The organism is Zobellia uliginosa (genome assembly GCF_900156625.1).
Taxonomy (GTDB): domain Bacteria; phylum Bacteroidota; class Bacteroidia; order Flavobacteriales; family Flavobacteriaceae; genus Zobellia; species Zobellia uliginosa.
Map to the genome: position 1 here is coordinate 1 of NZ_FTOB01000003.1, position 57,671 is coordinate 57,671.

General features: G+C 43.0%; 43 protein-coding genes (1 of these 43 running past the window's edge). 24 read left to right on the forward strand and 19 right to left on the reverse strand.

Annotated features, from left to right (window positions below; genetic code table 11):
• On the reverse strand, positions 1 to 143 hold a 143-nt coding region (locus tag BW980_RS22310; protein ID WP_139327670.1), incomplete at its 3' end, for an FAD-binding protein.
• A gap of 208 nt (positions 144 to 351) precedes the next feature.
• Positions 352 to 2,001 (reverse strand): sulfatase, encoded by a 1,650-nt coding sequence (locus BW980_RS08560; protein WP_076454815.1) that lies wholly within the window; start codon positions 1,999 to 2,001, stop codon positions 352 to 354.
• A 288-nt stretch (positions 2,002 to 2,289) separates the two neighbouring features.
• On the opposite strand from BW980_RS08560, the gene BW980_RS08565 reads away from it, so the two are divergent.
• The 5 genes from BW980_RS08565 (at position 2,290) to BW980_RS08585 (ending at position 13,266) form a co-directional block, all read left to right on the forward strand.
• Complete coding sequence (locus BW980_RS08565; RefSeq protein ID WP_083690436.1) at positions 2,290 to 6,204, forward strand: hybrid sensor histidine kinase/response regulator transcription factor; 3,915 nt, start codon at positions 2,290 to 2,292, stop codon at positions 6,202 to 6,204.
• 118 nt (positions 6,205 to 6,322) lie between these two features.
• Positions 6,323 to 7,378, forward strand: coding sequence for an NHL repeat-containing protein (locus tag BW980_RS22315; protein WP_076454820.1), 1,056 nt, complete (start codon positions 6,323 to 6,325; stop codon positions 7,376 to 7,378).
• A 3-nt stretch (positions 7,379 to 7,381) separates the two neighbouring features.
• The gene (locus BW980_RS08575; protein ID WP_076454822.1) at positions 7,382 to 9,685 is read left to right on the forward strand and encodes a PSD1 and planctomycete cytochrome C domain-containing protein; all 2,304 of its coding nucleotides are present in this window, start codon (positions 7,382 to 7,384) and stop codon (positions 9,683 to 9,685) included.
• Between the two features lie 16 nt (positions 9,686 to 9,701).
• Positions 9,702 to 11,156, forward strand: a complete 1,455-nt coding sequence (locus BW980_RS08580) for a DUF1501 domain-containing protein (RefSeq protein WP_076454824.1) — start codon at positions 9,702 to 9,704, stop codon at positions 11,154 to 11,156.
• 4 nt (positions 11,157 to 11,160) lie between these two features.
• Positions 11,161 to 13,266 (forward strand): c-type cytochrome domain-containing protein, encoded by a 2,106-nt coding sequence (locus BW980_RS08585; protein ID WP_076454826.1) that lies wholly within the window; start codon positions 11,161 to 11,163, stop codon positions 13,264 to 13,266.
• Positions 13,267 to 13,280: 14 nt separating this feature from the next.
• Here the strand turns inward: BW980_RS08585 and BW980_RS08590 are convergent, their stop codons facing one another.
• Positions 13,281 to 14,306 (reverse strand): LacI family DNA-binding transcriptional regulator, encoded by a 1,026-nt coding sequence (locus tag BW980_RS08590; protein ID WP_076454828.1) that lies wholly within the window; start codon positions 14,304 to 14,306, stop codon positions 13,281 to 13,283.
• Positions 14,307 to 14,638: 332 nt separating this feature from the next.
• On the opposite strand from BW980_RS08590, the gene BW980_RS08595 reads away from it, so the two are divergent.
• From BW980_RS08595 to BW980_RS08635, 8 genes are all read left to right on the forward strand, one after another.
• Positions 14,639 to 16,123 carry a xylulokinase gene (locus BW980_RS08595; protein WP_076454830.1) on the forward strand — a complete coding sequence of 495 codons (1,485 nt, stop codon included), beginning with the start codon at positions 14,639 to 14,641 and terminating at the stop codon, positions 16,121 to 16,123.
• A gap of 1 nt (position 16,124) precedes the next feature.
• Complete coding sequence (gene xylA / locus BW980_RS08600) at positions 16,125 to 17,450, forward strand: xylose isomerase (protein ID WP_076454833.1); 1,326 nt, start codon at positions 16,125 to 16,127, stop codon at positions 17,448 to 17,450.
• Between the two features lie 11 nt (positions 17,451 to 17,461).
• On the forward strand, positions 17,462 to 18,118 hold the full coding sequence (gene fsa, locus BW980_RS08605) for a fructose-6-phosphate aldolase (protein ID WP_013991557.1): 657 nt from the start codon (positions 17,462 to 17,464) through the stop codon (positions 18,116 to 18,118).
• Positions 18,119 to 18,271: 153 nt separating this feature from the next.
• Positions 18,272 to 18,766, forward strand: a complete 495-nt coding sequence (locus BW980_RS08610) for a hypothetical protein (RefSeq protein ID WP_076454835.1) — start codon at positions 18,272 to 18,274, stop codon at positions 18,764 to 18,766.
• Between the two features lie 152 nt (positions 18,767 to 18,918).
• On the forward strand, positions 18,919 to 23,058 hold the full coding sequence (locus tag BW980_RS08615) for a hybrid sensor histidine kinase/response regulator transcription factor (RefSeq protein ID WP_076454838.1): 4,140 nt from the start codon (positions 18,919 to 18,921) through the stop codon (positions 23,056 to 23,058).
• A gap of 583 nt (positions 23,059 to 23,641) precedes the next feature.
• Entirely contained in the window at positions 23,642 to 24,781 is a 1,140-nt protein-coding gene (locus BW980_RS08625; protein ID WP_076454842.1) for an endo-1,4-beta-xylanase, read from the forward strand.
• Positions 24,782 to 24,787: 6 nt separating this feature from the next.
• On the forward strand, positions 24,788 to 26,245 hold the full coding sequence (locus BW980_RS08630; protein WP_076454844.1) for an MFS transporter: 1,458 nt from the start codon (positions 24,788 to 24,790) through the stop codon (positions 26,243 to 26,245).
• Positions 26,246 to 26,264: 19 nt separating this feature from the next.
• Entirely contained in the window at positions 26,265 to 27,281 is a 1,017-nt protein-coding gene (locus tag BW980_RS08635) for a glycoside hydrolase family 43 protein (RefSeq protein WP_076454846.1), read from the forward strand.
• 56 nt (positions 27,282 to 27,337) lie between these two features.
• Here the strand turns inward: BW980_RS08635 and BW980_RS08640 are convergent, their stop codons facing one another.
• The 4 genes from BW980_RS08640 to BW980_RS08655 form a co-directional block, all read right to left on the reverse strand.
• Positions 27,338 to 30,646: a VCBS repeat-containing protein gene (locus BW980_RS08640; protein WP_076454848.1), complete on the reverse strand. Its 3,309-nt coding sequence runs from the start codon at positions 30,644 to 30,646 to the stop codon at positions 27,338 to 27,340.
• Between the two features lie 124 nt (positions 30,647 to 30,770).
• Positions 30,771 to 32,258 (reverse strand): RagB/SusD family nutrient uptake outer membrane protein, encoded by a 1,488-nt coding sequence (locus BW980_RS08645; protein ID WP_076454850.1) that lies wholly within the window; start codon positions 32,256 to 32,258, stop codon positions 30,771 to 30,773.
• Between the two features lie 11 nt (positions 32,259 to 32,269).
• Positions 32,270 to 35,299, reverse strand: a complete 3,030-nt coding sequence (locus tag BW980_RS08650) for a SusC/RagA family TonB-linked outer membrane protein (protein ID WP_245800014.1) — start codon at positions 35,297 to 35,299, stop codon at positions 32,270 to 32,272.
• Between the two features lie 448 nt (positions 35,300 to 35,747).
• On the reverse strand, positions 35,748 to 36,998 hold the full coding sequence (locus BW980_RS08655) for an MFS transporter (protein WP_076454852.1): 1,251 nt from the start codon (positions 36,996 to 36,998) through the stop codon (positions 35,748 to 35,750).
• A 500-nt stretch (positions 36,999 to 37,498) separates the two neighbouring features.
• On the opposite strand from BW980_RS08655, the gene BW980_RS08660 reads away from it, so the two are divergent.
• The 3 genes from BW980_RS08660 (at position 37,499) to galK (ending at position 41,268) form a co-directional block, all read left to right on the forward strand.
• A complete protein-coding gene (locus tag BW980_RS08660; RefSeq protein ID WP_013991542.1) occupies positions 37,499 to 38,839 on the forward strand; it encodes a Gfo/Idh/MocA family protein in 1,341 nt (446 codons plus the stop codon).
• Positions 38,840 to 38,994: 155 nt separating this feature from the next.
• Positions 38,995 to 40,131, forward strand: coding sequence for a formylglycine-generating enzyme family protein (locus tag BW980_RS08665; RefSeq protein ID WP_076455543.1), 1,137 nt, complete (start codon positions 38,995 to 38,997; stop codon positions 40,129 to 40,131).
• A gap of 6 nt (positions 40,132 to 40,137) precedes the next feature.
• On the forward strand, positions 40,138 to 41,268 hold the full coding sequence (gene galK, locus BW980_RS08670) for a galactokinase (RefSeq protein WP_076454854.1): 1,131 nt from the start codon (positions 40,138 to 40,140) through the stop codon (positions 41,266 to 41,268).
• 60 nt (positions 41,269 to 41,328) lie between these two features.
• Here the strand turns inward: galK and BW980_RS08675 are convergent, their stop codons facing one another.
• A complete protein-coding gene (locus tag BW980_RS08675) occupies positions 41,329 to 42,033 on the reverse strand; it encodes a LytR/AlgR family response regulator transcription factor (protein ID WP_076454856.1) in 705 nt (234 codons plus the stop codon).
• A 262-nt stretch (positions 42,034 to 42,295) separates the two neighbouring features.
• Between BW980_RS08675 and BW980_RS08680 the strand changes: the two genes are divergently transcribed.
• Positions 42,296 to 43,141, forward strand: a complete 846-nt coding sequence (locus tag BW980_RS08680) for a universal stress protein (protein ID WP_076454858.1) — start codon at positions 42,296 to 42,298, stop codon at positions 43,139 to 43,141.
• 320 nt (positions 43,142 to 43,461) lie between these two features.
• The gene (gene trxB, locus BW980_RS08685) at positions 43,462 to 44,427 is read left to right on the forward strand and encodes a thioredoxin-disulfide reductase (protein ID WP_076454860.1); all 966 of its coding nucleotides are present in this window, start codon (positions 43,462 to 43,464) and stop codon (positions 44,425 to 44,427) included.
• 69 nt (positions 44,428 to 44,496) lie between these two features.
• On the opposite strand, the gene BW980_RS08690 is transcribed toward trxB, so the two are convergent.
• From BW980_RS08690 to BW980_RS08730, 9 genes are all read right to left on the reverse strand, one after another.
• The gene (locus tag BW980_RS08690) at positions 44,497 to 44,943 is read right to left on the reverse strand and encodes a hypothetical protein (RefSeq protein WP_076454862.1); all 447 of its coding nucleotides are present in this window, start codon (positions 44,941 to 44,943) and stop codon (positions 44,497 to 44,499) included.
• A gap of 80 nt (positions 44,944 to 45,023) precedes the next feature.
• Entirely contained in the window at positions 45,024 to 45,470 is a 447-nt protein-coding gene (locus BW980_RS08695; RefSeq protein ID WP_076454864.1) for a hypothetical protein, read from the reverse strand.
• Between the two features lie 151 nt (positions 45,471 to 45,621).
• Positions 45,622 to 46,665 (reverse strand): aminotransferase class I/II-fold pyridoxal phosphate-dependent enzyme, encoded by a 1,044-nt coding sequence (locus BW980_RS08700; protein ID WP_076454866.1) that lies wholly within the window; start codon positions 46,663 to 46,665, stop codon positions 45,622 to 45,624.
• Positions 46,662 to 47,675: a dipeptide epimerase gene (locus BW980_RS08705; protein WP_076454868.1), complete on the reverse strand. Its 1,014-nt coding sequence runs from the start codon at positions 47,673 to 47,675 to the stop codon at positions 46,662 to 46,664. The genes BW980_RS08700 and BW980_RS08705 overlap by 4 nt, the downstream gene beginning before the upstream one ends.
• A 162-nt stretch (positions 47,676 to 47,837) precedes the next feature.
• The gene (locus tag BW980_RS08710; protein ID WP_076454870.1) at positions 47,838 to 48,569 is read right to left on the reverse strand and encodes a head GIN domain-containing protein; all 732 of its coding nucleotides are present in this window, start codon (positions 48,567 to 48,569) and stop codon (positions 47,838 to 47,840) included.
• A gap of 121 nt (positions 48,570 to 48,690) precedes the next feature.
• On the reverse strand, positions 48,691 to 50,532 hold the full coding sequence (locus tag BW980_RS08715) for a PspC domain-containing protein (RefSeq protein ID WP_076454871.1): 1,842 nt from the start codon (positions 50,530 to 50,532) through the stop codon (positions 48,691 to 48,693).
• Between the two features lie 64 nt (positions 50,533 to 50,596).
• Positions 50,597 to 50,926: a PadR family transcriptional regulator gene (locus BW980_RS08720; RefSeq protein ID WP_046287670.1), complete on the reverse strand. Its 330-nt coding sequence runs from the start codon at positions 50,924 to 50,926 to the stop codon at positions 50,597 to 50,599.
• A 215-nt stretch (positions 50,927 to 51,141) separates the two neighbouring features.
• Positions 51,142 to 51,594, reverse strand: a complete 453-nt coding sequence (locus BW980_RS08725) for a nuclear transport factor 2 family protein (RefSeq protein ID WP_083690438.1) — start codon at positions 51,592 to 51,594, stop codon at positions 51,142 to 51,144.
• Positions 51,594 to 52,073, reverse strand: a complete 480-nt coding sequence (locus BW980_RS08730) for a DUF4870 domain-containing protein (RefSeq protein WP_076454872.1) — start codon at positions 52,071 to 52,073, stop codon at positions 51,594 to 51,596. Before BW980_RS08730 ends, BW980_RS08725 begins: the two co-directional genes overlap by 1 nt.
• A 133-nt stretch (positions 52,074 to 52,206) precedes the next feature.
• On the opposite strand from BW980_RS08730, the gene BW980_RS08735 reads away from it, so the two are divergent.
• The 5 genes from BW980_RS08735 (at position 52,207) to nudK (ending at position 55,413) form a co-directional block, all read left to right on the forward strand.
• Positions 52,207 to 52,662, forward strand: a complete 456-nt coding sequence (locus BW980_RS08735; RefSeq protein ID WP_076454873.1) for a DUF4442 domain-containing protein — start codon at positions 52,207 to 52,209, stop codon at positions 52,660 to 52,662.
• Positions 52,663 to 52,736: 74 nt separating this feature from the next.
• A complete protein-coding gene (locus BW980_RS08740; protein WP_076455545.1) occupies positions 52,737 to 53,534 on the forward strand; it encodes a TIGR00266 family protein in 798 nt (265 codons plus the stop codon).
• 65 nt (positions 53,535 to 53,599) lie between these two features.
• Entirely contained in the window at positions 53,600 to 54,256 is a 657-nt protein-coding gene (locus BW980_RS08745) for a DUF2461 domain-containing protein (protein ID WP_076454874.1), read from the forward strand.
• 97 nt (positions 54,257 to 54,353) lie between these two features.
• On the forward strand, positions 54,354 to 54,773 hold the full coding sequence (locus BW980_RS08750) for a response regulator (protein ID WP_076454875.1): 420 nt from the start codon (positions 54,354 to 54,356) through the stop codon (positions 54,771 to 54,773).
• 55 nt (positions 54,774 to 54,828) lie between these two features.
• Positions 54,829 to 55,413, forward strand: a complete 585-nt coding sequence (gene nudK / locus BW980_RS08755; RefSeq protein ID WP_076454876.1) for a GDP-mannose pyrophosphatase NudK — start codon at positions 54,829 to 54,831, stop codon at positions 55,411 to 55,413.
• Between the two features lie 7 nt (positions 55,414 to 55,420).
• On the opposite strand, the gene BW980_RS08760 is transcribed toward nudK, so the two are convergent.
• Entirely contained in the window at positions 55,421 to 56,680 is a 1,260-nt protein-coding gene (locus BW980_RS08760; RefSeq protein ID WP_076455546.1) for a D-alanyl-D-alanine carboxypeptidase/D-alanyl-D-alanine-endopeptidase, read from the reverse strand.
• A gap of 155 nt (positions 56,681 to 56,835) precedes the next feature.
• Here BW980_RS08760 and BW980_RS08765 point away from each other — a divergent pair, with 155 nt between their 5' ends.
• A complete protein-coding gene (locus BW980_RS08765; RefSeq protein WP_046287259.1) occupies positions 56,836 to 57,033 on the forward strand; it encodes a hypothetical protein in 198 nt (65 codons plus the stop codon).
• Positions 57,034 to 57,116: 83 nt separating this feature from the next.
• Here the strand turns inward: BW980_RS08765 and BW980_RS08770 are convergent, their stop codons facing one another.
• Positions 57,117 to 57,671 carry the 3' portion of a LysR substrate-binding domain-containing protein gene (locus BW980_RS08770; RefSeq protein WP_076454877.1) on the reverse strand. Its footprint extends 384 nt past the window's final position, so the window shows 555 of its 939 coding nt (coding positions 385-939); the start codon falls outside the window, past its right edge — the gene reads right to left on this strand; the stop codon is at positions 57,117 to 57,119.

The following is a 57,671-nucleotide window of genomic DNA, read 5'->3' on the forward strand; positions in this document are numbered from 1 at the left end:
TCGGCCGGGTCGAAAAAGGGGCCCGCCTCGACCACCGCGACCTTGAGGCCCGCATCGGCCAGTTGCTTGGTGGCCATACCGCCACCTGCTCCAGAGCCTACGATGATAACATCATAGAGCTCAGGTGATTCTTTAATCTGCATAGGTTCTTTGCTTTTGTTAGTAGTTCGATTCGATTGAGATTCGAAAAATAACAATAGTTCGGGCCTGTCTATAGTAGAGGTCGCAAAAGCCTATGCAAATTCAAGAATTTTATAGGTTTTGCATCGAAAAGGGAATCATTTTAACTGCTTGGTCTGAATTACGTTATGAAGAACCGGGTTCTGATGATAGGGGTGGGGTCGGCGTTGTTTAAATATTTACTTTCGCCCTGTTTCCCTCCCAGCCTTTATCGAACAATAGCATGAGCTCTTTTACCAACTCAGGACGGTCTTTGGCAATGTTTACGGTTTCCGCTGGGTCCTTATCGTGGTCGTAGAGTTCTATGAACACAGGTTCGGCATCTTTATCGGTATAATCTTTCCATACGATAAAACGGTAGTTTTTGGTCCGCATGGAATACCCCATTAAGCGATTTTCGAACAGATCGCGGTCCCATTTTTCACCTTGTTGCGTTTTAATACGGCCTTCAACCTCTTCTATTAATGGCCCAAAGGAAGTTTCACGCATTCCTTTTGAAAGTGGATTGGCGGCCCATTCCCTTAGTGCAGGTGTTGGAAACTGCGAAAAAACAGCGGTCTTCCATTCTTGCTCGGGGTTGGAAAGCAAAGGGACAAAACTTTGGCCTTCCAAAGTATTGGGTTTTGAAATGTCGGCAAGGTCACATAGGGTCGGATACATATCTACCAATTCCACAAGGGCATCCGTAGCTTTCCCGCGGTTTTCTTTTGCCATATCTGGGGTCCAGATGATCAATGGAACCCTAGTGGCAATTTCATAATTTGTAGCCTTTCCCCATATGCCCATATCGCCTAAATGCCATCCGTGGTCACTCCATAAAATAATGATGGTATTGTCCCTTATTCCCGCTTCGTCGAGGGCACTGAGCATACGGCCGATTTGTGCATCGACATAACTTACACAGGCCAAATAGGCATGCTTTAGCTTTATGGCTTGCTCGGGAGGGATATCTCCTTTTTTAGGAATTCCGGCCCTGGCCCTTAACTCAAAGGAAGCATGGAGCCCCATGGTGGCTCCGTCTTTTGGGGCTTGATTGTGTTCAGCAAGTTTAATATCAGACGCATCGTACATATCCCAGTATTTCTTAGGGGCGATCCAATCTAGGTGGGGTTTTTTCATGCCCATACCCAAGAAGAACGGTTTTTCCGGGTTTTTCTCAAGCATATCCTTCATAGTGGCAATGGCCAGGTCTGTATTGAATCCATCTTCATAGGCATTGTCGGGAAAATCGGCAAATTCATAAGAGGGACCTTTCCCTAGACCGTTCCTCAACGCATTCTTTCCGTACTTGGCCACCATAGCCTCGCTGTTTTCTTTCTGCATTTTGATATTCTCGGGCAATTTAAATCCAAATTTCACCCCACCTTTATTCAATTCAACGGGCTGTCTACTCCAAGAGAGTTCTGGGTCGTTGTATTTTCCGTGATAGATCTTTCCGGTGTAAACGGTCTCGTAACCATTGGCCTTAAAATGTTGGGGCAGGGTAGCGATATCAGGATTTTTATCCCTGAAATAAGTGAAATTTTCAATAACCTGAATGGTTTCGGGGCGGGCGCCGGTCATTAAACTGGCCCTAGAAGGACTACAGATGGCCTGCTGACAATAGGCATTGTTAAACCGAAGGCCATCCTTGGCCAAAGCATCGATATTGGGCGTCAGGGCAATGTCGGAACCGTAGGCCCCAAGTTCGGGCCTTAGGTCATCAATGGCCAGAAAAAGAATATTCGGTTTTTTTGCTTGCGCTTCCTTTGCGGGCGTAGTAGTGTTTTTGCAGTTTGTGAACAGCCCCAGAAAGATTAGGACTATAATTCGAATGTTCATTTTGTTCGGATTTTATGGAACCAGTTAAAGATATGCGTTAATATATATAAGCATAGCCTGTAGTTTTGTGTCGACTACAAATTAACCTTAAAATTGGCCTCCTTAATTTATGTATTTTATCAAGGGTTGGCACTATCTTAACCTTAAGTTGTTTTTTGTGGAATGAATGTAGGGAGAGATACGACTACTCTTGGGCTTTAGAGGGGGGGGCAACGAATTTGAAGCAGGGCGTATAGACAATAACAGAAATTTATTTAACCTTCCTTAGAATTGTTTTATATTCAGCTCATGCTTAGAGTACCCCACGTTTTTCATCTTTTTTTGGCCTTAATGATATGGGGTACTGTCCCCTTTGTACGTGCACAAGAGAATGCAACTGATTTTGAGATTACGCATTTTCAATTGCCGATAGAGACCGCTGCCCAAGATATACTTGAGGATCGCTATGGTTTTATTTGGATCGCCTCTACTAATGGTCTGTGGCGTTTTGATGGGGGAAATTTTAAAAATTACAGTAAAAACGAGCACGAACAGACAAGTATTACCGATAACCATATCTCGTGTTTGTATGAAGATAGTGAGGGGATCTTATGGGTAGGGACCTATGGTGGTGGTCTCCTAAAATATGATCGGGAGTACGACAACTTTCAACGCTTTATTCATGACGAAAACGACCCTGAAAGCTTGAGTTTTAATGAGGTCAGGGTCATTTATGAAACCGCGGACAACACCTTCTATATCGGTACCGACGGTGGTGGTTTGAACTTGATGAACCGGAAAACGGGAACTTTTAAAAGATACCAGTACAATGCAGACGACCCCGAAAGCATCAGTCACAATAACGTACTCGATATACAGGGGAGTCCTGATGGCCGTCTCTTTATCGGTACATGGATCGGACTTAATATATTTCATGCCGATACGGGGAAATTTACACGCCTTGTCAAAGAGATACCGGGCGGTTCCCACTCCTTTCCCGTATTGGGCTTTTATAACGACCTCATTGTTTCTAACGGCAAGCTGTTTAAGGTAGATAAAAAGAACCGGCTTCATGAGTTAGACTTACTAGAAGACCGGGTAAGTGCCATACAAGCCGACAATGAGAAGAATTGTTGGATAGCGCACCGAGATCAAATAGCTATCGTAGATTCCGATTTCAAAACCAAAAAGGTAATTAGGCTCAACAAGCGCTTCAATGAAGGGTCGTTCTATATAAGACAAATATTCCATAACCCGGCCAAGGAAGATTCTTGGGTATTGGACGGCGCGGGCCACTTTTTTCACATTAAAAAATCACCGGTAATATTCAAGTCTTTTTTAGAATCGGGCAGTAAGGCCAAAATTTTAAAGACTAAAAATAACTATTGGGTATATAGAAACGGAAAGATCAACATCTACAGTAAGAAAGACCAGGTTCTGACCAAAACTCTCGAAGGGTTTACTTACAGGACTTTTATGAGCTCGTATGACAAGGAAATTATATGGGTGGCCGATAACGATTATATTTATCGATATACCGAAGAAGGCGAAACTTTAAGAAAAACAACAAGGAAAACCGCCGAGCTTTTCGGGCTTTTGGAAACGGGTAGCGGACTGGTTTGGACGGGAGAGGTCTTAGGAGCCCGCATTTACGATCCCGCAACGGATACAACCGTGTATTTCGACTGTGATCCCAACGACCCCAATGGTATAGGGTATTTTCACCGGGCAAATGAACTTTTTGAAGATTACAAAGGACAGATATGGATCGGTACCAATGGCGATGGCGTAAAACGCTATGTGCCCGAGAAGAACCAATTTGTACACTATAGGCATGAAATTGGCAATACCGCTACGGTAAACAACAATTTTATAAATGTGATTTTTGAGGATGCCGACCGTACCCTTTGGGTGGGTACAAATTCTGGACTTTGTAGCTATGATCTGCAGAAAGATTTATTTATACAGTACGATAATAGCTTGCTAAAGGATAGGATCATTAACAGCATTGAACAAGATGGGAAGGGGAATTTGTGGTTGGGTACAAGAAACGGACTTATAAAACTAGATGCAAAGAATAATGTGGTTCGTATTTTGAATGAACAAGACGGACTCCTTTCACAGAAAATCAATATTTCAAGCTGTGTTACCGATGATGGCCATATGGTGTTTTCCACAAATGCGGGCCTAATGACCTTCAATCCTGAAAAAGTAGTACCCAGTACCAAAACCCCTTCGGTCTATATTTCTAAATTATGGGTAAACAATGAGTTGGTTTCGCCCAATAGTCCGTACATAAAAAAGAGTATAGAGGTAGAAGACCACTTGCAACTCTCGTATAAAGACCAAAAGATAGAACTCAGCTTTCAGGCCATACAGTACGAAAATGCCCAGCGTTGTCAATACGCCTATAAATTAGAGGGGTTTGATTCTGATTGGACCATGGCCAATGGCACTCGGGCGACCTATACGAACCTACCTTCGGGCCACTATACCTTTCTTTTAAAGGCGACCAATGAAGATGGAATTTGGACGGACAAGATCAAAAGCTTGGATATCGTAGTCACCCCTCCCTTTTGGGAACGCCTATGGGTGCAGATTTTAGGGGGCGTTCTGCTCTTATTGATAGGGGTATGGGGCTTTAGGTTCTTCTTGTTACGGGAACGGACAAGAAATATGTTCGAAATAGAAAAGGAACGGGTATATCAATTCGAGGAACTGGCTCAGATGAAGCTTCGTTTTTTTACCAATATATCCCACGAGCTGAGAACACCATTGACCTTGATAACCTCACCCTTGGATAAGTATATACGCAAAGGGGTCAAACCAGATACCCGGGTCTTGCAAATGATGTATAGAAACAGCAATCGTTTGTTGGAACTGGTGAATCAAATTCTTGATTTTCGCAAACTGGAAGGAAATCAGCAATTGAGAATCAAGCCCCATGACGAACTATTGGTCTGTACAAACATGTATACGGCCTATGAATACTGGGCAAAAGAGAAAAACATCCATTTTAACTGCGAGGCTTCCGAAACCGATTATACCCTTTATTTTGACGAAGATGTCATTGAAAAAATAGTGACCAATCTCGTTTCCAATGCCTTTAAGTTTACGCCTAAAAACGGTGAGATTAATTTAAAGACTTCCTATGCCGACCTTGAGACCGATGACGACGATAAAGTGGTAAGCGGAAAATTGGAAATTGAGGTTATAGACAATGGGGCCGGCATTCCTAAAAAATACCAAGAAAAGGTATTTGAACGCTTCTATCAGTTAGACGAAAACCCGAATAAAGGCTATAGTAGTGGAATAGGACTTTCCCTTATCTCAGAATTGGTAAAGCTTCATCAAGGAAGGATCAAATTGAAGAGCGAAGAGGGAAAAGGATCGCATTTTACGATTACCGTGCCTATTGGTTATAAAGATTACGAGGTAAACGTAAAGGAAGTTCCCGTTGTTTCGACGGAAACGGCATCAGGCGAGACCGTTGTGCTTCTGATCGAAGACAATGAGGATATCCGTAATTATTTGACCACGGAACTGTCGGACGATTACGTAATTCTTCAGGCAGACAATGGAAAGGACGGTTTTCAATTGGCCTTGGAACATATTCCCGATATTGTAATCAGTGATATTATGATGCCCTTGTTCGATGGTATTCAAGTAGCGAACCAGTTAAAGGCGAATGAACTGACCGCCCATATTCCCTTGATGTTTTTGACCGCTAAAACAGGATTGGAAAATAAATTAAAAGGATTGGAAACCGGGGCCGAAGATTATATAGAGAAGCCTTTTAACGTTTCCGAAATTAAAATGAAAATCCAGAACCGGATAGAGAGCAGGCAACGCCTTGTCAAAAAATATCAAAAGGAAGACCTGATCGTAGAACCCACCTCTCAGGTAGACCAATATTTGATACGGGTGAACAATGTTATTGACGCCCATCTCGAAAACGCCGATTTTTCAATTGACTTTTTATGCGATGAATTGGCCATCGGACGCTCACAGTTGTATAGAAAGATCCAGGCACTTACCGGTAAGACTATTATTGAGTATATCAATACCTATAAACTTTCAAAAGCTATGCCTATGTTACAGGAAGGGCAGCTGAGTATAAAGGAGATTGCTTTCAGGGTAGGGTATAACGATAACCGGTATTTCAGTCGCATTTTTAAAAAGGAGTTCGGTCATCCTCCATCGCATTATGTACCCGGTAAATAGATTAAGTGTATCTGTTACACAAAAAATGCACCCTTTTGCACAATTAGTCTACATTGAAAAATAGGTAGTTAGGTATTTTTGAGAAGCGCTTGTTGCGCTGCAACTTAAAAATAACCGAATGAAAAACTCCAGACGAAATTTTATCAAACAGTCGGCTTTTGCCGGTGCCGCGCTTTCCGTTCCTACATATAGTTTTGGGATAATAAATAAACCCAAGTTATCCGATCAGATTATTGGTCATGGCGATTTTAAGTATCGCGTTCATAAAGAGTGGGGAAACCTGAACCCGGCAAGCACCCCGGTAAAAAACTGTCATGAAATGGTGATGGATTCCAAGGGAAGGCTCATTATGGTTACCGATGAGATCAAGAACAATGTTATTGTATATGACAAATCGGGCAAGCTATTAAAGACTTGGACACATAACCTGAAATCGGCCCACGGACTGACCTTGTCGAAGGAAGGGGAAGTTGATATGCTCTTTATAACCGATAACGATGGTGCCATTCTTAAAACTACGGTAGAGGGCAGGGTTCTTATGGAGTTGCCCAATCCACACGAAATAGGGGTTTATGAAAAAGACCAAAAGTATCGCCCTACCGAAACAACGGTAGCTCCAAATGGGGATATTTATGTAGCCGACGGCTACGGCTCCGATTTTATTTTACAGTACTCCAAAGACGGTGAATTTATACGGAAGTTTGGCGGACGGGGCTTAGAAGACCATTTGTTCAGTACGGCCCACGGGGTAACGATTGATGACAGGGACCCTAACAACATTACATTGTTGTGTACCTCTAGAAAACACAATTCGTTCAAACGCTATAGCCTTGATGGCAAGTACCTATCTTCTCTTTTTCTTCCAGGGGCATTTGTCTGCAGACCGGTCATAGATGGTGAGAACTTATATTCAGGGGTGTGTTGGTCTAGGTTAAAGTATTTGGAGCAAACCCCCGATTCAGGTTTTGTTACCATTTTGGATAAGAACGATAAGGTTGTTTCCAATCCAGGAGGTACGGCCCCGGTCTATAAAAAAGGAAAGTTACAATTGATGGTACAAGATGTGCCCCTTTTCAATCACTGTCATGATGTTTGTATAGACGATGATAAGAATATATACGTCTGCCAGTGGAACGCCAATAAAACCTATCCTATAAAATTAGAAAGGGTATAGCTTATGAAAAAAACCGTTCTTCAACTTATCATTTTAGGGCTACTTCTGGTTTCTTGTAAGGAAGAGGGGCAATATGCTTCCATTCCACAGCAAAAAGTTCCCGACATGGTAGATTATAATTTTGATGTTCGGCCCATACTGTCGGACAAATGTTTTAATTGCCATGGTCCCGATGCCAATAAAAGGTCGGCAGACTTACGCTTAGATACTCCTGAAGGCGCCTATAAAGCACTGAAAGACTCCGATAAGGAGTTTGCTATTGTGCCGAAGAATGTAGAGAAATCGATGGTCTACCAACGCATTACGGCCAAAGATAGTTCCGACCTCATGCCTCCCTTAGATTCTAACCTAAAGCTGACGCAGTACGAAATAAAGGTGTTGAAGAAGTGGATAGAACAAGGTGCGGTATACGAACCACATTGGGCTTTTATTCCCGTGAAAAAACCGGAAATACCGGAAGTTCCCTCGGATTGGGTGAGCAATGAAATCGACCATTTTATATTGGGGAAACTTGAAGAGGTAGGCCTTGAACCCAATGAAATTGCCGATAAGGAACGCCTATTGAAAAGGGTTGCTTTAGATATTACGGGCTTACCGCCTTCGCCGGAAATGCGCGAAAAGTTCGTTCAGAATGACGCGCCCGATGCTTATGAACAAATTGTTGACGAGTTGTTGGGCAGTGTACATTATGGCGAAAAAATGGCAAGCCACTGGTTAGACGTGGCCCGTTATGCCGATTCCCACGGCTTTCAGAACGACCAGTTGCGTACCATGTGGCCCTGGAGAGATTGGGTCATTCACGCCTTTAACGAAAACTACAGCTACGAAAAGTTTGTAACCTACCAATTGGCGGGAGATCTGATGCCGAAGAAAAATATGGAGACCATTTTGGCAACGGGCTTTAATCGAAATCATAAAATAAACCAAGAGGGCGGTATTATAGAGGAAGAGTTTAGGATCGAGAACGTAACCGATAGAACCAATACCTTCGGTAAGGCCTTTTTAGGCCTGACCTTAGAGTGTGCCAAGTGTCATGATCATAAGTACGATCCCATTTCGCAGAAAGACTACTTCAATACTTTTGCCTTTTTCGACAAGGTGATACATCGTCCTAAATCTATGGGGGAAGTATTGGCAGAGCCCCCCTTGATTACCATTACCGATGAGGTAATCGATAAGGAACTTCCGTTCATAAATAAAAAAGAACCGGAGGATGTAGATGTCATGGTAATCGAAGAGAAACCCGACATTAGAACGACCCATGTATTGAACCGAGGGGTCTATGATGATAAAGGGGAGATTGTTGAACCATCTCCCCCCGAAGCCGTCATGAAGTTTGACACCTTGGTTTACGAACGTAATCGCCTAGGACTAACCAAATGGCTTTTTGATGAAAGGAACCCCCTGACAAGTAGGGTTTTTGTCAACAGGGTATGGCAGGAAATTTTTGGTGAAGGTATTGTGAGGTCTTCCGGCGATTTTGGAATGCAAGGCGATTTGCCTACGCACATTGGCCTGTTGAACTGGCTTTCCGCAGATTTTATGGAAAATGGATGGGATATGAAACGTTTGGTGAAACAGATAGTCATGTCTTCCACTTACAAGCAGTCTTCCGTGGTCAGTAACGAAAAGTTGACTATAGACCCCGATAACCGTTACCTGTCGCGTATGTCTCGCTTGCGTTTTAATGCAGAGATGATACGGGATCACGCCTTGGCAACGAGCGGATTGTTGAACCCCGAAATAGGTGGGCGTAGCGTAAAGGTCTATCAGCCCGACGGTATTTGGGAAGCGGCAAGCTCTGGGCGTGGTATTTTGGCCAATTATGTTCAAGACCATGGCGAAGACCTGTATCGACGGGGTATTTACGTTTTTATAAAACGAACCACCCTCCCTCCGGTACAATTGACCTTTGATGCGGCCACACGTGATCAGTGCGAGGTAAAAAGACAATCTACCATGACGCCGCTTCAGGCGCTTATCGCCCTGAACGATCCGACCATCTTGGAGGCGTCCCGGGTATTGTCGGAAAGATTGATACAGGAAGAAAGTAGCTTCGATGAAAAAATAGAAGCCGCCTTTGTCCGCATTTTATGCCGAAGCATTAAACCCCAAGAAAAGGAAATGCTGGTCGGTTATTACCATGACCAGGAAAAGGCATTTGCAAGCGATAAGCAGAAAGCAAGAGATTTTATTGAAGTCGGCGAGTACCCTATTTTAGAAGATAGGGATGAGGTTAAAGTGGCGGCACTTATGCAGATCATTCACACGATTTACAATCTAGAGGAAACAATAGTAAAAGGATAAAGGTCAATCAAGAGATATGGATAAAGAAGTTGTTGAGCATTATTTGAATACGAACCGAAGACATTTTTTAGGAAAAATGGCCATGGGAATGGGCGGCGTGGCCTTAGGGTCACTTTTAATGCCCGATCTATTGTCAGGCAAGAAAGCCGCTGAAGAACAGCTGCCTTTGGGGCTAAAGCACTTTGCGGCAAAAGCCAAACGGATCATTCTATTGGTGCAAAATGGGGCACCTTCCCAATTGGAAAGCTTTGACTACAAACCTAAGTTGAACGATATGTTCGGTCAAGAGCTTCCCCCTTCCATTCGGGGAAACCAAAAATTAACGGGCATGACCGCAGGTCAAAAGTCCTTTCCTTTAGTGGGGTCTAAATTCAGCTTTAAGCAGTATGGCGAATCAGGAACTTGGGTGAGCGAACTCTTTCCTAATATTGCCAAGATTACCGATGATATTTGCATGATCAAGAGTATGCATACCGATGCGATCAACCATGACCCGGCATTGACTTTTATGCAGACCGGCGCCCAAGTGGGCAATAGGCCCAGTATCGGATCTTGGTTCAGTTACGGACTGGGAAGCGAAAACCAAAACTTACCGGCCTATTGTGTGTTGCTCTCAAAGGGAAAAGGTAATGGCCAAGGTGTATATTCAAAATTATGGTCGAACGGATTTTTAGATAGCTCCCATCAAGGGGTGCAATTGAGTGCCAGTGAAGATCCGATTCTTTATCTGAACGATCCCAAGGGAATGGATAGGGAAACACGCCGTAAGATGTTAGACCACCTGGCTGCCATGAATCAACTGGGCTATGACGAGTTTGGTGATCCTGAAATTCCTGCAAAAATAAAACAGTACGAAATGGCCTTTAGAATGCAAACGGCCGTTCCGGAAATTACGGACGTATCGAAAGAACCGGATCATATCAAAAAACTGTACGGTCCTGACTGTATGGTGCCGGGGACGTATGCGGCCAATTGCCTGCTGGCAAGAAAGTTATCGGAATCGGGTGTGCGTTTTGTACAATTGTACCATCAGGGCTGGGATCAGCACAATAACCTGGTAAGTGAAATCAAAGGCCAGGCCAAAGATGTAGATATGGCATCGGCGGCCTTGATTACCGATTTAAAACAAAGAGGACTGTTAGACGAAACCTTGGTAATATGGAGTGGTGAATTTGGTAGAACGAACTATTGCCAAGGTAAACTGACCAAAGATAATTACGGAAGGGACCATCACCCGCGCTGTTTCAGTATCTTTTTAGCTGGGGGTGGGGTAAAGGCAGGTCTGTCTTACGGAAAGACCGACGAATTGGGTTATAACATTGTGGAAAGTCCGGTACACATTCACGACTTACACGCTACTATAATGCATTTAATGGGCTTAGACCATGAAAAACTGACATATAAACATCTAGGCAGAAGGTTTAGGTTGACCGATGTACACGGTCATGTGGTAAAAGATATTATAGCTTAGATCTATGAAAAAAGCCATTCCGTTTTTTTTGAACGTGCTGTTCTTTCTGCACGTATTGTTGGCATTTTTAGTGCTTTTTGAAGGTCATTTGAAGATTCCTTTTTGGGTGCAGCCCTTGGGGCGAATGCATCCCTTGATCCTGCATTTTCCGGTGGCCTTTATAGTGCTTTTGGTGGTTCTCAACCTCTTCAAAAAACAGCTCGACCCGGTTTCCTTTGAAAAGATAAACTACTCGCTGTTGTTGTTGACCTCGTTTACTACGGTGCTGGCTACGCTTATGGGGCTCTTATTGTCCCTTGAGGGCTACGATTCGGAATTGCTGACGCTCCACAAGTGGGTGGGCATTGCCTTATGTTTTGTTATATACGCCTCGGTTTGGGTATATTCCTGCGGCAAGGTGTTTCGCGTATTGCTGTATACAGGTCTGTTAGGCGTGCTCGTAGGCGGGCATTTTGGGGCAGGGTTGACCCATGGGACCAATTTTCTAATGGAACCGATAACAGCGGCACAAGAGGAAGTCGTAGACGAGAATACGCCCATATATACGGCCTATGTGGCCCCGGTCTTAAAAGCGAAATGCACCAGTTGCCATAATCCTCAAAAACATAAGGGCGATCTAGACCTGACCACCATAGAGGCCATAACCAAGGGAGGCGAAAATGGGGAAGTCTGGCTGGCACATAATGCGGAAGAGAGCCTTTTGTTGAAGAGGGTAGCCCTACCCTTGGAAGACGAAGAGCACATGCCACCTGAAGGAAAGCCGCAATTGACCCAAGAAGAAATTACATTGATAAGTACTTGGATCGAACACGGTGCGGATGATAAGGTTACCTATGCCCAACTACAAGAAAACGATACCCTTAGGCAGTTGGTTGCCGACAAATGGCTGAAATCATTTGAAGAAAAACAATACGCCTTTAATTTCGTGGGCGCCGAAGCCATTAAAGAACTCAACAATCCGTATAGAACCGTGGTTCAAAAATCGCCAACTTCACCGGCGGTAGAAGTTGCCATTTTCGGGCGTAGTGCTTTTAAAGACGAATACTTGAACGAACTTGATAAAATCAAGGAGCAGGTCACTTACCTCAGTTTGGCCAACCTTCCGATAACGAACGGGCATATGAAGTCTGTGGGAAAACTACGCAACCTTGAGCACTTGGTCCTTAATTTTACCGATATCGACAGTGAGGGCATCGGGGCCTTGCAGGGGTGTACCCAGTTGGAAAGCTTGTCCTTATCGGGTACGGCCATAAATGCATCGGTACTCGAACATTTACAAAAGTTGAAAGGCCTGAAGGAAGTATTTGTATGGAACACCCAGCTCAATGCCGATGAAATAGAGCAGTTGAGAACGAAACTGCCCCATGTGATTATCAATGAAGGTTATGTGCCCGACCCGGAAGAAGAATTACGCTTGACCCCACCAACCTTGGTCAATGAGGGAAATATCATTAGTTCCGGCGATTTGATTTCCTTAGGACATAAGATGAAGGGGGTAAGCATTAAGTATACCTTGGATGGATCTCGACCCGATTCTACCTCGGTAGCTTTTGAAAAGGCCTTTCCATTGGATCTGAAAGGAAAAAGACAGCAAACCGTAAAAGCCTATGCTTACAAGGAAGGCTGGTTGCCCAGTAACCCGGTTTCCTATATTTTTTATGATCGAGGTCTGGTACCCGATGCGATAGAGCTCGTTTATCCGGGGGTCTTGAGCTCTTATACGGGCGAGGCCGAAAAAATATTGACCGATGCCATTCGAAGTAACGAAAAAGTAGGCTTTTCAAAATTCTGGGCTTCCTTCAATAAAAAACCGCTGGAGGCCATTGTTGATTTTAGCGTATCGACCCCAAAAATAAAAGAGGTGGTCTTAAGTTGTGGCTTGCACTATAAGCAAAAAAAATCGCCCATCGAGTTTATAGCGATTTGGGCTTCCGATGACAAGGAAAATTGGCAATTGATAAAGAAGGAAGGCTTTGCGAATGAAAGCAATCTTGACCGGCTTAAGGAGATATCGATCCAGCTTCCAGAGCAATCGTATAAATACCTAAAAATAGTGGGCCAACCTAAAAAAGACAACACCTTGAGGGTGAACCAACTCTTTTTCTTTTAAATATAAAGCGTTTTCTAGGCGATAGGCACGGTAGATTCACGTTCGATCATAGTGGTTTTGATAACCTCGGTCTCAAAGGTATTTCCACTATCGTTCTGTTCTATTCTTTTGACCAATTGCCTAGCGGCCCTTTCTCCCATATGATAGCCATGTTGGCTGATCGAGGTAAGGCTGGGCCGTACATATTTGGGAAGTACCCCGTTGGTAAAACAGATAATGGAAAGTTCTTTAGGGATTTTTATCCCCAATGAATTGGCGGTCAACAAAGAGGTGACACCGGCTTCCTCCTCTAAACCTAAAATGGCGTCAACTTTTCCGGCGGAAAGCAATTTTCTGATTTCGACCTCCATAAACGACTTTTCCAGCTTTTCAAAGATCAAGCTTTGATCCAGTTCGATGTTATGGTCTTTTAGACATTGGTGATAGCCGTTGATCCGAAGCTTTGAAATCTCAAGGTCTCCCAATAGTGATACTATGGCAATACGCTTACACCCTGATTTTATAAGGTGCTCCGTGGCATTATAGGCCGCCTTGCTGTCGTCTATGGTGACCTTGTCACAGTTGAGTTCCGATGATACACGGTCGAACATGACCATTGGTATGCCTTTGTTTAAAAAGGGTTTGAAGTGGTCGATGTTGTTCAGCTTTCCGGTTTCTTCCGCCAAGGAAACCAAGAGTCCCGATATGGCTCCTTTGCGGAGCATTTCGGTAATGGCTACTTCCTTTTTATGCGATTCGTTAGAGATGCACGCGATCATGTTATACCCGTGGTCGTTCAATACTTTTTCAATACCACTAATCGCCTGGGCAAAGAAATAGTTGAGAATGTTGGGTATGATGACCCCCACCGAGTGCGATGGCTCTTTTCTAAGATTGATGGCGTTTAGATTGGGGCGGTATTTGTGTTTACGGGCATAGGCAATGATCTTGGCCTTGGTACGGGCACTTATCTCATGACTGTCGTTAAGGGCCTTGGATACGGTAGATTTTGATACCTTAAAATGTTTGGCGATATCGTCTAGACTTATTTTTCGTTTCATAACTGCATCAAGATACTAAATATCGTCAATAAGATTTTACTTCTTTTTGATCTTCCCGATCGCTAAATTAATATTTACGGCCCCCATTTTTTACGAAACCCATTTCGAAAAATCAACATATTTGTAAATATCTGATTTTTAGAGAATTGTAATTGTGATATTTTGATTTTAAGAATAATTGTATTTCGTATTTTAGTACGTAAACGAATTATCTGCCCCTCGTTTTAAGTTATAGTTTAAATTTGACAAAAGGGCTTGGTTTTTAATACGGTAAAAGCTATTCGGCAAAGTTGCCGTTAAAAACCCTAAGCACTTTCAAACATCGAAAAATTATGTACAGTATAGGTTATGATATCGGAAGTTCGTCAATAAAAGCGGCCTTGGTCGAGGTGGGCACAGGTAAGCCCGTGGCCGTAGTTAGCGAACCCAAAGCGGAAATGGATATTCTTGCCATTAACAATGGTTGGGCCGAACAGGATCCAGATACATGGTGGAAGCACGTTTGTACGGCTACCAAAACACTTCTTTCGGAAAACAATATCAAGCCCGAAGAGGTCACGGGAATCGGTATTTCATATCAGATGCACGGACTGGTAGTGGTAGACAAAGATTTGAAGCCCTTACGGGATTCCATTATTTGGTGCGATAGTAGGGCAGTGGGCATCGGGCAAAAGGCCTTTGATGAACTGGGCAACGACCGTTGTAGCGAAAACCTTTTAAACTCGCCTTCCAACTTTACCGCCTCTAAATTGAAATGGGTCAAGGAAAACGAGCCTGAAACTTTTGATCGTATCCATAAATTCATGCTACCGGGAGATTATATCGCCTGTAAATTGAGCGGTACGATAAGCACAACCTTATCGGGTCTGTCCGAAGGTATATTTTGGGATTTCAAGACCAATAGCCTGGCCACTTGGTTGTTGGATTATTACGGATTGAGCGAAGCACATGTTCCAGAAATCGTCGATACCTTTTCCGTACAGGGTAAAGTTTCGGAACAAGGGGCAAAAGAATCAGGTTTAAAAGTGGGTACGCCTATTTTATACCGTGCGGGAGACCAACCGAACAATGCGTTGTCCTTAAACGTTTTTAATCCCGGAGAGGTAGCTGCAACAGGTGGAACATCGGGTGTTATCTATGCCATTACCGATAACCTTTCGGTTAAGGAGAGCTCACGGGTCAACAATTTTGCCCACGTTAATTATAGCGAAGCCAATCGCTTTGTAGGGAAGCTGCTTTGTATCAACGGGGCCGGTATCCAATACCGATGGTTGTTAAACAGCCTAAGTGTTGCCTCATACGATGAAATGAACGATTTGGCCAATTCGGTACCACAAGGTTCCGATGGTGTAAAAATATTGCCTTTCGGTAACGGTGCAGAACGCATGTTGAACAATATAGATTTGGGAACCAACATTTTTGGTATCAACCTGAACAACCATACCAAGGCCCATTTGTGTAGGGCTTCACTTGAAGGTATTGCCTTCTCCTTTGTTTACGGTATGGAAATTCTTCGGTCAGACGGTATTACCGCCACCAAAATCAGGGCAGGAAACGATAACCTGTTTCGTTCGGAAATTTTTTCGAACACCATAGCGACACTTATCGGTCGTGAAATTGAAATATATAATACCACGGGTGCTATTGGCGCAGCCAGGGCCTGTATTTTACGCGATGGCGACTTTTCAAGCTTCGGCGAGCAGATTATGGCCAATGACTATGTCATGAGCTATAAGCCTTCCGAAGAAAAAGAAGCATTGCAATCCGCATATTCCGCATGGAAAAATGAATTAGAACAATTATTAAAAAACAAGTAACATGGCATTATTAGGAGACAAAGAGTACTTTAAAGGAATTGGAGACATCAAGTTTGAAGGGAAGGAATCTGACAACCCTTTAGCGTTTAAATATTACAATCCCGACCAAGTCGTTGCGGGCAAGACCATGAGGGAGCACTTCAAGTTTGCTATCGCCTATTGGCATACCTTCTGTGGACAGGGTTCAGATCCATTCGGCCCAGGAACACAGAACTTTCCTTGGGATGCATCTACCGATGCCGTTCAGGCCGCAAAGGAAAAGGCGGATGCCGCTTTTGAATTTATCAGTAAAATAGGATTCGATTATTTCTGTTTTCACGATTTCGATTTGATCCAAGAAGGTCCGACTTTCGCCGAATCGGAAAAAAGACTGGCTACGATTACCGATTACATCAAAGAAAAGAAAGCGGCTTCAGGTATAAAATTGTTGTGGGGTACGGCCAACTGTTTCTCTAACCCGAGATACATGAACGGTGCCGCTACAAACCCTGATTTTGACGTAGTGGCCAGAGCTGGTGGTCAAGTGAAATTGGCTTTGGACGCAACGATCGCCCTAGATGGTGAGAACTATGTTTTCTGGGGAGGACGTGAAGGTTATATGTCTCTTCTAAATACCAATATGGGCCGTGAGTTAGACCATATGGCGCAGTTCTTGACCATGGCTAGGGATTATGCCCGTAAGCAAGGTTTTAAAGGTACTTTCTTTATCGAACCGAAACCTATGGAGCCTACAAAGCACCAGTATGATTTTGATACCGCTACCGCAATCGGCTTTTTAAGGGAATACGGACTTGAAAAAGATTTCAAAATAAATATCGAAGTAAACCATGCTACTCTGGCACAGCACACTTTTCAGCATGAAATGGAAGTTGCCGCCAATGCGGGAATGTTAGGAAGCTTGGATGCCAACCGTGGGGATTACCAAAACGGATGGGATACCGATCAGTTCCCGAACAACATTTTAGAGACTACCGAAGCTATGTTGGTATTCTTACAGGCTGGCGGTCTGCAAGGTGGTGGTGTGAACTTCGATGCCAAGATCAGAAGAAACTCTACCGATCTCGAAGATATCTTCTTGGCCCATATCGGAGGTGCCGATACCTTTGCAAGGGCATTGATTACTGCCGATAAGATCATCACTTCTTCCGATTATACCAAACTACGCGAAAAACGCTACAGCTCTTTCGATTCTGGTAAGGGAAAAGATTTTGAGGCCGGTAAACTAAGCCTTGAGAACCTATATGAGCTAGCACAGGAAAATGGCGAGTTGGAATTGAAGAGCGGAAAGCAAGAGTTGTTCGAAAACATTATCAACCAGTACATCTAAGAAGATAAACTATGAAATTTTTTATTGATACAGCAAATTTAAACGACATTCAAAGCGCCTACGAATTAGGTGTTTTGGATGGTGTAACTACCAATCCTTCCTTGATGGCCAAAGAGGGCATTACGGGAAAGGACAATATTTTGAAGCATTACTTGGCCATATGTGAAAAGGTTGAAGGCGATGTTTCCGCTGAGGTTATCGCAACCGATTATGAGGGCATGATCAAAGAAGGTGAGGAATTAGCGGCTTTACACCCACAGATCGTGGTTAAGTTGCCCATGATCGCAGACGGGGTCAAGGCTTGTAAGTATTTTTCCGATAAAGGAATAAAAACAAACGTTACGCTAGTGTTTTCCGCAGGTCAGGCCTTATTGGCGGCCAAGGCCGGCGCTACTTACGTTTCCCCGTTTTTGGGGAGGTTGGATGATATCTCTACCGACGGTTTGCGATTGATCGAAGAGATCCGTTTGATCTATGACAACTACGGTTTTGAAACGGAGATCCTATCGGCTTCCGTAAGGCATACCATGCATATCATCAATTGTGCAAAATTAGGATCAGATGTAATGACCGGGCCTTTATCGGCCATCGAAGGTCTACTAAAACACCCTTTGACCGATAGTGGTTTAGAGAAGTTCTTGGCAGATTATCAAAAAGGTAATGCATAGGTAAACCAATGAAACCCCACCATAGGGTTGGTCTAAAAAAGTTTACGTTCGATTTCAATATATGATATTGCCGATGGTCTTGCTATCGGCAATATTGTTTTTGCCCCATTTTTTAATTTTTCGACTGACAACCAATAATTCAAAGCTGATATCATGAAAAGCAAGATAACGCTAGTACTGTTGATGTGCTCCATGGGTATATGGGCACAAGAAGTCAAAGTTGACCAAGCTTCTTGTCTAAAAAGGTATACAGGTGAATGGGTGAGTTCGGTTTCTCCCGAATCGAACGAGATCGGGAAAGAACCACAAATAAAAATGGTAAACGTGCCGAAAATGGATGGTACGGCCTTACAGGTCGAAGTGCTTCAGCTACGTGATGGGGCATATACGCCCATTTTGGTAGAATTGATAAGCTACGATAGTTTTACGGACAAAATTGTGGCCTTGGGACAGAATGAAAAAGGGGAATGCTTTTCGGGCATTGGGTCATTCTCGGATAGGGATAACTGGCTAATGGTGGACCGTAACTTTCAAGGGGCACATACGCAGACCGTGTCTTTTCGGTTTCTGTCCGATACCGTGGTGTATTTGGAAGGGAAGGATACAGCCGGGAAAGTGCTTTGGAAAACCCGTTACATCAAAAACTAATTACCTTATATCTGGGGTGGCCGTCAATGGATCCATTTGTTTGAAATCAACAATTCACCTATCTTCAACCGGGTTGTGAAATGTAGGGGCTCCAAAGCTTCTTCTCAATATATTCTAGTCTTTAAATCGAAGTGTATTTAATATTCACGGAAATGAAATTTGTAAAAGCAGTTTGTAAATTGATTTTATGTGCCTTGTGTGCGCAAGGTCATCTCTGTGCACAGGTTTCCGAATCGGAATACACTTTTGTGAATATCGAGCAAGACAATACGCAAAGAGCCGTCTCCGCTATAGTTGAAGATAGTATGGGACTTATTTGGATGGGGACCAATGGCGTGGGACTTAAAAAGTATAACGGTATTGATTTTATTACGTACAAGCAAGATCTTAATGAACCCAAATCCATAAGTAACTCGCTGATACACACCGCATATATTGATCGCAAGGATAGGCTTTGGGTCGGTACGGAAACAGGTTTGGATCTATACAATAGAGATCTTGATAACTTCGATAAAATAGAGCTTAGGGATGAGACCGTAATAGAAGGCGGTGTACTTATTAGGGCCATTCAAGAAGGCATCAACGGAGAACTTTTGGTGGGCTCCCATTACCATGGAATGTTTAGGGTCGATCCGTTAAGCTTACGTAGTGAGTCGATCCCTATTCAGTCTACCATAAATAAATCCGTCATTCAGATCAACTATATTCTAAAGAGTGTTACGGGAAAAATATACGTGGCTACAAATTACGGTCTTTTTGAGTATGACGGTATCAAGTTGAGCCCTTCACAAATAGTGAATGAGAAAGGCGAAGTGGTAGAAAGTCTATCTCGAAATATAGAGACTTTGTTTCAAGATAAGGATGGGGCCATTTGGTTGGGGACTTTGTCGGATGGATTGATAAAAATAAAATTACTGTCTTCGAACAAGTATAAGGTAGATTCCCTCGGACTTACCCAAGAAAGGGTATTTTCCATTGCCCAAGCGGCAGATGGCAATATCATTTGCGGTACGGAAAACGATGGACTTTTTGTACTAAAGGCAGATGGAAGCTTGATCAAGAACTATCGCTACGATAAGTTTGATGTGAATAGTATCAAATCCAATTCGATATGGACGGTTTTTATAGACGGCCAAGAGCGTATTTGGATCGGTTACTATAACAAAGGGGTCGGGGTTTACGATACCCTCTATGATAAATTCAAGGATATCGAGAGTTCGGCCAACTTGAACAATTCATTGCAATTGCCATCCGTCACGGGTATTGTCAGTGATAAAAAAGGCAGATTGTGGATCGGTTTAGACGGTGGCGGCATCGATGTGTACGATTCGGAAAGCAAAAAGATAGTCCACTTAAAAGACCCTGAAAACCCTATAGCAACGAACCTGCATGCAGCGGCCGTTGCGGGTATGTTTTTCGACAGCAAAGGCAATCTATGGGTGGGTACGTGGAATTCAGGAATCTATCTCCTGAAAAAAAATACTTCCACGTTTATAAATTATAAAACTTCAAATACCGAGGGGGGACTAACCAGTAACCGTATCATGACCTTTGACGAGGATAAAAATGGTATCATATGGATTGGCTCCTATGTAACGGGCTTGCATTCTTATAACCCCCAAACGGAAAAGTTTACCGCTCACAACGAGGAAATCTTTCACGACCTGATTCCGAGCCATGGGGAGGTGCGTAAAATTTTGGTAGATAGTAATGACTTTATCTGGTTGGGTACGACTGGGGGCTTGTATAAAATCCCCAGTAATTTTTCTGCCGGTGACAAGGCGATTTCCTTGGTGGATCGTATGCATGAAGATACAGGGCGACAATTGATCGTCGATAGAATTGTATCCTTATTTGAAGATAGTCGGAACATACTCTGGATCGGTACGGATGGCGGCGGCTTGTGTAAATACGACCCCTCTAAAGATACATTTAAGTGGTATGGCGATAGAAACGGTTTAACACAACAGACCATAGCCTCAATTTTAGAAGATGATAGTGGGGCTATTTGGATAGGGGGGAACAACGGAATTTCTAGATTGGATGTCGAACACGAAAACTTCAAGAATTTCGATATCCATGATGGGCTCTTGGCCAATGATTTTAATTTCAATTCCATTTTTAAGGATGAATCGGGTATTCTCTATTTTGGAAGTTATGAAGGCGTTAATTCCATAGATCCCGAAAACCTGAGTTTTAATGACGTAAAACCAGAGGTTTATTTCACCGATTTTAAGCTTTTTAACAAGTCCGTGGTTCCCGGTACTCAAAAATCGCCCTTGGAAAAGGTGATAGACCGAACAAAGGCTATAAGCCTTACGCACGATCAGTCGGTTTTTACCATAGAATATGCGGGCATTAATTTTACAAGGCCCAAGAAGAACCAATACGCCTATTTTTTAGAAGGTTTTGACAATCGGTGGAACTATGTCGGTAAAACCAGAAGTGCTACCTATACGAACCTGCCGCCGGGCGATTACGTCTTTAAAGTGAAGGCCGCAAACAATGACGGGGTTTGGAATAATAGCCCTACGGCATTGAAAATTACGGTGCTATCCCCATGGTGGAGTACAAATACGGCTATCTTTTTATATGTGTTGGCCATTCTTCTGATCACCTACTTTCTAGCGAATTTGGCGAGCCAAAGAATACGTGAAAAACGTATGGTTCAATTTGAACGCGAAAAACGATTGCAAGAAGAGGTGTTGAACGATAGGAAAATTCAATTTTTCACCAATATCTCGCATGAGTTTAGAACACCGCTTACCCTTATCCTCAATCCTTTAGAAGATATACTGACCGATACGGAAAACCAGTTTTCCAAAAAAATAAAGGAAAAATTGGGGACCATCCAAAAGAATACCAACCGAATGAAAAGATTGATCGATGAGCTGATGGATTTTAGGAAGCTTGACATCAATAAATTGACGGTAAAGATATCGGAGTTGGAAGTCATTGCCTTTGTCAGTGAGATTGCGGGACATTTTGAGGAAGAGGCTTCACTAAAAAACATTCTATTTCAGGTAGAATCCGACGAAATGCCGATTACCCTCTGGAGCGACCCTTCCATGCTCGAGAAAATCATATTTAATATTCTGTCGAATGCCTTTAAGATTACCCCTGATAACGGAACCATTACCGTTGGGGTCTTTAGGTGCAATGAAGCAATGGTGTTTCCGCAGGTCGATGATGAAAAACCGGTACAAGCGGTTGAAATCGCCATTGAGGATAGCGGATCGGGAATAAAGAAGGAGGATCTTGAAAAAATATTCGAGCGCTTCTATCAGGCCGAGCATATGAATAGCCAGTATTACGGGGGTACGGGTATTGGCCTTGAAGTGGTCAAGAACTTTATCGACCTGCTCAAAGGAAAAATAACGGTCGAGAGCGAAGAATCCATAGGTACCAAGTTTAGGATCTTCCTTCCCTTGGGCAAGACGCACTTTAAACCTAGTGAACTGTTCTTGGCCCCTGATATCGACCTAGACGATAAACCGGAAGTGAAGCTAGAAGGTGGGCTTCTTGATCAATTGACGGTCGATACCGACAATCAGACCTTACTTGTAGTCGAAGACAATGCGGAGCTGAGGGCCTACCTCAAAAAAGAACTGCGCGAGGAGTATAATGTGATTGAAGCCGTAAACGGAATCCAGGGCCTTGAGATGGCCTTAAAAAGAATACCCGATGTAATCTTGAGCGATGTGGTCATGCCCGAAATGGACGGGTTTGAGTTCTGCAAGCGCGTAAGGGCAGACCTGAAGACCAGCCATATACCGATATTGATGCTTACGGCCAAGACCATGACCGACGATTGGGTACGCGGTATAGATTCGGGCGCCGACGTGTATTTGAGCAAACCTTTTGAAATGAAGGTGCTTCGTGCCCAACTAAAGCAAATGTTGAGCAGTAGACGGGTATTGTTCAATAAATATCTCAATGATTCCAACAATGTAAAAGTACCCGAAAACACTTCGGAGCTCGACAAAGGCTTTATTGCCAAGGTACTCGATTATATAACGGCCAACCTGTCCGATGAAAATTTGAACGTAGAACAATTGGCGGAAGAACTACACCTCAGTAGAAGCCAATTGTACCGAAAGATAAAAGCCCTTACCGGATGCTCGGCCAATGAATTTTTAAGAAAGATCAGACTTGAAAAGGCCAAGCAAATGATAGAGAACGGAAACGAATCTATTAGCGAAGTATGCTTTAAGGTCGGTTTTTCATCACCTTCCTATTTTACCAAATGCTTTAAGGCGCATTTCGGATACCTTCCTACCGAGGTGAAGTAAGATTTTGTTAATTTAAAAACTGTATGCGATTTAATACATTAAGTTGCACTTGTAAAATACTGTAAACAAGGCCATCGAACGTATTAGTTTTGGCTATATCTATTTAACTAATGTAACGCATCCTAGATATGGAAACTATTACTCAAAGTAAATGGTACAATAGAACCACCACGGTAGATGTTTTTATTATTTCTTTTACCTGCTTTAGGTTTTTATGGACTGTAAAAGACAAATATAATCAAGTCTGATACATCCAAAATTCTTTATGGAGTAATGGCTTTCGTTTGCATACTGACCTTGTTGTTTAGTTTATAAGCGCAATACAAGCCTGTAATCCACTTCCCTTTTTACTTCCAATAACACGGACATTTTTGTGGGCATTTTCCGAGGAAGGCCCAAATACTTCGAGGCCATCGCATTTATACCCCCAAAATGCCACAAATATTCTATATAGCGCATCATTTGTAATATACACAGGAAGGGGAATTTCCCGATTTTTATCTTATTGTTAATCACTAGGGCGATAAATTGCACATAGAGCAATTTTGGTAATACCTTAACTAATTTGATAAAATTTTACGATATGCTAAAAACCGCTCTGTTATTTATAGGAATACTATTGTTTCTACTTGGTTGTGGAAAAGTCAAAGAGAATAAGCGAAACACTGAAAACGACCTCAATAGTCTTAAAAAACTTTATGAAGAGAACTTTTACATTGGTGCGGCGGTGAACGATCAAATAGTCACGGAAAAAAATGCCAAGGCCTTAGGTGTTTTGAAGAAGGAGTTCAATAGTATTAGTCCGGAAAATGTCATGAAATGGGCAGAGATCCACCCGACTCCCGATTCCTTTTATTTTGATATGGCCGACAAATATGTGGCCCTGGGGCAAAAGAACAAAATGCACATTGTGGGGCATACCTTGTTATGGCATAGTCAAATCGGACCTTGGATGAACTCGGTCAAAGATAGCGCCACCATGGCCAATTACATACGTGACCATATCAACACCGTGGCCACGCGTTACAAAGGTAAGATCGATAGCTGGGACGTGGTCAACGAAGCCTTAAATGAAGATGGCTCTTTACGGGAATCGATTTTTTTAAAGGTAATAGGGGACCGTTATTTAGACATGGCCTTTAAACTTGCCGAAAAAGCCGATCCGGAAGCTAAGCTTTATTATAACGACTACAATATGTGGAAGCCCGAAAAAAGGGCGGGGGCCATTCGCGTCATCGAGAATCTACAGAAAAACGGAATCAAGATCGATGGGGTAGGTATGCAAGGCCACTGGAGCCTGACCGAACCGTCGCTGGAAGAAGTGGAAAACAGTATCATAGCCTATGCGAACTTGGGGATAAAAGTCGCCATTACGGAGCTTGACGTTACCGTGTTGCCCAATCCTTGGGAACTTGAGGGTGCCGAGGTCAGCCAGAATTTTGAAAATAGCGAAGAAATGAACCCTTATCCAGAAGGTTTGCCCGATTCCGTTCAAGTGCAATTGGCCGAGCGTTACCGCAATATTTTTAAACTCTTCCTCAAGCATAGCGATAAAATTGATAGGGTGACCTTTTGGGGGATCAATGACCAAAGTTCTTGGCTGAACAATTGGCCTATAAATAATAGAACCAACTATCCGCTATTATTCGATAGGGAGTACCAAACTAAAAAAGCATATGACGCGGTCGTTCAACTCAAGATCGATTCAACCGACCAACACTAAATATCCATGAATTCATCAACTCAAAAGCTATCGGTTAAGGAAAAAATCGGTTATAGTCTGGGCGACCTTTCCGCAAACCTGGTGTTCCAGACTTTAATGACCTACTTGGCCTATTTTTATACGGATATCTACGGTCTTGAAACCAAGCATGCGTCGGGTATTATATTGACCGTGGGGCTTATTGCCGCCTTCGGCTTCAACCCCATTATCGGGGCTCTGGCCGACCGTACTTCTTCAAGGTGGGGCAAGTTCAGGCCTTGGATCTTGTTTACGGCAATTCCATTGGGGGTCGTGGCGCTATTGGCGTTCAGCACACCCGATTTCGATTACAAGGGAAAGGTAATCTACGCCGTAGTGACCTATACCTTGTTACTCTTGTTGTACGCGGCCAATAATTTACCGTATTCCGCATTGAGCGGGGTAATTACGGGGGATATGGGCGACAGGAACAGCTTGTCGGCCTATCGGTTCGTAGCCGTAATGTTCGCCCAGTTTTTTGTGCAGGTATTCATGTTACCGATAATCGAGTCTGCCGGCAATGGCGATAAGGCCGTCGGTATAGAAATAGTAATGACATGGTTGGCCATTATAGGAACCGTTATGCTTATCATCACCTTTCTTACGACCAAAGAACGTATTGTTCCGACGCCAGACCAGAAATCGACCCTTAAGGAAGATTTGGGCGATTTGTTCCAGAATATCCCGTGGATCATAATGTTGGTGGTCACTACCTTGGTATTCGTCACCTTGGCCATGAAAGGAGGGGCCTACGTTTACTATTTTGAAAATTATGTAGACGAAGAAAGCCTTACTTATTTTATTCAGCCCCTACTTGATTTCTTGGTATCCATTAATGTGAACTTTTTTGGGGAGAACCCGGTATCGGCCGGTTTTGGGCTCTTTAATGCGGGAGGCATTATTTTTATGATACTCGGTATTACCCTGTCAAAAAGGTTTGCCGATAAATACGGAAAAAGAGATGTTTTTATGGCAGCCCTCTTTTTGTCGACTTTGTTCATTATGTTCTTTTATTTCTTTTCGCCCGATTCAGTAGGGCTCATATTTACGTCGCAGATCTTTCACGGGTTTTTCTATGGGTTGACTATACCCTTGCTGTGGGCAATGATCGCCGATGTAGCCGATTTTTCCGAATGGAAGAACAATCGTCGGGCCACCGCTATAATTTTTTCGGCCATGATGGTCGGTTTAAAGGGGGGACTGAGTATTGGTAGCGCCTTGGTAACCGCTATTCTCGGTGTCTATAATTACGTTTCCAAGGAAGCCGCTGTGGCAGGGGGGGCGATCGTACAACCCGAATCGGCAATTCAAGGTACACGAATGCTCGTTAGTATTTATCCAGCCATTCCCTTTCTATTGGGAATCGGATTGCTCTTTTTCTATGAAATAAACAAAGAGAAGGAGACCCTGATCGAAGAGGAGCTAAAGAAAAGAAGAATCGAATAAAAGCAAAACAAAATAAAATATGCCGGAAGAACCTATTGAACATATTGACTTTAATGAGTTGAACGAACGTGCAATTTCCAAACCCTTGGTAAAGCACATTTATACGGCTGATCCATCGGCCCATGTTTTTGATGGGAAAATATACATTTACCCTTCCCACGATATAGAATCGGGTATTCCCTTCGATGATTTGGGAAGCCATTTTGCCATGGAAGATTACCACGTAATCTCTATGGAGGATATAGATGGTGAGGCTGTAGACCATGGTGTCGCCCTTCATGTGAATGACGTGCCTTGGGCCGAAAAACAAATGTGGGCCCCCGATGCGGCACACAAAAACGGAAAGTACTATTTGTATTTTCCGGCCAGGGATTATGACGGACGGTTTAAGATAGGTGTGGCCGTGGGCAATGCTCCCGAAGGCCCCTTTGTACCCCAGCCGGAAGCTATAAAGGGCAGTTACTCCATAGACCCTGCGGTTTTTGAAGACGAAGATGGTAGTTACTACATGTATTTTGGAGGAATTTGGGGCGGACAGTTGCAAAAGTACCGCAACAATACCTATGACAGTTCCCATGAATTGCCCAAACCGAACGAAGCGGCCTTGTTGCCCATTATAGCCAAATTGGGCGATGATATGCTTGAGTTTGCAGAAGAACCTAAGGAAGTACGGATTTTAGATGAAGAGGGAAACCTTCTGTTGGAAGGCGATAACGAAAGACGCTTCTTTGAAGCGTCATGGGTACATAAATATAGGGGCAAGTATTATTTTTCATATTCTACGGGAGACACCCATTACATCTGTTATGCGATGGGCGATAGTCCTTACGGTCCTTTTACCTATGCGGGCAGGATCTTAAACCCCGTAGTAGGGTGGACGTCGCACCACTCCATATGTGAAGTTGATGGGAAGTGGTACTTGTTTTACCACGATTCGAGCCTTTCAAAAGGGGTAACACACCTTAGGTCTGTAAAAGTTGCTGAAATTGAATACCACCAAGACGGTACCATTGCTACACTGGATCCGTATAAGTAGAAAAATAAACGGACTTAGAAAAAGAGGGGGCAAAATAGTTGCCCCCTCTTTCTGTTTTATTTCCTTCTGATGTATTGCGGTGAATCATTGTTTTTGGCCGCAATGATATACTTTTCTTTGGCAACCCTTATCGGGGCCATCTGGGTAACGTCGCCTTTTAGGAATAGGCCGCTTTCAGAAGCCGGTAGGGCTTCAAAGCTTCCTTGTCCATTCCCTTTTAGTAATAGGCCATAACTCCCATCGTTACGAGGGGTCTCTACCTCTGAGGCGTACAGGTTTCCTGCAACGAGTGCATCTAGGTTTCCGTCTTTATCGTAGTCGTCGACCAGTATTTCATTGATATTGGAGGTCTGGGCCAAGACGGGTAGTTCGTGGACGATAAATTTGCCCCCGTGGTTCTCTAAATAGATGCTGGCAAAAGATTTCACTTGGTAGTGAAGGGCCGATTCAAGCGATTTTTCGGTATATACATCTTCTAAGGTGGCTTCGGCAAAACTCTCGTAATTTTGAAATTTTTGCTTGATCGAAGGAATCTGCTGCGAAGAGCATTCCCGCCCTCGTAAGGGGTATTGTTTCCCATCGTTGTAGTAGCTCAACACGATATCTTCCTTATTGTCTTTGTCAAAGTCGTTTACGAAGATGTCAAAGGTCTCTTCTTGGGTAGCCTTGTACTTGTAGTTCTTGCCGTTGTTGCCTACGATATAGTCCATATCGCCATCCTTGTCGAAATCGCCTTGCTGCACGCTCCACCACCAGCCTGTGGTATCTTTGGTCAAGCCGAGCGATTCGGAAACTTCCTTAAAACCTTTATCCGTATTTCTGAACAAACGAATGGGCATCCACTCGCCAACGATCATAATATCATCGCGTCCGTCGTTGTCGTAATCGGTAATTACGGCACTGGTGGCCATACCAAGGTTTTCAAAGGCCTCGGGTTGCATTTGGTCAAATATGTCAAAACGTACATTTCCGTTTCGGCTGTTGTTCTTTAAGATATAGCTGCTTGCCGGACTGGGATAGTGTTTCGGTACTTGTCTACCCAATACCAGAAGGTCGGGTTGGCCATCGCCGTCAAAATCGGACGCGTATACCCGTGAACCGCTAAACTTTAGGTCGGGCAAGGCATTGGGGGCGGCTTTCGTAAAATTCCCTTTGCCGTCGTTGAGGTACAATCTGTCGCGCAGGGCTTCCGAATCTACGGCAAATTCGTATCCGCCACTGACCACATAAAGGTCTTGGTCGCCGTCTCCGTCCGCATCAAAAATTAAAGAGCCCGTATCTTCACTTTGACTATCCGCTTCTAAAACAGAAGAAGACTGTTTTGTAAACCCTTCGTCGGTTTGCAGGAATAGGGTACCCGTTTGACCCGCGGAGCCACCGATAAAATAATCGTCCAGGCCATCATTGTTCAGGTCGCCCGTAGCAAGGGTAGGGCCGAAGGAAGACATTTTATGGGGAAGCAAAACTTGGTCTGCAAAATCGTCATAGTTGTTTTCAACATGTTTGTAGGGCGGAAATTTTACGCTCTTATCGTTGGCAAAAAGTACAGGTTCCCCTGAAATACGGTTCTCGTTCGCGTCATTGGCGTCTTCAAGAAGTAGGGTAAGGCTTTGGTTGGCATCGAGTCCGTTTAGATGTTGGACTTTTCCGTTGGGCCAAACCACTTTAAGTGTATCTATTTGGGTCGCATCCCCTAGACCAAAATGAAGTATCGGAGCTACCGAAGACTGAAACCCTCTGGTAAGGGTCAGTTCTTGCATTTGGGTTCTTCCGTTACTGGTAACGTAAACACGGGATCCCAAACCGAATTGGTTCAATGGGTTTCCTTTAAATCTTATTTGGATATAGTTCTTGGTTTCCGAAGCATTGTTCTTGAAAACCGAAGCCTTATCGTCAATGTTGTTGGTAATGATCTCTAGGTCGCCATCGTTGTCAAGGTCGGCGTAGACTACCCCGTTTGAAAAACCTTCGAATTCAATACCCCAGTCTTTATTGGCTCTTTTAAACTCAAGTTGCCCCGTATTCTTAAATATAAAATTGTCTATTTTTTCGGATGGGATTTTTTGGCTCAGGGCCAACAAGGTATCCTTACTCAATGTAAGGGTCTTGAGCTGGTTGAAATAATCATTGTTGTTGATTTCCCGTCGTGTTCCGTTCGAAACAAAAAGGTCTTTATCGCCATCATTGTCAAAATCGGCAAAAAGAGGGCCCCAGCTCCAATCGGTAGAGGAGGTTCCCGTAATTCGGGAAACATTTGAAAAATGTGGGATGCCATCTTCGTACACCCCTGAATTCATCTGCATACAGTTGTGCATGTACTGATAGTGGAATCCGGCATTTACTACATCCCAAAAGAGTTCGGGGTTCATACTGGCCATATTGGCCTTTTTTCTCCGGTTCGATTTGGCATCCATATCGACCTGAAAAATATCGAGGTTACCGTCGTCGTTAAAATCGGCAATATCGGCACCCATACCATAAAAGGCGGTATGTGATGTGGCTTCTTTTACCACTTCTTTAAACGTACCGTCTTGATTGTTCAGGTACATAAAGTCGGGAGAGTTGAAATCATTGGAAACGTAGAGGTCGGGCCAAGAGTCATTGTTGATGTCCCCTACGGTAGCGCTCAATGACAATCCGAAGGCCTTTAGGCCCGAGGCTTCGGTAACGTCGGTAAAGCCCTTTCCGTTGTTTTGGTACAAATGTCCAGATTCATAATCTTTGACATTTTTCATTTTATAGGAATACACAAAAGTGGGGGAGTCAAACCGGGTAGGGGGGTAGTTGGCCACGAAGAGATCTAGGTCACCGTCTTTGTCATAATCGAAAAAAGTGGCCTGAACGCTGTTGCCGATATCGTCTATACCGTACTCGGCGCCTTTTTCAGAAAATGTGCCGTCTCCGTTGTTGAGGAAGAGCTCATTGTTCTTTGGACCGAATTTACCGCCTACGGAGCAATAAATATCCAAATGGCCATCGCCATTTACATCGGCCATGGTAACACCGGTATACCAGCGGTTATCGCCAGAAACACCAGCCTTTTCGGTGATGTCTTCAAATTGAAGCTTGCCCTTGTTCAGGTAAAGTTTGTTGGAAACTTGATTTCCGGTAAAGTATAAGTCTACCAATCCATCGTTATTGATGTCGCCCGCGGCTATACCACCGCCCATATAAAGGTATGAGTAGGTGAAGTAATTGAGCGAGTCGTTTTCGGTTAGGTCGTTGCTGAAATTCACTCCCGTAGTTTCGGGGCTTAAGGTAGCAAAGAGCTTCCCTTTAAATTGACTTTTCTCTTTAGGGGAACAGGCAATACAGGTAAGGATAATGGTATAGATTAAAAATCGGCTGTATGTCTTGAAGTTCATGTTAGTGAGTTCAAAAAATTAAGTTACATTTTTTTTGCGGATAGAGGTTAAAATAAAAAACAGTGTGCTCAGGAAACACACTGTTTTAAAAGAAACTAACTCAAAACTATCAATTAAATCAGTTCTAGTATCCTGGATTTTGGTCGGCCGAGCTAATGTTAATGTTAGCGTCAATTTCAGCTTGAGGTATCGGTAATCTCTCATGTTTGCCTTCTTGGAAACCAGTGCCGGCCAATTCGGTACTGGCAATACCCCAACGGATAATATCGTTGAACCTGCACTGCTCACCGGCCAGTTCTACTTTTCGCTCGTGTATCAAAGCCTCGAAGACCTCTGCTTGCGATAGGCCCATAGGTAGGGGGGCTACCATGGCCCTTTCACGAACTTCGTTGATATAGCCGACGGCTACATCTTGGTCGCCACCTGGTCTCATACTTTCGCATTCGGCCATCATCAACAGAACATCGGCATATCTTAAGTATTTGAAATTGATACCTGAGGTTTGGTCTTCATTATCATCTTTGTAGTAATTGTTATATTTTGCCCACCCGGCATTACCACCTCCGTTACTTGGGAAATGATCAACGGTCAGGGCACTGTCTTTTCCAAACTTGTCACCGTTAACGTAGAACGATTGCTCGAAACGTATGTCACCGGCTTCATATTCTTCTAAAAGGTCATCGGAAGGAAACACATTGAACCAATCGTTAAAACCGTATTCTTGGCCTCTAAACGTAGCTTCGTTCGGACCTTCTCCGGATCTGTCGGAGTTCCATTGGGCACCAAACCCAAGATCGTCATCATATTGGATCTCAAAAATCGACTCGACCCCAAATTCGGTTTCTTCCTTGAAATTGTCAAAGTAATCGTCTTCAAGGGCGTAACCGTTAAGGTCGTTGAATTGGGCCATTGCATCTTCGTATTGCTCTAAGAAAAGGTATACTTTACCTAGTAGTGCCTGTGCGGCACCTTTGGTGGCCCTACCGTTTTCCGTATTGGCCTTGGTATCAAGTACGGGTATGGCTTCTTTCAGGTCTTTTACGATTTGGGCATAGATCTCCGCTTCGGTGTTCTTGGCAGAACCTACTCCATCTTCCGGTGGCAAGGAGGTAATCAATGGGGCGTCTCCAAATCGGGTGACGATAAAGAAGTAGAAAAGTCCCCTCAAGAACTTAGCTTCGCCAAGTGCCCTTTGCTTGTCTTCATTGGTCATGACCGATGGTAGAATGGCATTGATGGTCTCTTCGTTCTCTATAACATAATTAGCTTTGTTGATGCCCCTGTAGCAGCTTTCCCAATACGCCCCGATGGCGCCATGTGATGGAGTAAAGGAAAAATCGAGATATTGCCTTTTGTCCGCTTCGAGCTGGGAGTTTCCTCCGTTTTCATGCGCCATATTGTCCATCATAAAGAACATATGACGGCTATAGAGCCCTTGGGTCTGTAAATTGGAGTAAATCGCATTTACTGCAGATTGAACCTGTATAGGATTTTCAAAGAAGCTATCTGGCAATAACTCGTTAGGGTTGGTCAGCTCCAAGGAATCGTCGTTACAGGAAAGCACCAAGCCTAAAGTGGCGAGAATCGTCAAAAATATTTTATTTTTTTTCATGGTAATTTTTTTTAGAATGATAATTGTACTCCGAGTAAAACTGACTTTGGTTGTGGATAGTTGCCCCTGTCAATTCCCAGTTCATATCTTCGGCTACCTCCATCATTGGTCAACGGGTTTCCGATTTCGGGGTCTAACCCAGAGTAGTCGCTAATGGTTATCAAGTTTTGTCCGCTTACATAAATTCTACATTTGGAAAAATACTTTTCCAGTGAAGTGTTTTCCAAGGTGTACCCTAAAGTAATGTTCTTTAGGCGTGTATAAGAGCCGTCTTCAACAAATCTATCGGAAATCAAGGTAAAGTTCTCATCGGCACCACCGGCTTGGGGTACGGAGTTCGAAGTTCCCGGTCCTGTCCATCTATTCAGAACATTTGTTCCTGCGTTGAACAATCTAGGCATCCCCTCTAAATCATAGATGTTGGTGTTGTAGACATCTACACCTGCTACACCGGAAATGAACATATTCAAGTCAAGTTGCTTGTAGTTGAAGTCTAAGTTTAATCCATAGGTTAAGTCAGGGTATGGGTTACCGATATTGACACGGTCTTGGTCATCGATTTTTCGGTCTCCGTTTTGGTCTACGAAACGGATATCACCGGCATTGTACGTGACTTCGCCTTTATCATCGGGAACTTGGTCGAGTACTGCCTCGACTTCGCCCTGTGTCTGGTATATACCATTGGTTTCATAGCCATAGAAGAAGAACAAGGGTTGCCCGACTTCAACACGTGAAATATTTTGATCTTCAAAAGAGCCACCGGAAAGCGATTCGTTCTCACCTAGTGATTTTACTTCATTGCTAGATGTACCCAAATTAAGGTTGGCCGACCAGGTAAAGTCCCCTTCAAAATCGTTATATCCTATATTAAGTTCAAATCCACTTGTTTCAACGGAGCCTACATTTTCGGTTACTACTCCTGAGTGTATGCCCAAAGAACCCGGTAAGGGGCGGTCCATAAGAAGGTCGTTACTGGTATTGTTGTAATACTCTAAGGCACCTGTGATTTTTCCGTCAAAAAAACCAAAATCAAGTCCGATATTCTTCATGGTGGTTTCCTCCCACTTTAAATCAGGGTTGGCCAATCCGCCCGGAGTTGTACCTGTGGCAAGTCCCTCTCCCAAAGGATAAAAGAAATTGGATAAAAGCGTGGCGCTATATCTATAGTCCTCAATTCTATCGTTTCCTGTAATACCCCAACTTCCTCTAAGTTTCAAGGTATTGATCGAGGAGTTCTCCAAGAAACTTTCGTTGGCAATGTTCCAACCTAGGGCAACCGAAGGAAAAGTACCCCAGCGATTATTCTCCCCGAAACGCGAAGAAGCATCCCTTCTAATAGATGCGGCCAAAATGTATTTTTGATCATAATTGTAGTTCAAACGGGCCAGATAACCTATACGATTGTATTCGTAAGATTTTGATTCCAAGAACGATTGTTCGTTAGAAACTTGGTCAAGCTCGTTGGTAATCGGGTTTTGACTATTGGAATTCAATAGCTCGTCCGATTGCTCTTGCTTTTCGGCAAGAATCAAAAATTCAAGGTTATGAACATCGTTATAAGTCTTTGAGTAATTTAAACTATTGGTCAAGGTGATCGATTTTCTCAAACTTGAATTTCTGGTAATAACGGCAAAAGCTGAGCTATGGGTGTTGCCTCCTTCACTGTCGTCGTTATAGGAAGGTACAAAAATATTGGTGTTCGAATTTCTATATTCCAAACCTACTTGGCTCTTAAAACTAAGCCCTTCAACTATCTCGTATTCCCCGAAGAGGCTTCCTATAATACCTGAAGATTTGTTTACGTGCTCGCCTAGGGTCTGTACGCGAATCGGGTTTTCGGCATCTTGTCCGTCCAATCCACTGCTTGGGCCTTGGAAGCCTTGTAAGTTATTTGGGTTGTAAATAGGGAGGTAAGGAGCTATTTTGATAGCATGTTCCAATAAAGAGCGATCTCCCAAGTTCCGTTCCGGGTTCTGCTTGTTGAACGAAACCGCCAAGGTTTCACCGAACTTGAATTTTCCTAAGGTAAAATTGCTATTGGCACGGAAAGAGAATCTTTCGAAGCCCGTTTCTATAACGGCTCCTTCTTGGTCTAAATAGCCAGCGGAGAACCTGAAATCACTGTTTTCCGAACCGCCGGAAATACCGAGGTCGACTTTTTGCATTATGCCCGTTCTGAATAGCGCATCCTGAAAATCGGTATTGTTACCGGATTGGGATAGGGCCGAAGTAGGGGTAAAGCCAAAGGCGTCTTGTGCAAATTGTAAATATTCTTGTGTATTTAAAAGGTCGTACCGTTGATTGGAGTATTGTATACCTGTGTACGAATCGAGGTTGATGACTGTTTTTCCTGTCCTTCTTCCTTTTTTAGTGGTCACCATAACCACACCGTTAGAACCTAAGGATCCATAAATGGCGGTGGTGGAAGCATCTTTCAAGACATTGATCGATTCTATATCGTTTGGGTTTAAATCGCCGAGACCTCCGGCTATGACCCCGTCAATAACGTAAAGCGGGTCGTTGTTGTTCATGGTGCCTAAACCCCTGATTCGAACGACGGGCGACGTACCTGGGGAACCGGAATTCAATACGGTAACCCCGGCAGCCCTACCTTGTAGAGCTTGATCGGCCGTAGCCACTGGAAGGGAGGAAATCTCTTCCGATCCCACCGTGGTTATGGCTCCGGTAACTTCTGCCCGAGATTGTGTACCATACCCTACGACCACAACTTCGTCAAGGGCCTGAGCATCTTCCTCGAGGGTTACGTTAATGTTGGTTTGGTTGCCAACGGTAACGACTTTGGCGGTCATGCCGATATAGGAAAATTCCAGTTTATCGGTGGGGCCTACATTTGATAGGGAATAATTTCCATCAAAATCGGTGGTAGTACCGTTTGTTGTGCCCGAAACAACAATGGTAGCCCCGGGAAGAGGGGTTCCGCTTCCATCCGAAACTACACCGCTGACCGTAGATGTCTGTGAATAGGCAAATTGCCCGATCATTGCAAACATTGCAATGACCGCATGTTTAAGTTTAATCATAATCATTGAGTTTAGTTAGTTAACTTTTAGGTAATCGGCTATGTCACGACCTTACCCAAGACAAATGTATATGAAGGGCTTTTCTAGCAGTAAAAGATTTGATGCATATGCTAAAAGTTATGTTGCATATGTGATATTAAATTAGGTAAGTAGCAATATTTACAAGGGGTGGTAATGAATTCGATATAATATAGGTGGGAAAATTGACGATCTGTCAATTGGTTTAAGAAAGAGCGGTTTACAGGCTTATAAAGAAGCTTTTAAATACAACAAACTATTATAGGTCAAACCCAAGAAACCATAATGTAATGCATTGAAGCAGGGGTAACCTATCCTTATAGTAGAGGTCTCGATGGAGTTGGGATTGTAGTGTGAGGGTGTGGGTCAGGAGGGGAAGGGGTATAAAAAAAGCCCGTAATACGGGCTTTTTATTTTTAGTATGGTCTAGTTATGATGCCACTTCGGCTTCTACGTTGTCCTCCTTTTTACTTTTCATCCAAAAATAGAGAATGGTAAAGAGTACAATGAGAATACCGGGAAATACCGTCATGGTCAATAGGGTAGCTTGGCCGGAAACCAGTTCCAGTTCGTCACCGGTAAAGCCTTGAGCTGCTGCTTTGGCCTTATCGGCATCGATCCATCCACCGATGATAGGTTGAAATATAGAACTAGAGAACATACCTACGGCACCGAGAATCGAGAGTCCCAAGGCACCACTTTTTGGTATTTTATCGGCTACGAAACCGATCATGTTCGGCCAGAAATAGGCAACGCCCAAGGCAAAAAAGATGGCGGCAACATAGGCCATAGCCCCGGTTTGCGTGCTAAATAAATAGATGCCCAAGGTAGCTAAGACCGCAGAACCTAAAAGCACACCAGTCTGGTTGAATTGTTTTACCATATTACCCCCGAAGAAACGTGCGATGGCCATAAGACCTGCCGTTAACGCCAATATGATCATTGGGTTGGCACCACTTTTAGAAAGAATCAAGCCTACCCATTGGTTAGGTCCGAATTCTGAAATAGCGGTTAGGGCCATACAGGCGACCATAAAGAGGAATAAAGGAGAAAGCATGGCCTTGAAGTTTCCTCCGAGAGTGGCCGCTTCTTCGACTTTGGCCTTGGGCCAAGATTGTCCGAAAAATAAATAGGCATAGACAAGTGTGGGTACAAGGATCAACCAGATTTGGGTTTGCCATCCGAAATTCATGTCGGTCATAAAACTTGAAATAAGACTACCAATGGCAATACCTCCTGGAAACCACATATGAAAACGGTTCATCATGGTGCTCATCCTGTTTCCTTGATAGGCATCGGCTATCATGGGGTTACAGGCAGCTTCGGTACATCCGTTGCCCAAGCCTATTAATAGCGTAGAAATCAACAAACCAATATAGCTTCCTGAATAAATCGTCAATATAATACCTAATGCATGGGCGAAGAACGCGAACTGCATAATGGCTTTTCCTCCTACCTTATGATAAATAAGCCCTCCGATAACCATAGACAGGGGGAATCCTAAAAACCACATCGAATTGATAAAACCTAGTTGCTCACCACTAAGGCTTAGTTCTTCCCCTAATTGAGGGAGAATACCCGCCCTGATACTAAAAGAAAATGCGGTGGTGATCAGTGCAAAGCAGCTACCGTAAAAAAGTCTATTGGCGTTTGAAGCCATTCCGTTCGTTGTTGTTTCCATATGATATTGGTTTGTTGTTTTTTATGTAATCAGATTGGTAAAAGTAATTTTAATCAAACATTTTTTTACGAAAATCGAAACGAAAGATAAATTAAAAATATGTAATTGATAAAAAAAAAGCGATTTTAACAAGTCTCCCATATCTCCCTATAAAGGGGTGTTTTGGGTTTTAAATTTCGTTAGGACCTTAATTTGTGTGTTAAATATACACTTATTATTGAAACCTTTATTATCTTCAAAGCTCCAAATGTCAAGGCTTTAAGTTCAAATATCGTCCGAACCCTTAGTCTAAGTATACTTAGCGTATTATGGGCAATACATAAGGAAGAGGTTCACATTGCTTTTAAAAAACTAACAATATTTTAATTTTTTGATGATTTGATGTTGTTTTATTTAGCGATAATGTAAATGATGGGGCCTTTGTTTGCCATATTATTTTTATATTCACCAAGCTTTGCATTTGTGTTTCGCATTGCAGTTAATTCAGAAATATTCAGGAGATGAAAACAGACAAGACCAAAACCAGTATGACCAAAAAATCAAGAAGAGATTTCGTAAAGAACACCGCCCTTTTTACCGGAGGGGCCATGTTGTTACCCAACCTGCAGATGAGCGGTATGGCAAATGTATTAGGAGATAAAAAATTAAAACTGGCACTGGTCGGTTGTGGCGGCAGGGGTACCGGCGCCGCAGTACAGGCCTTGACTGCCGATGACAATATTGAGCTTGTGGCTATGGCCGATGCCTTTGAAGATCGTTTAAAAGGCAGTTTGGCGAATATTTCCAAGGCCATGGGCGAGACCAAAAAGATCAATGTAAAGGAAAAGAACCAGTTCGTTGGTTTCGATGCGGCCACCAAGGCGATCGATTTGGCCGATGTAGTCATTTTGGCGACGCCACCGGGTTTTCGTCCTCAGCACTTTGAATATGCCGTAAACAATGGAAAACACGTGTTTATGGAAAAACCTGTAGCTACTGATGTACCCGGCGTACGCAAGGTATTGGCTGCGGCAAAAAAGGCAAAAGAAAACAAATTGAACGTAGTGGTCGGTCTTCAAAGACATTATCAAGACAGTTATTTGGCAGCTTTAGAACATCTTAATAAAGATGCCATCGGTAAAATTGTTTCTGGACAAGTATACTGGAACAGTGGTGGTGTTTGGGTTCGTGAACGACAGCCAGGGCAAACTGAACTTGAATATCAAATGCGCAATTGGTACTACTTTAATTGGTTGTGTGGAGACCATATCTTAGAGCAGCACATCCATAATATTGATGTAGCCAACTGGTTTATCGGAGAATACCCTATTTCTGCACAGGGGATGGGCGGTAGACAGGTGCGTAAAGGAAAAGACCATGGTGAAATTTTCGACCATCATTTTGTAGAGTATACCTACCCCAGTGGAGCGGTGATCGCAAGTCAGTGCCGCCACCAACCCGAGACCATGAGCAAGGTTTCCGAATTCTTTCAAGGAACCAAGGGTACGGTCTATACCAAAGGGGATACGGCCATTTTAAAAGACTATAGCGGTGGTTCTATATTCGAACATAGGGGAAAAGACGATCCGAATCCATATCAAGTAGAGCATATCAAACTGTTTGAATCGATTAGAAACGGAGGGGTCATAGCCGATGCCGAAAATGGGGCAAAGAGTACTATGAGCGCCATAATGGGTAGAATGGCCACTTACTCCGGAAAAGTCATTAAATGGGATGAAGCCATGCAGTCGAATATCGATTTGGCCCCAGATGAACTAAGTTGGGATTCCCCGGCACCGGTGCAGCCCAATGCCGATGGTACGTATAATATACCAAAACCGGGTGAAACTGTAGTGATATAAATTTACAGATAACACAAAATAAAGATGTCCCTGTTAATAATAGGGACATTTTTTTGCTTCCGTTTTAAAAAAAACAGCTAGCCCTAATTATGGTGAAGAACCAAAAAAATAGGTTTAACTTTGTTATCCATTTTTGAAATAGAGTTATGTACAATATGATTAAAAGTTATATTCCCCTTGCCATTTTTTGTTTGTTGATAGGATGTAAGGAAGAAAAGAAAAATAAGGTAGAAGCTACGGCGCCTGCCGAAACGGTGGAGACACCCAAAGCAGTGGTGGTCGATACTGCGGTAGTCAAGGAAATGCCGGAAGATGTTAGCGCCCCCGAAGGAATGGTGTGGATTCCCGGAGCCGTATTCTCTCAAGGAGCCGTACCGCAAGATAAAGAGGCTATGGATCACGAAAAGCCTGCCCATAAAGTAGCGGTAGATGGTTTCTTTATGGATATTACCGAGGTTACCAACGATGAATTTCAGAAATTCGTGGATGAAACAGGTTATAAAACGGTGGCAGAACGTGAAATCGATTGGGAAGAGATGAAAAAACAGCTTCCTGAAGGTACGCCCAAGCCGCATGATAGTATTATGCAGCCTGGTTCCCTAACCTTTAAACAAGCAAAAAGTTCCGTGCCTAATCTTTACGATTTTTCACAATGGTGGAGTTGGACGATAGGGGCAAACTGGAAACACCCCAATGGCCCGGGCAGTTCCATTAAGGGCAAAGGAAACTATCCTGTGGTACATATCGCATATGAAGATGCCCTGGCCTATTGTGAGTGGGCCAATAGACGTTTGCCTACCGAGGCCGAATGGGAGCGTGCTGCACGTGGCAACCATTTGAATACTATTTATTTCTGGGGCGATGAAGACACTAAGTTATCGGATAAGGCGAATACTTGGGAAGGGGAGTTTCCCGTAACCAATGTCGAGACCGACGGTTTCGGCCTACGGGCACCCGTTAAGTCGTATCCCGCAAATGATTTTGGCCTATACGATATGGCTGGAAATGTTTGGGAATGGACCAATGATTGGTACAATACCAATTACTACAAAGAACTGAGTGCGACCTACCCCGTGGCCAAAAACCCATTGGGAGCGGATCAGGCCTATAACGAAAGAGATACCTATGCCAGGGAAAAAGTAATGAAAGGCGGTTCTTTTCTGTGCAATGCCAGTTATTGCGCGAGTTATAGGGTTTCGTCTAGAATGGCTACTAGTCTAGATTCCTCCTTGGAACATTTGGGCTTTAGAACCGTTGCTACCCCTGATATGATCCGCAATTCAAAAAAATAATTTTTTATGCAATTTTTAGAACACTTTACGCCCGAATTGGTGGTGTCATCGCCGGGTAGGATAAACCTCATTGGTGAACATACCGATTATAACATGGGCTATGTTTTGCCCACGGCAATAGAAAAGAACATTACCTTCAGCTTTAAAAAGAACGGCTCCGATAACGAATGCCGTGTTTATAGCAAGACTTACGATACCGGTTTTGAAATAGATTTGAACGCCATTGCCGTGAGTAAGGTAGAGTGGGAAAACTATATTCTGGGGGTGCTCAACGAAATTTCAAAGAGAACCGATAAGGTGAGGGGGTTCGATTGTGTGGTAGAGAGTAATTTGCCTACAGGTTCCGGACTCAGTTCTTCCGCTGCTTTAGAATGTGGCCTGGCCTTTGGTCTGAACGAGATTTTTGATCTTGGACTTTCGAAAATTGAAATGGTTCAGCTCTCGCAAACGGCGGAGCATACCTATGTGGGAACACAATGTGGTATAATGGACCAATTTGCCTCTGTAATGAGCGAGGCCGGCAACGTAATTTTGTTAGATTGTCGCTCTTTGGATTATAAGCATATTCCAATAGACCTAAATCCGTATAAAATCATACTCCTTAATACCAAGGTATCGCACAATTTGGCTTCGAGCGAATATAATACGCGTAAAAAGGAATGCGAAGAGGGGGTAAGTGTTATTCAAAAGAAATATCCCGAGGTAAAATCCTTGAGAGACGTGAATGAAGAAATGTTGCTTTCGAACAAAGAGGGAATGAGTGAAACCGTATACAAACGTTGTTCTTTTATTGTTAAGGAAAACGATAGGGTTTTGGCCATGGTCGATGCATTGAAGAAAAACAACCTCGATGAAGTCGGTCAAATTCTCTATCGTGCCCATGAAGGTATTAGCAAGGCCTATGAAGTGAGCTGCCCCGAATCTGACTTTTTGGTCGATTTTTCAAAAGATAATCCCAAAGTATTGGGGGCAAGGCAGACCGGTGGAGGTTTCGGCGGATGCACATTGAATATCGTTCACGGAGATGCCGTCGACGATTTTGTGGCCCGTGCCGCTAAGGCCTATAAAGAGAAATTCGATATTGACTTGGAAGCTTTTGAAGTTCAGCCAAGTGGGGGAACCCATATTATCAACTAATAAAAAAGGTCGATTTTTTAATAAATCGACCTTTTTTTATTTTTAGTGCGGAAGAGACGGTTATTGTACCGTACTGTTCATAAGGGCCTCTTCCAAGGCCAATTTCTTATGTCTGCTCAACGGAATCGAGTGTCCGCATACTTCAACTTGTGAACCGTTGAACTTCTCAACCTTGTTTAGGTTAATGATATATGACTTGTGTACCCTAAGGAATTGGTCTTCGGGCAATTTGTCGATAAAGGCTTTCATGGTCGATAAGATCAAAATGTTCTCCTCATTGGTAACTACTTTAATGTAATCGCCCAATCCTTCTACCCATTTAATATCGCTTAAGAGTAGTTTTACTTTTTTTAGTTTACTGTTCACAAAAATAAAATCTTCTTCCTTTTCCGTAGGAACAACCTTATTCTGTAAAGCCTTCTTTATGGCAATATTAAAACGCCCTTGGGAAATAGGTTTAAGAAGATAATCGGTAACATCGTAATCAAAAGCTTGCATGGCATATTCGGCCTTGCCCGTAATAAGAATGATCTGGGGCCTGTTTTCAAGCGATTCTATGAATTGAAAACCATTTACAAGTGGCATTTCTATATCGAGAAAAACAAGGTCGACCTCGTTTTTTTCCATATGTTTCTGAGCCTCTATTGCATTTTTATAATCGGCCAAAAAACGCAGGCTAATGTGGTTTTTGATAAGTTGGGCAACTGCGGTACGCTGAGTTTTTGAATCGTCAATAACTACACACGTTAATTTTACGGAGTTCATAATCAGAGGATTATTTAAAAAGTATAACTTCTTAAAGAGGTTAAATATTCATTAAACTAATCACCTTTTTTTTACAGTTGTGGGGCCATATAAAAATATAGGTAAGCTTTTGCAAATATAGAGTTTAATATTTTATTGACGAATCTATAGCATATCATTACGAATTTTGGGAATAAATTTGCTTATATGTAGGGTAAAACTGATAGAAGTCATGTTTTAGATATTTATAATGCCATAATTTTATTCCTATAAACAAGAAACTATGCTCAAAGTTCTATTACCGACCGATTTTTCCGAAAACTCGAAGAATGCAATTCGTTATGCCTTACATTTCTACAAAGATGTTGCCTGCACTTTTTATTTATTGCATACCTATACTCCGGCAGCGCAGCGGATTGATTATATTCTCGGCTCACCGGGGCAAATAGGTTTGGGCGATACTTGGAAGGTAGAGGCCGAAAGTCGAATAAACGAGTTAAGTGAAGCATTGGAAAGTGACGATACCAATCTTAGTCACCGGTTTGTGACTCATGTGGCATTTGAATCTTTGGGAGCGGAAGTCCAAAAAATGGTCCTTAATGAGCAGATAGATATAATTGTGATGGGGACCCAGGGCGCGACTGGGGCAAAAGCGACATTTTTAGGTACAAAAACCGTTGACGTATTAAAAGAGGCCCCTTGTCCAATGCTGATCGTTCCGAACGGATGTACTTATCAATTGGTTAATAACGTAGCTTTTGTAACCAATTACAAGAGGAACTTCTCTGCCGATATTTTAGAGCCCATAAAGCAGGTGCTCTCTCGCTTTGGTGCCTCTATACACATCATGCACATATTTGAAGAAGAACGCTTGAACCGTATCCAAGAATCGAACAGGAACACTTTGGAGACCTATTTGGAAGAATTCAATCCTTCTTTTCATTGGATGCCTAATTTCGGGAACAAAACAAAAGGTATTCAGGTGTTTTTAAAGGAATTGGAAATCGATCTGTTGACCATGTTCAAATACGATCACGATTTTATAGAGAAACTCACCCACGAACCTGTAATCAAAAAGGTCAGTTTTTGCGTAGATATTCCTTTTATGGTCATTCCGGTAGAGGAATAGGCTATTCTCACTTCAATGTGGTTTAGCCGCTTGTAGCCTAGGTTGCCATTGGGCCTTTCTTCTATAATTACCGATTTTACCCAGATGCTTGGGGGTGTCATGCGTTAAAAATTTCTTTTTTGAACAATTTTTATGTGAAAAACCAAACAATAAAAATAGTATCAAAAAGCTGTGGGGCTCTGCTATGGTTGATTGTATCGCGGTTTGTAAGTACTGTAATCTAAACCGACCAATACATAAAACTTTTGATAACTTTTACAACAGGCTTTTTGCAAAAAAGTTACATTTGTTCATTAACTATCTAAAATGAGTATTTGATTATGTCTGAGAAAATAGAAAGGCTAAAAACCTTGATTATAGGATCGGGACCTGCGGGTTATACCGCGGCTATTTATGCGGCCCGTGCAGATTTGAAACCAGTGGTATATACAGGGATGGAGCCCGGAGGGCAATTGACCACTACCACGGAGGTCGATAATTTTCCAGGTTACCCAGAAGGTATAGACGGCCCAAGTATGATGGTACAATTACAGCAACAAGCCGAACGTTTCGGAACCGAGGTTCGTATAGGTATGGTCACGGCGGTGGAATTAAGCGATACCGTTGGAGGGATACACAAGGTGACAATCGATGATAGTAAGACTATTGAAGCGGAGACCATTATTATTTCTACTGGGGCCTCTGCCAAATATTTGAATATACCGAGTGAGCAGCGCCTAAGGGGTGGGGGAGTTTCTGCCTGTGCCGTTTGTGACGGGTTCTTCTATAAGGGGCAAGATGTAGCCATCGTTGGTGCCGGTGATACCGCTGCCGAAGAAGCTTCGTATCTGGCCAATATATGTAATAAAGTGACCATGTTGATACGAAAAGACTATATGCGGGCCTCTAAGGCTATGCAACATCGTGTCCAAAGCATTAAAAATATCGAAATCAGGTATAATACCGAAGTCGATGAAGTACTAGGCGACCAAGTGGTCGAAGGGTTGCGCATGGTGAACAATCAGACAGGGGAAAAAGAGGATATTGCCATTACGGGACTCTTTATTGCCATCGGTCATAAACCCAATACCGATATATTCAAGGGGCAATTGGATATGGACGAAACCGGTTATATTATAACCAAAGGAAAGTCTACCAAAACCAATAAACCAGGTGTTTTTGCTAGTGGTGATGCACAAGATAAGGAATATCGCCAAGCGGTTACGGCTGCAGGTACGGGCTGTATGGCCGCACTAGATGCAGAGCGTTATCTGGCAACGGTTGAAACTCCACAGGAAACGGTGTAGAACACCTTATATAATACATGAAAAAAAGCTGCGTTTCGCAGCTTTTTTTTATTTGTGTCCATCCATGGTTTAATCGAGGCGTTTGTAGTTTTCCGAATTGATTCTATTACCCTCCCCATCCGTGAAAATTTGGCTATACCTGTCTTTTTCCAGTAGCAGTTCCATATCCCACAGCATATCCGAATTGGTGATCTTACGCATAGAGGCGGACATGTATTCCAATTTTTCGGTTAAGGTACTGTCGGTAGTCTCGTAAGAACCATAGCCGAACCACTCGACGGAATCATTGGGTACATAGCGGGTCCACATTACTTTACCGTTGTAATACATTTTAATTTGGCGGTAACCATCGGCGATCAATAAGGTATCGGAGGGGGTTACACCGTCTTCATAGTTGTAGAAGCTGACCAGCTCCCATGTGCCTTCAATGGTAGGGTGAAAGTTTGCTGGAGGACGGTATTCGGTAGCGGAAATCATTAAAAGCGAGAAGATGAGTATCGTGATTAATTTTTTCATGGCAAGTGTTTTTAAGGTTACTAAACAAAGGATATGTAATACCGGACAGTAAAAACGAACAGTCCGTAAAGGGATCGGTTTTAATCTATTCTTCGGTAATTTTCCGAAGCAATGCGCCCTCCATCTTCATCCAATGAAATTTGGGTATAGGTGTTGTTTTTTAATTGAAGCTCCATACGCCATACCATATCGGGATTAGCTATTTTTCGCATGGAAGCCGACATGTATTCCAGTTTTTCCACAAGGGAGTTATCCGTGGCCTCGTAAGAGCCATAGCCGAACCATTCAACCGTTTTGTTGGGGGTATAGCGAGTCCACATGATTTTTCCGTTATAGAACATTTTGATCTGGTGATATCCCTTTTCGGGGGTGAGTGTATCGGTGACGTTCTCACCGTCGTAGTTGTAGCGGCTGACCAATTCCCAAGTGCCTTCTATCGTTGGATGAAGTTCGGGAACGTTGTTCGGGTTCTTTGTTGCTGAGATGAGCAGAAGCATCATTAGAGCCAATCCTATAAGCTGTTTCATAGTAGTGTTATTTTAGGTGGATAAGCGGTTTTGTACCAATAAGTTACAACAAATTTTATGAAAATCGTATTTTTTGTAACAGAAAATTGAGATATTGATACTGTAAGTGAAGTCTTACTTATCTAAAGGGTGAAAACAGCTATTTATTTTTCTAAGGAAGGATATTAACGCATTCCAATAGATGCTTGATATCCTTTTTTTTGTGTGCGGCACTCAAAACGATCCTGCTCATGAGCTGGGCGTTATTGTCAGGATAGGGAAAATTAGTAACTATAATTTTATTGGCGGCAAGGTATTCGGTCAACTGAACATTTGAAAACGTAAAGGCAGGATGGTCCTGCATAAAATGGAACTGTTTTCGGTTTTTGAGATGGTCTAAAAAATAGGCGATGTTCCGTTGTAGACGATTCCTTTTTAAATCATATAGTCCATCGGCCCCCAATAGTGTGGCCATGGCCGCAGGGGTAGCTGGACTGGCCCCTCCGAAGAATGAGGTATCGGCCAAAGCGGTTAGACGCTCCTTAGTGCCGAAAATGGCTCCTGCCTGAATACCGAAGCCTTTGCCCAAAGAACCACATACGATAAGTTCCTTGATATTCAGTTTGGCCAAGATGCCATAGACGCCTCCGCCATTTTTCCCTACGATTCCCAATCCATGGGAGTCATCGACAACTAAAAGAATTTCGTCCAAGGGAAGAACTTGCAAGGCTTCAAAATGGGGGTAGTTGCATCCTGAGAAATCGATGCCGTCCAAAAAGACTACGGGGGTTGTCTTACTAGAGGACAGATGCTCGCGAACGGCAATGTTCAATGCCGCAAAGGTGGTATAGGGTTTGATTTTCTCTTGATAGAGGGCCGAATGGGTATTGGGCGCATAGAAGAAGTGGTGTGCTTTGGTATTGAGGACCTGGACCAAAAATTGACCGGCCAAATAACCCGACGACAACGAGATACAGGCTTCGCTGCCCACTAAGTCCGCTAAATACGCTTCGGCTTTATCAAATACCGATAAACGGATATTCGATTTTCTGGAGGCCCCATAGTTGGTGCCATACGTCTTGATATTTTTTATAAATAGTTTCTGAAAATCGGCATCGGTCTGAAGGCCCAGGTACGAGGTGCCGCCAAAATAGAGGTGTGAAACCTCGTCAATGGTGATTTTTCTTCCAGGAAATGTATCGATATAGTAGTTCATGACCTTAGGCTTACCCCTGTTCCGTTCAATTGCGGAAAGATGAGCTTTCCGTCAGGCAATATTTTCACACCGTCGGCAATATCCGCTTTAAGTAGTAATGGTCCGTCCATATCAACAAAGTCCAGTTGGGGAACCAATTGTGCAATGGCGGAAATACCCACGGTAGATTCCGTCATACAGCCCACCATAACCTTGAGTCCCATTTGTTTTGCTTCGTGTATCATACGTAGGGCAGGGGTAAGGCCACCGCATTTGGTGAGTTTGATGTTAATGCCGTTAAAATAGTTCCCACATTGTTTTACATCACTTTCAACGATACAGCTTTCATCGGCAATAACGGGAAGTACACTGTGCCGCTTCACTTTTTGCATCCCATCCCAATCATCGGCCTTTAGGGGCTGTTCAAGAAACTCAACGCCCAAGTCCTTGAGTAATGGGGCATTGGCAATGGTCTCGTCGGCAGACCAGGCACAGTTGGCGTCTATTCGAAACACGGCGTCGGTATGCTGGCGCAGGGTTTTAACGATGGCAACATCGTCTTCGGTCCCTAGTTTGATCTTATAAATAGGCCAGGGCATTTCTTTCATTTTCTCCACCATTTTTTCTACGGGGGCGATGCCTATGGTATAATTTGTGATTGGATAAGAAGCGTTGCCGGTACCCCATATCCCATAAAGGGGCTTCCCTTGTAATTTGCCGTAAAGGTCCCACGCGGCAAGGTCTAGCGCGCAGATTGCAAAATTCGATAGCTTTTTACTTGTCAAAAAAGCGTGGAAATTTTCAGGGTGATCGATATGGAAAGCTTCTATTTCTTTTCGGATGGTTTCAATTTCCGCCATCATGCTTTCAACGGTAATGTTATAGTACGGGTTTGATGTGGTTTCACCATAACCGGTTTTTCCGTCTAAGGAAAGACTAAGGATAAGCGTATCTTGAAAATCGTGTGATTCTCGGGAAATACTAAAGGTGTGTTTTAAGGCTAAAACGTATTTTTTTAAATCTAACTGCATGGTCCAATTGTTTCTACTAATATAAAGAGAGAAAAAAGGATAGTGCCGGTCTTGTGGCTTTTTTTTGAAAACTTAAAAAGATAAAGCTTGTTATGGGAGTAAACCAAAAACAAGCTGCCGAAAATTCGACAGCTTGCATTGAAGATTGTATATAATATGACCTTAATACTTGTGTACGCTACCTGATACAGATTTTTTGGTTTTTACGCTGGCATTGCCCGAATAGGCTACATTACCTCCGCTACTGGCATCGGCTACAAGGGTTTTGGATACATGGATCTTAATGTTTCCGCCACTGCTGGCATCTGCCGTACAGGTCTGGGTAGATAGGTTTTTTGCATTGATATTGGCTCCGCTGCTCACATCTACGTCGGCACGGTTGGCTTGTCCGGATATATTGAGGCTGGCACCACTACTGGCGTCTATTTCCAGGGCATCGGCAACCACTTGCACATTGATTTGTGCCCCACTGCTACCGTCTATATCAAGGTCATCGCTTTTAAGGACTTTTTCGGTCTGTATCTGCGATCCGCTAGAGGCACTTAAATTTGAAATGACCGGAAGTGAGACATATACGTTCTTAGTGGCACGGCCTATATTTTGTTTGGCATGGATACGTAATTTTCCGTTTTTAATATCCGTGGCAATGAGGTCTATGATATTTTCGTCCGCCTCTACCTTTATGTCGAAGTCTTTAGATTGCGTCACATAGACGGCTAGACCTTCAGAAGCCGATACCTTCGTGAATTCGTCCGTAATATCCCGTTTGTCGGTTACCACGGTTCCGTTACCCTTTTCTCCTGCGCCAAAATCCCCGAGGTTTATGTCAAAACCGCAAGAAGATAAGAATAGCGCTACTAAAAATGCTATTGCAATACGAATTAAAGTTGTCATGATCGTTGTTTTAAGATTGATGTAAAATTGCACTATACGCTGCGTTTTGGCCAGATTTTCAGACTCAAATGTCAAATGGTGTTACTGAATTGATTACACTGGACCAACAGGGTGCCCTAGTTTAAATTTTAGGGTCGGGTTCTTCCGGTTCTATACGATTGTCATCAACGTCTATGTTGATACCATCTTCACCTATATTGATTTCGTTTTTTCCATTGGTATCGTTTTCATGGGCCTTTATTTGAACCCCTTCTTCATCAATTTTCATTTTAAAAGATTCACCGTCGTCTTGAATATCGATATCGATGCCGTTTTTGTCAATTCTGATTTTGTTCCTTTCATGGCTGTCATCTTCATCAATATCAGATATTTCGGGACATTCTTGACATTTTAACTCCCCATCGGCGCCCATTTTCCATACCTCGCCCTTAATTTCGCAACCGTCTAGGTCCCTATCATTTTTGGCATGGAACCTCCAGCAGTTAAAACCACTTTCTTTGTTGTACCTTAAAATGGCACCCGTAGGTATGAATATATTTACCCGTACTTCTTGGCTCATGATCTTATTCTCACGGGCAGTAGTCAAAAAGTCTTCGAGCAATAAGGTATTGCCTTCTATTTTGTATTCATAATTGATCTTTTCGGCCAATTCTTCGGCCCTCTTAAAGGAAGAACCGTCTGATTCCTTAACGATTTCTATACGGGCTATCGAGTCTCGTGAACGTTCAATGTAAAAGCTGACGTCGTCAAGAACCATAACCTCTTCCCCAGCTTCATTACGGGTAATGGTGAGTCCGTCCAATTCAACCTTTCTTTTGTTTCTGAACCGGGTATCGTAGGCTACTACCTGAATGTCCAATGTGTCGGTAAGGTCTCTAAAATAGAGGTCTTCGGTAAGCTCGGAAGTGTCTGAATAGGCCCTTGCGGCAGCTTGTTTGATACCAAAGACGATGAGCATGATAATCGAGATCAACCAGAGTCCCAATAAAGAGAACTTCGCAATATTACCGATGGACTTTAAGTTGTTGACCAAAATTTTCAAACCTAGGTATAAAAGAAAGAAAAACGGAATACCTATGGCAAAGAAACCGAGTATGGATACGAGCCAAATGGGCATGTTACTGGCATCTACCATATTGTACATATTAAGACCAGGTATCTGAACCATATCTGAAATGCCCACGGTTATCATGCCTATAAAAAGGCCTATGATAGTCGAAGCCCCGATAATGATCAAGATAATGCCAATGAACTTTCCGATGACCTTAAAGAAGAACATGATAATGTCCCCAAGGATATCGAAAAACGACTTACCTCCACTTTTCACCTTGTTACCTACACCTTCATAATCAACGCTCTTAATTTTTTGGGCAACATCATCAAAGCCTTCCTTGACCTTGCGTTCTATATTGCTGATGTTGACGTCCTCCCCCCGCATATCCAGTTTTTGCGAAGTTGTGGCGGCTTCAGGGATCAATAACCAAAGTAGGCCATAGATCAGGATAAACCCACCGGTAGAACCAATGGTCAGAAGTACCCATAAAAGACGGATCCACAGGGGGTCGATATTAAAGTAGTGGGCCAAGCCCGACGATACACCGGCTACGTATTTCTGCTCGGTATCGCGGTATAGTTTCTTAGATTTTCTATGGTCGGAATGCGTTCTTCCCGTTTGGGGTTCGTCTTCAAAGATATCTTCGTCCACCATATAATCTTCAGGCTGGCCCATGATGGCGATTACCTCGTCTACCTGTTTTATGGTAATGACCTGGCGTTCGTTGTCGAGCTTCTCATGGAAGAGTTCGGCTATACGCGCCTCAATATCGGCCAGTATTTCGTCACTGCCCGGGGTATTGGCGAAGGAGCGCTTTACCGACTCTAGGTAGCGCTGCATTTTGTTGTATGCATCTTCATCCATATGGAAGAGCATATTCGCTAGATTAATGTTTATAGTTTTGTTCATTTTTAGTCGTTTTTTCGCTGTAAGCCCATAAAGGGTTTGCTGTTACAGGACTGTTTTTTTAGGTTTATTGATTGTTGGTTACCAAATTTGTTGCTGTTCTTAGCTCGTCCCATGTACTGTCCAGTTCCTTTAGGAAAAGCTTACCTTTTTCCGTCAGTGCGTAATACTTTCGCGGTGGGCCGGAAGTTGATTCTTCCCAGCGGTAACTGAGCAGTCCCGCATTTTTTAATCGGGTTAGCAGAGGGTAAATGGTGCCCTCTACGACAAGCATTTTAGCATCTTTCAGCGTAGCGAGAATTTCAGAGGCGTATTTGTCCTTTCCGTTTAGGATAGACAGAATACAGTACTCCAAAACGCCCTTGCGCATCTGTGCTTTTGTATTTTCTACATTCATAATTTCGTTTTGCTTTTTATGCAGTTCCTTAAAATTGGGGGAACGTGTCTGTTCATAAATGGTACCCTGCATAGTGTGATTGTTCGTTTTTTGTCTACTCTGGTTCCGCTGAGGTTATCGCTCCGTGATTAGTGGGGCCCTTATTGCGGAACCAGGGTAAATTGATTGATGAATAAACTCCTTTTTGATCAGGTATGATGAGTACCCTTTTTATGCTAATGAAGGCTAATGACCCTCGTAATGTTCCAGGTGGCTTCGGTCTTTTTCCATATGATAATAAACTTGCCCGGTTCAGATATGGCGTCGGGTTCCTCGTTGTTGTGAAATTTGTGAAAACCAATTTCCACGGCGCCGTATTCGCTAATGGGGTAGACTTCAATACTGCCTTCTACCAACTCTCGTGTTACCTTTCCGCAAATGTTTTTCTTTAAACTATCGAGTAAATCTTGTTTCGAGGTGGTCAAACCTCCTTTGTCGTGATAGAACTCTATGTCTTCGGCGTACATTTCAGCTTGCTTTTCTATATTACAGCTATTATACGCTTCAAAGTAGGTGCGGTCTAATTGGGTTATGGTTTCCTTTAGGGGTGCTTCTGTAACAGGCTGCGCCGTCACGTCCGAAAAACCGGAAATTAAAAGAATCAAGGTGATGACGGCGAATGGCTTCATTATTTTAAAAATTTTATGGTGAGGGGGTAGGTAAACTCTTGGCCTTCATTGGTGCGAATGACGGCTAAAATGGTATAGACGATATTAATGACAAAGAGTGCACCGTGCGCCAGTCCGGCCATTCCCAAAGGAAAGAGCCATCCACTAAAATTAAAGCTTTGACTAAAGTCTATGTTAAGGTTGTTGTAGTCGTTCAAATGGTCGAAACCAAAAAGACTCCCGTTCAGTAATCCCGGAAATAAGCCGGCGAAAAGCGGTATACTGATAGCGCCCAATACGATAGAGTAGAGTAGGAGGCTGATTTGAAAGTTCAAAACCTGCTTACCGTTATAATCTACAAAGGTGTAGTCTCTTCTATTGGCGGTCCATAATACCAAGGGTATAATAAAATTGCCAAAGGGGATAAAGAATTTTGAAAAGGCCGAAGCGTGTAGCATGGCAGCTAAATTCCGTTCGTGTTTTGTTAGTGTACTTTCCATGACTCAGTAATTTCTTATGCAAATATATGTCTAAAAGAAGGTACTATGCAAAACAAAGTACTAAATATTAACATATAATTAACAATTGAAAAGACGAAAAAATTATATACATTTAGGAAAAATATATAACACAATGGCAGTATCTACGGGCAAGTTCAACACATTTACATTCTTTAAGTTACCTTCTGCATGGTGGTGTGGGGTACGGTTACGTTATATCGATGAAACCAAGACAGTGGTAACGGTAAAACACAAATGGTTCAACCAAAACCCGTTTAAAAGTATGTTTTGGGCGGTACAAGGGATGGCCGCCGAATTAAGTACCGGCGCTATGGTCATCGCCCAGATTAAGGAAAGCGGAAAAAAGATATCGATGCTCGTGGCGAATAACACGGCCAATTTTTCGAAGAAGGCCACCGGTAAGATTACGTTTACCTGTGAAGACGGCCATTTGATCAAAGAGGCCATAGACAAGACCCTGGCTACAGGTGAAGGTCAAGCCTTTTGGATGAAGTCCGTTGGGGTAAATGAAGACGGGGTAGTGGTGTCTACTTTTAAATTTGAGTGGACGATACGGGTAAAGCAATAATTTTTTCCAATTTTATTGTAACATTTTCCCGTCAAAATCTAACTAACAGGCATCAACGAAAAAACGAACAAGAAATGAACGCACATGAAATAGATTACCGGATTTACGGTGAAGAAATGCAATACGTAGAGATAGAACTAGACCCGCAAGAAGCCGTAGTGGCCGAGGCAGGAAGTTTTATGATGATGGATTCCGATATAAAGATGGATACTATTTTTGGGGATGGCTCCAACCAAGATACCGGGGTACTCGGCAAGATTTTTTCCGCAGGAAAACGGATCTTGACCGGTGAAAGCCTTTTTATGACGGCCTTTTTAAATGTAGGTCAGGGGAAAAAGCAAGTCAGTTTTGCTTCTCCCTATCCGGGGAAAATCCTTCCTATAGACCTTTCGGAAAAGCAGGGTAAGTTCATCTGTCAAAAAGATGCTTTCCTATGTGCGGCAAAGGGGGTATCGGTTGGTATAGAGTTTTCCAAAAAACTGGGTCGAGGTTTATTTGGAGGGGAAGGTTTCATTATGCAAAAATTGGAAGGCGATGGCATGGCTTTTGTCCATGCAGGAGGTACCATGGCAAAAAAGGAATTGGCAGCGGGTGAAATACTAAAGGTAGATACCGGCTGTATTGTAGGCTTCTCGCAAACCGTAGATTACGATATAGAGTTCGTGGGCGGAATAAAAAACACCATTTTTGGGGGAGAAGGACTTTTCTTTGCTACCTTAAGGGGGCCGGGCACCGTATATATACAATCCTTGCCGTTCAGTAGACTTGCCGGTAGGGTATTGGCCTCGATTCCAAAAGGAGGGAAAGATAAAGGGGAAGGAAGTATTCTGGGTACCCTTGGTGATATTGTCGGAGGAGACAATCGGTTTTAGCCAAAAGGCAAACAGGTACAGCGTAGAACATATATAATGAAATAGCGCAATGGCGCTGAATTTAGATGGATTTTAAAAACCTGGTAGAATTTTTAAAGGCACTCAATACAAACAATTCCAAAGAATGGATGGATGCCAATAGGAAGTGGTATAAGGAAGTTCGGGACGATTTTATAGGGTGGTTAGACCATATGAACCTTAGTTTGGCCGAAATCGATGCGGAGTATTTTGATACACCGGGCAAAAAAGGAATCAACCGAATCAATAACAACCTCATGTTTCACCCCAATAAACCGGTGTACAAAGACCATTTTGGGGCAGGCTTGGACAAAAGACCGCTTACGGGCGATTTTTATATTGAAATCGGAATAGAAAGATGCATCATGGCGGGCGGCTTTTGGCGACCCGATGCGGCAACATTAAAAAGCATAAGGGACGCAATCGATTATGATGGGGAAAACCTCAAGAAGATTGTCGAGAAAAGGTCGTTTAAAAATACCTTTGGAGGCTTGTATGAAGATGTCAAACTGGTAAAAGCTCCCAAAGGATATTCAAATGACCATAAATACATTGATTTTTTGAGAAATAAGACCTTTGCCGTGGCCCACGAATTTGCTACAGATGAAGTATTTAGGGGTGATTTTGAGAAGAAAATTATTAATGTGTATAAAGAAATGCTCCCTTTTAGAAGATATCTCAATAAAGCGGTGACAGTTGTATAATCATAGCGCTTAAATTAATCGTTTTGTATACTTTTGGATTATTATGAGTTAATTCTCTAGATTTGAAAGGTTTTTCTTGTTATATTTTAGGGGGGATATGGAACTACAAGAGTTTAAACAGCTTAGGGTTTGGATAATAGACGATGATCTCGTCTCACTATTTGCTGCTAGATACGGAATAGAGCAACTCGGCAAACCTTATACCGTATTGGATTTTGACAGTGCAGAGGTAGCTCTGAAAATTTTGCACGACAGTCTTGAAGGGGCCGAAGAGCTTCCGGATATTATTTTATTGGATCTTGTGATGCCAAAAATGGACGGTTGGGAGTTTTTAGAGAAATTTGAAGAATTGCCAATACATGTCAAAAAAACCGATATTTACATACTATCGGCATTTTTAAGTACCAAGGAAAGGCAGCGGGCAAAGCAGCATTCAGAGGTGAAGGGCTATTTTGATAAGCCTATTTCTAAAAGGGCCCTAGGCCGTATTTTTGGGGAAAAGGAAAATGCCATATAATTTATTACATCTTACATTGGCCGTTTCGGCCAGAACAAATCCATAGATCTACACGGTGAAAAACGGCAGTATCAAGAACATAAAAAAAGAAGTGCTCTCCGATAATTGGTATACACTCAACAAATATGTATACGATTACCAAAAAGAGGATGGCTCGTGGGAAACCCAGGAAAGAGAGGCCTACGATAGGGGAAATGGCGCTGCGATATTACTGTACAACCAAAGAAAAGGTACAGTGGTACTTACCCGTCAATTCCGTATGCCGACCTATATCAACGGTAACTCAAACGGAATGATGATCGAGGTCTGTGCCGGACTTTTAGATGGTGACAACCCTGAAGATTGCATCAGGAAAGAAGTGGAGGAAGAAACCGGCTATCAGGTCGACAATGTGGAAAAGGTGTTCGAATCCTATATGTCGCCGGGTTCGGTTACCGAGATCCTTCACTTTTTTATAGGGGCCTACGAAGAAAAAATGAAAGTAGGTGCAGGTGGCGGGGCGGCAGACGAGACCGAAAATATCGAAGTGCTCGAGTATCCGTTCGAAACGGCAATGGCCATGATCGCCTCCGGCGAGATCAAAGATGCCAAGACCATTCTTTTACTACAGTACGCCGCAATCCACAAATTATTGGAATAGTATTCATTTAATAGGTTTCCGCAATCTGACGTAGCACCTGTTGCATCCGCTTTTTTACTTCGGAGGTGGGCTTTCTATAATGATTGTTCATAAAACTAAAAATCAAGGTCTTGCCCGACTGGGTAATGAGGTAGCCGCTTAAACAGTAATTATTGCTTAAGCTTCCTGACTTTGCATAGAGTTTCGGTACCCCTCCGTCGTAATCCCATCCTTTTAAGGTTCCAGAAACGCCGTTTTCGGGAAAAATGGCAAACAGTCTTTTTCGGGCCATACTTTGGTATAGTTTATCGAGGACGTTTACCATAGCTTCTGGGGTAAACAGGTTGTAACGCGATAGGCCGGATCCATCTACCCATCTTGGGGCTTGACGAAGGTCTTGTAAATAGTTTTCCAAAACGTAATCGCGGGCTTTTTTACCGCTAAGGGTGTCCGATAGGGTAGAAGAGGCCAGAATCAAGAGTTGTTCGGCAATAAAGTTATCGCTCTCATGCATCATCCGTACGTAAAGCGAATCGGTGGGTATGCCGTACAAGGTTTCTTTCTTGGGGGTATAGGTGGGCTTGCCTAGGCTGATGTTCTTGTTTAAGGCCGTTTCCAGTAACTTTTTGGTCAAGACCGAATCGGTTCTGTAGGGTATCTCTACGGTATCTCTTCTAGAGGGGGCAACGTAAAAGGTGTTCTTTTCCAAATCCCTGTTTCTGCGATGCCAATTGCGTACGACCTTCCCTTTAAAGAATTCGGGCACTACCTTGGTCCGTGAGATGCTCACGACATTGCCGTAAAGTGGCATTGGGGTCATTTCGGGCTGGTAGTAATAGTCGTAGTCGTCCCATGCCCAACCTTGACCTAGCTTTTCCCCCTCAAGATTGTTCAGGTCGAGTTCTATGTTGGCGTGGCGCTTTAGAAAGTTCAGGGCCGTACTATCCTTAAAGTAAGGATGTAGGGCCGCCGGGTCTCCGGTACCTTGAACATAAAGTTTCTTGCCCTGTTGCCAATATTTGAGGGTAGGAACTTTAGCAGGCAGCAATTGAAGCGAAGCGAATAAGGTAAAGATCTTGGTGTTGCTTGCAGGGGTAAAGTATTTCTTACTTTGGTAGGCATAGAGCGTGTCCCTGTTCTCGGGGTCGAAAACCAATAGTCCCGTAAACTGATTTTGGTAAAAAGTAGACGAAAGAATGGGTTCGGTCTGCTTTTTGAGGGCCTTCTTGTATGAAGAACAACTAGTTACGAAAATAGCTATAGAGAAGGCAATTACAATTTTTTTCATACTTTTAGACATGTGTTAGAGCCCGTGGCACGGGTGTTTAACAAGAATTTGGCTAACATTTAACAACACACATGCAATATAGTAAATGCATAATTGTTTAACTTTATAAGGAGAGAATATCTCTTAGACAACTAATAACTTAAACATTTTGAAATATGGCTAGAGCTATGCTTGAGTACTCTAAAACAGTATTGAAAAAAGTTAGTTTTGACACAAAATTGTTCATCAAAGAATTACAAAAAGCAGTTACTAGGTTACTTCCCGAGGAAGTAGATGAACTCAAACTCTGGTTACAGCAATACATCACCGACAAACCAGAACTAAAACAAACTCTTATCTATTTAAAAGCATAACAAAAGCCCTCTGATCCAGAGGGCTTTTTTTGTAAGGCAAGTATCATATCCTATCATAGTACAATAGCTTATGATAAGGGGAGCTATTTGTTGATAGGGCTGATGATCTTAACGTCCTGAAAGGCAATGGCGCCTCGTACAACACTTGATATCACTTCCCTTAGGGCATTCGTTATTTGTATCTTAAGTTCGCTCTTATGGTAGATCAAACTGATTTCACGCGCGGGCGACGGTTTTTCAAAATACTTTAATTTCTCTTTCTTTTTTTCGTCCAGCACCAAGGTGTTCAAATAAGGCAATAGTGTCATCCCCAGGTTTTCATCGGCGAGATTGATCAAGGTTTCAAAACTGCCGCTTTCCAAACGAAATGCCTCTTGACCAAGATTTCTCGGCGCCTTGCACAGGTTGATGACATTATCCCTGAAACAATGTCCGTCTTGTAGTAAGAGTACGTCATTGATGTCTAAATCTTCCGGGGTTAGGGTCATGGCCTTGCCTAGTCGGTGTTCTTGGGGTACGTAGCCTACGAAAGGCTCGTAATACAAGGGTCTTTCCTTGATAAATTCTATTTCCAAAGGCGTAGCGGCAATTGCGGCATCGATATGGCCGTCTTGAATATTGCGGATAAGGGTCTCCGT

What these genes read in the sequence shown, in the direction of transcription:
- BW980_RS08630 (WP_076454844.1), top strand. Translation starts at nt 24,788, where the DNA reads ATGAATTCATCAACTCAAAAGCTATCGGTTAAGGAAAAAATCGGTTAT.
- BW980_RS08580 (WP_076454824.1), top strand. Translation starts at nt 9,702, where the DNA reads ATGGATAAAGAAGTTGTTGAGCATTATTTGAATACGAACCGAAGACAT.
- BW980_RS08690 (WP_076454862.1), bottom strand. Translation starts at nt 44,943, where the DNA reads ATGAAAAAATTAATCACGATACTCATCTTCTCGCTTTTAATGATTTCC.
- BW980_RS08640 (WP_076454848.1), bottom strand. Translation starts at nt 30,646, where the DNA reads ATGAACTTCAAGACATACAGCCGATTTTTAATCTATACCATTATCCTT.
- BW980_RS08610 (WP_076454835.1), top strand. Translation starts at nt 18,272, where the DNA reads ATGAAAAGCAAGATAACGCTAGTACTGTTGATGTGCTCCATGGGTATA.
- BW980_RS08595 (WP_076454830.1), top strand. Translation starts at nt 14,639, where the DNA reads ATGTACAGTATAGGTTATGATATCGGAAGTTCGTCAATAAAAGCGGCC.
- BW980_RS08650 (WP_245800014.1), bottom strand. Translation starts at nt 35,299, where the DNA reads ATGATTAAACTTAAACATGCGGTCATTGCAATGTTTGCAATGATCGGG.
- BW980_RS22315 (WP_076454820.1), top strand. Translation starts at nt 6,323, where the DNA reads ATGAAAAACTCCAGACGAAATTTTATCAAACAGTCGGCTTTTGCCGGT.
- xylA (WP_076454833.1), top strand. Translation starts at nt 16,125, where the DNA reads ATGGCATTATTAGGAGACAAAGAGTACTTTAAAGGAATTGGAGACATC.
- galK (WP_076454854.1), top strand. Translation starts at nt 40,138, where the DNA reads ATGCAATTTTTAGAACACTTTACGCCCGAATTGGTGGTGTCATCGCCG.
- fsa (WP_013991557.1), top strand. Translation starts at nt 17,462, where the DNA reads ATGAAATTTTTTATTGATACAGCAAATTTAAACGACATTCAAAGCGCC.
- BW980_RS08560 (WP_076454815.1), bottom strand. Translation starts at nt 2,001, where the DNA reads ATGAACATTCGAATTATAGTCCTAATCTTTCTGGGGCTGTTCACAAAC.
- BW980_RS08725 (WP_083690438.1), bottom strand. Translation starts at nt 51,594, where the DNA reads ATGAAGCCATTCGCCGTCATCACCTTGATTCTTTTAATTTCCGGTTTT.
- BW980_RS08740 (WP_076455545.1), top strand. Translation starts at nt 52,737, where the DNA reads ATGAACGCACATGAAATAGATTACCGGATTTACGGTGAAGAAATGCAA.
- BW980_RS08635 (WP_076454846.1), top strand. Translation starts at nt 26,265, where the DNA reads ATGCCGGAAGAACCTATTGAACATATTGACTTTAATGAGTTGAACGAA.
- BW980_RS08565 (WP_083690436.1), top strand. Translation starts at nt 2,290, where the DNA reads ATGCTTAGAGTACCCCACGTTTTTCATCTTTTTTTGGCCTTAATGATA.
- trxB (WP_076454860.1), top strand. Translation starts at nt 43,462, where the DNA reads ATGTCTGAGAAAATAGAAAGGCTAAAAACCTTGATTATAGGATCGGGA.
- BW980_RS08735 (WP_076454873.1), top strand. Translation starts at nt 52,207, where the DNA reads ATGGCAGTATCTACGGGCAAGTTCAACACATTTACATTCTTTAAGTTA.
- BW980_RS08575 (WP_076454822.1), top strand. Translation starts at nt 7,382, where the DNA reads ATGAAAAAAACCGTTCTTCAACTTATCATTTTAGGGCTACTTCTGGTT.
- BW980_RS08665 (WP_076455543.1), top strand. Translation starts at nt 38,995, where the DNA reads ATGATTAAAAGTTATATTCCCCTTGCCATTTTTTGTTTGTTGATAGGA.
- BW980_RS08625 (WP_076454842.1), top strand. Translation starts at nt 23,642, where the DNA reads ATGCTAAAAACCGCTCTGTTATTTATAGGAATACTATTGTTTCTACTT.
- BW980_RS08720 (WP_046287670.1), bottom strand. Translation starts at nt 50,926, where the DNA reads ATGAATGTAGAAAATACAAAAGCACAGATGCGCAAGGGCGTTTTGGAG.
- BW980_RS08700 (WP_076454866.1), bottom strand. Translation starts at nt 46,665, where the DNA reads ATGAACTACTATATCGATACATTTCCTGGAAGAAAAATCACCATTGAC.
- BW980_RS08765 (WP_046287259.1), top strand. Translation starts at nt 56,836, where the DNA reads ATGGCTAGAGCTATGCTTGAGTACTCTAAAACAGTATTGAAAAAAGTT.
- BW980_RS08750 (WP_076454875.1), top strand. Translation starts at nt 54,354, where the DNA reads ATGGAACTACAAGAGTTTAAACAGCTTAGGGTTTGGATAATAGACGAT.
- BW980_RS08585 (WP_076454826.1), top strand. Translation starts at nt 11,161, where the DNA reads ATGAAAAAAGCCATTCCGTTTTTTTTGAACGTGCTGTTCTTTCTGCAC.
- BW980_RS08715 (WP_076454871.1), bottom strand. Translation starts at nt 50,532, where the DNA reads ATGAACAAAACTATAAACATTAATCTAGCGAATATGCTCTTCCATATG.
- BW980_RS08730 (WP_076454872.1), bottom strand. Translation starts at nt 52,073, where the DNA reads ATGGAAAGTACACTAACAAAACACGAACGGAATTTAGCTGCCATGCTA.
- BW980_RS08675 (WP_076454856.1), bottom strand. Translation starts at nt 42,033, where the DNA reads ATGAACTCCGTAAAATTAACGTGTGTAGTTATTGACGATTCAAAAACT.
- BW980_RS08590 (WP_076454828.1), bottom strand. Translation starts at nt 14,306, where the DNA reads ATGAAACGAAAAATAAGTCTAGACGATATCGCCAAACATTTTAAGGTA.
- BW980_RS08680 (WP_076454858.1), top strand. Translation starts at nt 42,296, where the DNA reads ATGCTCAAAGTTCTATTACCGACCGATTTTTCCGAAAACTCGAAGAAT.
- BW980_RS08655 (WP_076454852.1), bottom strand. Translation starts at nt 36,998, where the DNA reads ATGGAAACAACAACGAACGGAATGGCTTCAAACGCCAATAGACTTTTT.
- BW980_RS08710 (WP_076454870.1), bottom strand. Translation starts at nt 48,569, where the DNA reads ATGACAACTTTAATTCGTATTGCAATAGCATTTTTAGTAGCGCTATTC.
- BW980_RS08745 (WP_076454874.1), top strand. Translation starts at nt 53,600, where the DNA reads ATGGATTTTAAAAACCTGGTAGAATTTTTAAAGGCACTCAATACAAAC.
- BW980_RS08705 (WP_076454868.1), bottom strand. Translation starts at nt 47,675, where the DNA reads ATGCAGTTAGATTTAAAAAAATACGTTTTAGCCTTAAAACACACCTTT.
- BW980_RS08615 (WP_076454838.1), top strand. Translation starts at nt 18,919, where the DNA reads ATGAAATTTGTAAAAGCAGTTTGTAAATTGATTTTATGTGCCTTGTGT.
- BW980_RS08695 (WP_076454864.1), bottom strand. Translation starts at nt 45,470, where the DNA reads ATGAAACAGCTTATAGGATTGGCTCTAATGATGCTTCTGCTCATCTCA.
- BW980_RS08645 (WP_076454850.1), bottom strand. Translation starts at nt 32,258, where the DNA reads ATGAAAAAAAATAAAATATTTTTGACGATTCTCGCCACTTTAGGCTTG.
- BW980_RS08660 (WP_013991542.1), top strand. Translation starts at nt 37,499, where the DNA reads ATGAAAACAGACAAGACCAAAACCAGTATGACCAAAAAATCAAGAAGA.
- BW980_RS08760 (WP_076455546.1), bottom strand. Translation starts at nt 56,680, where the DNA reads ATGAAAAAAATTGTAATTGCCTTCTCTATAGCTATTTTCGTAACTAGT.